Origin of the sequence: Xanthobacter autotrophicus ATCC 700552, from assembly GCF_043194565.1 — a bacterium.
GTDB classification, from domain to species: Bacteria; Pseudomonadota; Alphaproteobacteria; order Rhizobiales; family Xanthobacteraceae; genus Xanthobacter; species Xanthobacter autotrophicus_F.
On the sequence record NZ_JBAFVS010000023.1, the window covers coordinates 1 to 57,671 of the forward strand.

The 57,671-nt window shown below is 67.7% G+C and carries 46 protein-coding genes and 1 riboswitch (1 of these 47 running past the window's edge); of the genes, 16 read left to right on the forward strand and 30 right to left on the reverse strand.

The window, feature by feature from the left end:
- Positions 1-29: 29 nt before the first annotated feature.
- The 10 genes from sucC to V5F48_RS19610 all read right to left on the reverse strand — a co-directional run bounded on the left by sucC (position 30) and on the right by V5F48_RS19610 (position 12,785).
- On the reverse strand, positions 30-1,232 hold the full coding sequence (sucC, locus tag V5F48_RS19565; protein ID WP_394260060.1) for an ADP-forming succinate--CoA ligase subunit beta: 1,203 nt from the start codon (positions 1,230-1,232) through the stop codon (positions 30-32).
- A 482-nt stretch (positions 1,233-1,714) separates the two neighbouring features.
- A complete protein-coding gene (gene frc / locus V5F48_RS19570; protein ID WP_394109699.1) occupies positions 1,715-2,968 on the reverse strand; it encodes a formyl-CoA transferase in 1,254 nt (417 codons plus the stop codon).
- A 227-nt stretch (positions 2,969-3,195) separates the two neighbouring features.
- Positions 3,196-3,657 (reverse strand): PAS domain-containing protein, encoded by a 462-nt coding sequence (locus V5F48_RS19575; protein ID WP_394260061.1) that lies wholly within the window; start codon positions 3,655-3,657, stop codon positions 3,196-3,198.
- 92 nt (positions 3,658-3,749) lie between these two features.
- Positions 3,750-5,027: a formyl-CoA transferase gene (gene frc / locus V5F48_RS19580; protein ID WP_394109697.1), complete on the reverse strand. Its 1,278-nt coding sequence runs from the start codon at positions 5,025-5,027 to the stop codon at positions 3,750-3,752.
- A gap of 136 nt (positions 5,028-5,163) precedes the next feature.
- Entirely contained in the window at positions 5,164-6,918 is a 1,755-nt protein-coding gene (oxc, locus tag V5F48_RS19585; protein ID WP_394260062.1) for an oxalyl-CoA decarboxylase, read from the reverse strand.
- Positions 6,919-7,045: 127 nt separating this feature from the next.
- Complete coding sequence (locus V5F48_RS19590) at positions 7,046-7,693, reverse strand: GntR family transcriptional regulator (RefSeq protein ID WP_394260114.1); 648 nt, start codon at positions 7,691-7,693, stop codon at positions 7,046-7,048.
- A 339-nt stretch (positions 7,694-8,032) separates the two neighbouring features.
- A complete protein-coding gene (locus tag V5F48_RS19595; RefSeq protein ID WP_394109738.1) occupies positions 8,033-9,499 on the reverse strand; it encodes a tripartite tricarboxylate transporter permease in 1,467 nt (488 codons plus the stop codon).
- 464 nt (positions 9,500-9,963) lie between these two features.
- Positions 9,964-10,479: a tripartite tricarboxylate transporter TctB family protein gene (locus V5F48_RS19600; protein WP_394260063.1), complete on the reverse strand. Its 516-nt coding sequence runs from the start codon at positions 10,477-10,479 to the stop codon at positions 9,964-9,966.
- Between the two features lie 78 nt (positions 10,480-10,557).
- Positions 10,558-11,571, reverse strand: coding sequence for a Bug family tripartite tricarboxylate transporter substrate binding protein (locus tag V5F48_RS19605; protein ID WP_394260064.1), 1,014 nt, complete (start codon positions 11,569-11,571; stop codon positions 10,558-10,560).
- Positions 11,572-11,930: 359 nt separating this feature from the next.
- A complete protein-coding gene (locus V5F48_RS19610) occupies positions 11,931-12,785 on the reverse strand; it encodes an IclR family transcriptional regulator (protein ID WP_394109693.1) in 855 nt (284 codons plus the stop codon).
- Positions 12,786-12,990: 205 nt separating this feature from the next.
- Between V5F48_RS19610 and V5F48_RS19615 the strand changes: the two genes are divergently transcribed.
- Complete coding sequence (locus tag V5F48_RS19615; RefSeq protein WP_394109692.1) at positions 12,991-14,031, forward strand: 2-dehydropantoate 2-reductase; 1,041 nt, start codon at positions 12,991-12,993, stop codon at positions 14,029-14,031.
- Between the two features lie 346 nt (positions 14,032-14,377).
- Here the strand turns inward: V5F48_RS19615 and V5F48_RS19620 are convergent, their stop codons facing one another.
- The gene (locus tag V5F48_RS19620) at positions 14,378-14,503 is read right to left on the reverse strand and encodes a hypothetical protein (protein WP_269149852.1); all 126 of its coding nucleotides are present in this window, start codon (positions 14,501-14,503) and stop codon (positions 14,378-14,380) included.
- A gap of 457 nt (positions 14,504-14,960) precedes the next feature.
- Between V5F48_RS19620 and V5F48_RS19625 the strand changes: the two genes are divergently transcribed.
- Positions 14,961-15,542: a YqaA family protein gene (locus V5F48_RS19625; protein WP_394109691.1), complete on the forward strand. Its 582-nt coding sequence runs from the start codon at positions 14,961-14,963 to the stop codon at positions 15,540-15,542.
- A 66-nt stretch (positions 15,543-15,608) separates the two neighbouring features.
- Here V5F48_RS19625 and V5F48_RS19630 read toward each other — a convergent pair whose 3' ends face one another.
- A complete protein-coding gene (locus V5F48_RS19630; RefSeq protein ID WP_394260065.1) occupies positions 15,609-16,397 on the reverse strand; it encodes a hypothetical protein in 789 nt (262 codons plus the stop codon).
- Positions 16,398-17,076: 679 nt separating this feature from the next.
- Here V5F48_RS19630 and gltB point away from each other — a divergent pair.
- Together gltB and V5F48_RS19640 are read left to right on the forward strand one after the other, a co-directional pair.
- A complete protein-coding gene (gene gltB, locus V5F48_RS19635) occupies positions 17,077-21,780 on the forward strand; it encodes a glutamate synthase large subunit (RefSeq protein ID WP_394260066.1) in 4,704 nt (1,567 codons plus the stop codon).
- A 306-nt stretch (positions 21,781-22,086) separates the two neighbouring features.
- Positions 22,087-23,508 carry a glutamate synthase subunit beta gene (locus V5F48_RS19640; protein ID WP_394260067.1) on the forward strand — a complete coding sequence of 474 codons (1,422 nt, stop codon included), beginning with the start codon at positions 22,087-22,089 and terminating at the stop codon, positions 23,506-23,508.
- Positions 23,509-23,911: 403 nt separating this feature from the next.
- Here V5F48_RS19640 and zapE read toward each other — a convergent pair whose 3' ends face one another.
- Positions 23,912-25,099 (reverse strand): cell division protein ZapE, encoded by a 1,188-nt coding sequence (gene zapE, locus V5F48_RS19645; RefSeq protein ID WP_394109687.1) that lies wholly within the window; start codon positions 25,097-25,099, stop codon positions 23,912-23,914.
- Between the two features lie 189 nt (positions 25,100-25,288).
- Between zapE and V5F48_RS19650 the strand changes: the two genes are divergently transcribed.
- Positions 25,289-27,562 (forward strand): FUSC family protein, encoded by a 2,274-nt coding sequence (locus V5F48_RS19650; protein WP_394260068.1) that lies wholly within the window; start codon positions 25,289-25,291, stop codon positions 27,560-27,562.
- Between the two features lie 215 nt (positions 27,563-27,777).
- On the opposite strand, the gene V5F48_RS19655 is transcribed toward V5F48_RS19650, so the two are convergent.
- Positions 27,778-28,905 (reverse strand): 2'-deoxycytidine 5'-triphosphate deaminase, encoded by a 1,128-nt coding sequence (locus V5F48_RS19655; protein WP_394260069.1) that lies wholly within the window; start codon positions 28,903-28,905, stop codon positions 27,778-27,780.
- 75 nt (positions 28,906-28,980) lie between these two features.
- A riboswitch (SAM riboswitch) is annotated at positions 28,981-29,061 on the forward strand.
- Between the two features lie 80 nt (positions 29,062-29,141).
- Here V5F48_RS19655 and V5F48_RS19660 point away from each other — a divergent pair.
- The 3 genes from V5F48_RS19660 to V5F48_RS19670 all read left to right on the forward strand — a co-directional run bounded on the left by V5F48_RS19660 (position 29,142) and on the right by V5F48_RS19670 (position 32,500).
- Positions 29,142-30,362 carry an O-succinylhomoserine sulfhydrylase gene (locus V5F48_RS19660; RefSeq protein WP_394260070.1) on the forward strand — a complete coding sequence of 407 codons (1,221 nt, stop codon included), beginning with the start codon at positions 29,142-29,144 and terminating at the stop codon, positions 30,360-30,362.
- A 112-nt stretch (positions 30,363-30,474) separates the two neighbouring features.
- A complete protein-coding gene (gene apaG / locus V5F48_RS19665) occupies positions 30,475-30,867 on the forward strand; it encodes a Co2+/Mg2+ efflux protein ApaG (protein WP_394109683.1) in 393 nt (130 codons plus the stop codon).
- 136 nt (positions 30,868-31,003) lie between these two features.
- A complete protein-coding gene (locus V5F48_RS19670; protein WP_394260071.1) occupies positions 31,004-32,500 on the forward strand; it encodes a TrkH family potassium uptake protein in 1,497 nt (498 codons plus the stop codon).
- 118 nt (positions 32,501-32,618) lie between these two features.
- On the opposite strand, the gene V5F48_RS19675 is transcribed toward V5F48_RS19670, so the two are convergent.
- The 14 genes from V5F48_RS19675 to V5F48_RS19740 form a co-directional block, all read right to left on the reverse strand.
- Entirely contained in the window at positions 32,619-33,398 is a 780-nt protein-coding gene (locus V5F48_RS19675; protein WP_394260072.1) for an SDR family oxidoreductase, read from the reverse strand.
- A 41-nt stretch (positions 33,399-33,439) separates the two neighbouring features.
- Positions 33,440-34,564, reverse strand: a complete 1,125-nt coding sequence (locus tag V5F48_RS19680) for a hypothetical protein (protein WP_394260073.1) — start codon at positions 34,562-34,564, stop codon at positions 33,440-33,442.
- Positions 34,561-34,773: a cbb3-type cytochrome oxidase assembly protein CcoS gene (gene ccoS, locus V5F48_RS19685; protein ID WP_394260074.1), complete on the reverse strand. Its 213-nt coding sequence runs from the start codon at positions 34,771-34,773 to the stop codon at positions 34,561-34,563. Before ccoS ends, V5F48_RS19680 begins: the two co-directional genes overlap by 4 nt.
- Positions 34,770-37,001 carry a heavy metal translocating P-type ATPase gene (locus V5F48_RS19690; RefSeq protein ID WP_394260075.1) on the reverse strand — a complete coding sequence of 744 codons (2,232 nt, stop codon included), beginning with the start codon at positions 36,999-37,001 and terminating at the stop codon, positions 34,770-34,772. Before V5F48_RS19690 ends, ccoS begins: the two co-directional genes overlap by 4 nt.
- Before the next feature lie 212 nt (positions 37,002-37,213).
- Positions 37,214-37,717 carry a FixH family protein gene (locus V5F48_RS19695; protein ID WP_394109677.1) on the reverse strand — a complete coding sequence of 168 codons (504 nt, stop codon included), beginning with the start codon at positions 37,715-37,717 and terminating at the stop codon, positions 37,214-37,216.
- A gap of 32 nt (positions 37,718-37,749) precedes the next feature.
- On the reverse strand, positions 37,750-39,216 hold the full coding sequence (gene ccoG, locus V5F48_RS19700) for a cytochrome c oxidase accessory protein CcoG (RefSeq protein ID WP_394260076.1): 1,467 nt from the start codon (positions 39,214-39,216) through the stop codon (positions 37,750-37,752).
- 425 nt (positions 39,217-39,641) lie between these two features.
- Complete coding sequence (gene ccoP / locus V5F48_RS19705; RefSeq protein ID WP_394260077.1) at positions 39,642-40,526, reverse strand: cytochrome-c oxidase, cbb3-type subunit III; 885 nt, start codon at positions 40,524-40,526, stop codon at positions 39,642-39,644.
- Positions 40,527-40,530: 4 nt separating this feature from the next.
- Positions 40,531-40,692 (reverse strand): cbb3-type cytochrome c oxidase subunit 3, encoded by a 162-nt coding sequence (locus tag V5F48_RS19710; RefSeq protein ID WP_149575222.1) that lies wholly within the window; start codon positions 40,690-40,692, stop codon positions 40,531-40,533.
- A gap of 4 nt (positions 40,693-40,696) precedes the next feature.
- Positions 40,697-41,443: a cytochrome-c oxidase, cbb3-type subunit II gene (gene ccoO, locus V5F48_RS19715; protein ID WP_394260078.1), complete on the reverse strand. Its 747-nt coding sequence runs from the start codon at positions 41,441-41,443 to the stop codon at positions 40,697-40,699.
- Positions 41,444-41,453: 10 nt separating this feature from the next.
- Positions 41,454-43,121 (reverse strand): cytochrome-c oxidase, cbb3-type subunit I, encoded by a 1,668-nt coding sequence (ccoN, locus tag V5F48_RS19720; protein ID WP_394260079.1) that lies wholly within the window; start codon positions 43,119-43,121, stop codon positions 41,454-41,456.
- Positions 43,122-43,424: 303 nt separating this feature from the next.
- Positions 43,425-44,561: an ABC transporter permease gene (locus tag V5F48_RS19725; RefSeq protein ID WP_394260080.1), complete on the reverse strand. Its 1,137-nt coding sequence runs from the start codon at positions 44,559-44,561 to the stop codon at positions 43,425-43,427.
- Positions 44,558-45,523: an ABC transporter ATP-binding protein gene (locus tag V5F48_RS19730; RefSeq protein ID WP_394260115.1), complete on the reverse strand. Its 966-nt coding sequence runs from the start codon at positions 45,521-45,523 to the stop codon at positions 44,558-44,560. The genes V5F48_RS19725 and V5F48_RS19730 overlap by 4 nt, the downstream gene beginning before the upstream one ends.
- 26 nt (positions 45,524-45,549) lie before the next feature.
- Positions 45,550-46,518, reverse strand: a complete 969-nt coding sequence (locus V5F48_RS19735) for an HlyD family secretion protein (protein ID WP_394260081.1) — start codon at positions 46,516-46,518, stop codon at positions 45,550-45,552.
- The gene (locus V5F48_RS19740) at positions 46,515-47,114 is read right to left on the reverse strand and encodes a TetR/AcrR family transcriptional regulator (protein WP_394109670.1); all 600 of its coding nucleotides are present in this window, start codon (positions 47,112-47,114) and stop codon (positions 46,515-46,517) included. The genes V5F48_RS19735 and V5F48_RS19740 overlap by 4 nt, the downstream gene beginning before the upstream one ends.
- A gap of 458 nt (positions 47,115-47,572) precedes the next feature.
- Here V5F48_RS19740 and V5F48_RS19745 point away from each other — a divergent pair, with 458 nt between their 5' ends.
- Complete coding sequence (locus tag V5F48_RS19745; RefSeq protein WP_394260082.1) at positions 47,573-48,241, forward strand: transglutaminase-like cysteine peptidase; 669 nt, start codon at positions 47,573-47,575, stop codon at positions 48,239-48,241.
- A 142-nt stretch (positions 48,242-48,383) separates the two neighbouring features.
- On the opposite strand, the gene V5F48_RS19750 is transcribed toward V5F48_RS19745, so the two are convergent.
- The gene (locus V5F48_RS19750; RefSeq protein WP_394260083.1) at positions 48,384-48,914 is read right to left on the reverse strand and encodes a gamma carbonic anhydrase family protein; all 531 of its coding nucleotides are present in this window, start codon (positions 48,912-48,914) and stop codon (positions 48,384-48,386) included.
- 167 nt (positions 48,915-49,081) lie between these two features.
- On the opposite strand from V5F48_RS19750, the gene V5F48_RS19755 reads away from it, so the two are divergent.
- A complete protein-coding gene (locus tag V5F48_RS19755) occupies positions 49,082-50,791 on the forward strand; it encodes an O-linked N-acetylglucosamine transferase, SPINDLY family protein (RefSeq protein WP_394260084.1) in 1,710 nt (569 codons plus the stop codon).
- A gap of 227 nt (positions 50,792-51,018) precedes the next feature.
- Positions 51,019-52,731 carry an O-linked N-acetylglucosamine transferase, SPINDLY family protein gene (locus V5F48_RS19760; protein ID WP_394260085.1) on the forward strand — a complete coding sequence of 571 codons (1,713 nt, stop codon included), beginning with the start codon at positions 51,019-51,021 and terminating at the stop codon, positions 52,729-52,731.
- Between the two features lie 13 nt (positions 52,732-52,744).
- On the opposite strand, the gene V5F48_RS19765 is transcribed toward V5F48_RS19760, so the two are convergent.
- Positions 52,745-53,233 carry a low affinity iron permease family protein gene (locus V5F48_RS19765; protein WP_394260086.1) on the reverse strand — a complete coding sequence of 163 codons (489 nt, stop codon included), beginning with the start codon at positions 53,231-53,233 and terminating at the stop codon, positions 52,745-52,747.
- Positions 53,234-53,330: 97 nt separating this feature from the next.
- On the opposite strand from V5F48_RS19765, the gene V5F48_RS19770 reads away from it, so the two are divergent.
- From V5F48_RS19770 to guaA, 5 genes are all read left to right on the forward strand, one after another.
- Positions 53,331-53,687, forward strand: a complete 357-nt coding sequence (locus tag V5F48_RS19770; RefSeq protein WP_282638926.1) for a hypothetical protein — start codon at positions 53,331-53,333, stop codon at positions 53,685-53,687.
- Positions 53,688-53,768: 81 nt separating this feature from the next.
- Positions 53,769-54,431 (forward strand): 5'-methylthioadenosine/S-adenosylhomocysteine nucleosidase, encoded by a 663-nt coding sequence (locus V5F48_RS19775; protein ID WP_394260087.1) that lies wholly within the window; start codon positions 53,769-53,771, stop codon positions 54,429-54,431.
- Between the two features lie 10 nt (positions 54,432-54,441).
- Positions 54,442-55,743, forward strand: coding sequence for an RsmB/NOP family class I SAM-dependent RNA methyltransferase (locus V5F48_RS19780; RefSeq protein ID WP_394260088.1), 1,302 nt, complete (start codon positions 54,442-54,444; stop codon positions 55,741-55,743).
- A 602-nt stretch (positions 55,744-56,345) separates the two neighbouring features.
- Positions 56,346-56,570, forward strand: a complete 225-nt coding sequence (locus tag V5F48_RS19785) for a hypothetical protein (protein WP_394260089.1) — start codon at positions 56,346-56,348, stop codon at positions 56,568-56,570.
- A 113-nt stretch (positions 56,571-56,683) separates the two neighbouring features.
- On the forward strand, positions 56,684-57,671 hold the 5' portion of the coding sequence (gene guaA / locus V5F48_RS19790; RefSeq protein WP_394260090.1) for a glutamine-hydrolyzing GMP synthase. 602 nt of this gene lie beyond the right edge of the window; the window shows 988 of its 1,590 coding nt (coding positions 1-988); it begins with the start codon at positions 56,684-56,686; its stop codon lies beyond the right edge, outside the window.

Consider the following 57,671-nt stretch of genomic DNA (forward strand, 5'->3'; position numbering starts at 1 on the left):
CTTGGTATTGGCGTCGATAAGCACGGACATCACGCAGCTTCCTTCTTCACGGCCGCGACGATCTTCTGCGCCGCGTCATCGAGATCGTCCGCCGGGATCACATTCAGACCCGACTCGCGGATGATCTTTTTCCCCTCCTCCACGTTGGTGCCGGCAAGCCGGACCACGAGGGGCACATTCAGCCCCATCTGGCGCACGGCGGCGATGACACCTTCCGCGATCACGTCGCAGCGCATGATGCCGCCGAAGATGTTCACCAATATTCCCTCGACATTGGGATCCGCGGTGATGATCTTGAACGCCGCCGTCACCTTTTCCTTGGTGGCACCGCCGCCCACGTCGAGGAAGTTGGCCGGCTCGCGGCCGTAGAGCTTGATGATGTCCATGGTTGCCATGGCGAGGCCCGCGCCGTTCACCATGCAGCCGATGGTGCCATCGAGCGCGATGTAGGACAGGTCATAGCGGGAGGCCTCGATCTCCTTGAAATCCTCCTCGCTCTCGTCGCGCAGTTGCACCACGTCCGGATGCCGGAACAAGGCGTTCGGATCAAACCCCACCTTGGCGTCGAGGCAGACGAGGCGATCGTCCCGCGTCAGCACCAGGGGGTTGATCTCCAACAGGCTCATGTCCTTGCCGATGAAGGCGCGATAGAGATTTTCCGTCAGCGCCACCGCCTGCTTGGCGAGGTCGCCGGTGAGCCCCAGCGCCTGCGCCACCTTGCGGCCGTGCAGGGGCTGCACACCGGTGGCCGGGTCCACGGAAAAGGTGACGATGCGCTCGGGGGTGGAATGGGCCACCTCCTCAATGTCCATGCCGCCCTCGGTGGAGACCACGAAGGCGACGCGGCCGGTGGTGCGGTCCACCAGCATGGACAGATAGAGTTCCTTGTCGATGGAGGCGCCTTCCTCCACGTACAGGCGATTCACCTGCTTGCCATCCGGCCCCGTCTGCACGGTGACGAGGGTATTGCCGAGCATCTCGACGGCGCTCGCCTTCACGTCGGCGGGGGTCCTCACCACGCGCACGCCGCCCTTGGCATCCTCCGCCAGTTCCTTGAACTTGCCCTTGCCGCGTCCACCCGCATGGATCTGGGCCTTCACCACGAATGCGATGCCGCCCAGCTTCGCGGCGGCGGCTTCCGCTTCTTCGGCCGTAAAGGCGGCGATGCCGCGCGACACCGGCACGCCGAATTCCTTGAGAAGGGCTTTCGCCTGGTACTCGTGAATGTTCATGGGTTTCCTCCCTCGTCGAGGGCCGCGCATGCGGCGACCTCGGGCGCGGCTCTTCCGGCTGCGTCCTGCGACCAAAGTCGGAGTGTGCACGCATTCCGGGCCGCGCACCAATGCGACACGACGCCTGTTCACGACGCCAATCGGGGCCGCAGGCGTGACGCGCTCGGCGGGGCTTTTTGAGTGCAATCGCCGGCCCCTCAGGGGCGGCGCGGGACCGGCAGGCGCTCAGCGCCGCAAGGGTCCGGACGGATGACGCAAACGATCTTCAGATGTCATGCCGGCTCGCCCAGCCATGGCGCGGCGGGCACGGACGGCGCCGATACTGGTGGCGGTGGCGGAACGTTTCGCTCCGCCACCCGCTCCGGAAGCCTCCGCGATCATACCGATCGCGAGGGCTTCCAGCCGTTTTCCCCAACGCGATTTCTTCACGCGAGCGACTATTCCCGTCGCTCAAGACCGCGTCGGAAGCACAGGCAATCCGATCAGACCACGCGGCCCTCGTGCATGGACTTGATCTGGTCCGCCGAATAGCCGAGCTCGGACAGGACCTCGTCGGTGTGCTCGCCGAGCAGCGGGGAGCCGGTGACTTCCACGCTCATGTCGGAGAACTTGATGGGGCTGCCGACGGTGAGATACTTGCCGCGCTCCTTGTGATCCACCTCGACGATGGTGCCGCTCTTACGCAGCGACTCGTCCTCGGCGATCTCCTTCATGGTGAGCACCGGCGCGCAGGGGATGTCGAACTTGCGCAGGACGTCCACCGCCTCGAACTTGGTCTTGTCGGCGAGCCACGTCTCGATGGTGGCGAAGATGTCGAAGATCTTGTCCTGGCGGGCGCGGGCGGTGGAATAGGCCGGGTCGTTGATCCATTCCGGCTTGCCGATGGCTTCCGCCACCTTGCCCCAGGCCTGCTCCTGCACGGTGAAGTAGATATAGGCGTTGGGATCGGTCTCCCAGCCCTTGCACTTCAGCACCCAGCCCGGCTGGCCGCCGCCGCCCGCATTGCCGCCGCGCGGCACCACGTCGGAGAAAGTGCCGTTGGGATACTGCGGGTATTCCTCGAGATAACCCACGCGGTCGAGGCGCTGCTGGTCGCGCAGCTTCACCCGGCACAGGTTGATCACGGCGTCCTGCATGGACACGGCGACCTTCTGGCCCTTGCCGGTCTTGTTGCGGGCGTGCAGCGCGGTGAGGATGCCGATGGCAAGGTGCATGCCGGTGTTCGAATCGCCGAGGGCGGCGGCCGACACGGTGGGCGGGCCATCCCAGAAGCCGGTGGTGGAGGCGGCGCCGCCGGCGCACTGGGCGACGTTCTCGTACACCTTCAGGTCTTCATAGTGGTGGCCGTCGGAGAAGCCCTTCACCGAGGCAACGATCAGGCCCGGGTTCAGCTCGTTGATGTGCTCCCAGGTGAAGCCCATGCGGTCGAGGGCGCCGGGGCCGAAATTCTCCACCAGCACGTCGCTCTCCTTGATGAGCTTCGTGAGCACTTCCTTGCCCGCGGGGGTCTTGGTGTCGAGGGTCAGGGAGCGCTTGTTGGAATTCAGCATGGTGAAGTAGAGCGCGTCGGCATTGGAGATGTCGCGCAGCTGGTTGCGCGTCACGTCGCCGGAGCCGGGGCGCTCCACCTTGATCACGTCCGCGCCGAACCAGGCGAGGAGCTGCGTGCAGGCGGGGCCGGCCTGAACGTGCGTGAAGTCAATGATCTTGATGCCTTCCAATGGCTTGGTCGTCATGGTCGCGTTCCCTTATCAAGCGTTGCCTTAAGACCGGGAGAAGAGCGGCAGTGGCGCCCCCTCGTCCCGAGAACCATGCGGCCGCGGCGGCCGGGGGCCGCCATCGAACCGATCCGTGCCGGTTGACCCGGCTATTGTGCGAGAGCGCGCGGCGATCAGCTTGTCCTGCAAGCTGATCGGTGAGCGCGTTCTCTTCTATGAGTTCAGAGACGGATTCGCCGATCAGGTCATGACCTGATCGGATCCGGCTCTCGTTCCGTTGCCTTCAGCTTCGCCTCGAGTTCGGCGACGCGCTTCTGAAGGCTGCGTTCTTCCTTCCACCGCTCGGTCTCGTCGCGGATGATCGAGGCGACGTGGGTCGGCTTGCCGTCGCCGGAAAAGACGAGGGCAACGGTGAAGGCGATGGAGAGGGCGTGGCCGTCCTTGTGGGCGGCCGGGACGCGCAGCAGGCTGGTGCCGTAGCGGGTGAGGCCGGTGCGCATGGTCTCGAAGTAGCCGTCCCAGTGCCGCTTGCGCTGGCGATCGGGGATGATGATGTCGAGCGACTGCCCGAGCGCTTCGGCGGGCGCAAAGCCGAACATGCGCTCGGCAGCCGGATTCCAGAGCACGATGGCGCCGGCCTCATCGCAGACGACCAGGGCGTCCGCAACGGCATCTAGCAGCTGAGCAAGATCTAGGGCCGCAGTCATGAAATCCTTATCCTCTTCCTGCCTTTTGCTCCCCGCCGGCGCGTGCCGGCGGCAAGGGGCGGCCCCTCAGGGTGCCGCCCGGAGGCGATGCCCTATTCCGCAGCCATCCGCCGCGGCGCGCCGAGCGCACCCGACTGGCGCAGGTCGTCGATGCGGTCGGGCGTGAGGCCCAGCACCTGGGCGAGAACCTCGTCCGTGTGCTCGCCGAGCAGCGGCGAGCGCTCCACATCCACCTGGTTGTCCGAGAGCTTGATGGGGTTGCCCACCGTCAGGTAGGTGCCGCGCACCGGGTGCTCCACCTCCACCAGCGTGCCGGTGGCGTAGAGCGAGCGGTCCTCGGCGATCTCCTTCATGGACAGGATCGGCCCGCAGGGAATGTCGTACCGGTTGAGGATCTCCATGGCCTCGAACTTGGTGTGGGCCATGGTCCACGCCTCGATGCGGGTGAAGATCTCATTCAGGTGCGGCAGGCGGGCCGCCGGGCTCGCATAGTCCGGCTTGGTCTTCCACTCCGGCTCACCGATGACGTCGCAGATCTTCGTCCACACCGGGCCCTGGGTGATGAAGTAGATGTAGGCGTTGGGATCCTGCTCCCACCCCTTGCAGCGCAGGATGCGCCCGGGCTGGCCGCCGCCGGAATCGTTGCCGGCGCGCGGCACGGTCTCGCCGAAGGGCACGCCCTCGCCATACTGGCTGTATTCCTTGAGCGGGCCATGGCCGAGGCGCTGCTGGTCGCGCAGCTTCACCCGGCACAGGTTCAAGACCGCATCCTGCATGGCGCACAGCACCTTCTGGCCGCGGCCAGTGTGCTCGCGCTGGAACAGGGCGGTGACGATACCCAGCGCCAGGTGCAGGCCGGTGCCCGAATCGCCGATCTGGGCTGCGCTGACCACCGGAGGGCCGTCGCGGAAGCCGGTGGTGGAGGCCGCGCCGCCGGCGCACTGGGCCACGTTCTCATAGACCTTGCAGTCCTCGAACGGGCCCGGGCCGAAGCCCTTCACCGAGGCGAGGATGAGGCGCGGATTGATGGAGGACAGGCGCTCCCAGGTCAGCCCCATGCGATCGAGGGCGCCGGGGGCGAAATTCTCCACCAGCACGTCGCACCGCTTCACCAGATCTTCGAGCACGGCCTTGCCGTCCGCGGTCTTGGTATCGAGCGTGATGGACCGCTTGTTGGAATTGAGCATGGTGAAATAGAGACTGTCCGCGTCGCCGACATCGCGCAGCTGGCCGCGCGTCACGTCGCCTTCGCCCGGCCGCTCCACCTTGATCACGTCGGCGCCGAACCACGCGAGCAGCTGCGTGCAGCTCGGTCCGGATTGAACGTGGGTGAAGTCCAGGATACGGACCCCCTCGAGTGCCTTGCCCATCTTGTCCTCGCTCCGGCTGGTCTTGCGACGCTGCGCCGTTTTTGTTTCTCGTTCCCGGTTCACTGTTGTTGTTTTTGGTCTTCGGGTTTGGCAGGCGGGACTTATCCCGCCTGCCAGTTTTATCGGGTCGAAAAGCTCACTTCTTCTTTTTGACCACGCTCTGCGGGTTGAGCGAGCCGATGTTGCCGCTCTCGGAGCCGGCCGCCGGATCGATCACCGCGTTGATCAGGGTGGGCTTGCCGCTGTCCATGGCGGCGCTCACCGCGCGATAGAGTTCGTCGGGGGAGGTGACATGCACGCCCACGCCGCCGAAGGCGTCCATCATCTTGTCGTAGCGGGCGCCGGGCACGAACACCGTGGTGCCGGGATCACGCCCGGTGGGGTCGGTGTCGGTGCCGCGATAGATGCCGTTGTTGTTGAAGATGACGATGGTGACCGGCAGGTCGTAGCGGCAGATGGTCTCCACCTCCATGCCGGAGAAGCCGAAGGCGCTGTCGCCTTCCACCGCCAGCACCGGCTTGCCGGTTTCCACGGCCGCGCCCACCGCGAAGCCCATGCCGATGCCCATCACGCCCCAGGTGCCCACATCCAGGCGCTTGCGCGGCTGGTACATGTCGATGATGCCGCGGGCGAGATCCAGGGTGTTGGCGCCCTCGTTGACGAGGATCGCGTCGGGCCGCTCCTTGATCACGGTCTTCAACGCGCCGAGCGCCGAATGGAAGTCCATGGGCACCGAATTCTTGAGCAGCTTCGGCGCCATCTTGGCGATATTGGCTTCCTTCTTGGAGCGGATGGCCTCCACCCACTCGGCGGGCGGGGCCTGCCAGCTGCCGTCGATGCGGGCGTTCAGCGCCGCGATGACGGAGCCGATATCACCCACCAGCGGCGCCTTGATCTCCACGTTCGAGTCCATCTCCTTGGGCTCGATGTCCACTTGGATGAACTGCTTGGGCTTGTCGCCCCAGGTCTTGCCCTTGCCGTGGGACAACAGCCAGTTGAGCCGGGCGCCGACGAGCAGCACCACGTCGGCATCCTTCAGCGCGGTGGAGCGCGCGGCGCCGGCGGACTGGGGATGGGTGTCGGGCAGAAGGCCCTTGGCCATGCTCATGGGTAGGAAGGGGATGCCGCTGTTCTCGACGAACGCGCGGATCTCCTCATCCGCCTGGGCATAGGCCGCGCCCTTGCCGAGGATGATGAGGGGCTTCTTGGCGCCCTTCAGCAGGTCGATGGCACGATCCACGGCGGCGGGCGAGGGAAGCTGCGCCGGCGCCGCGTCGATCACCTTCACCAGCGATTTCGCGCCGGCTTCGGCATCCATCGCCTGCGAGAACAGCTTGGCCGGCAGGTCGAGATAGACGCCGCCGGGACGGCCCGACACCGCCGCACGGATGGCACGCGCCACGCCGATGCCGATATCCGCCGCGTGCAGCACGCGGAAGGCCGCCTTGCACAGGGGCTTGGCGATGGCGAGCTGGTCCATCTCCTCGTAGTCGCCCTGCTGGAGGTCGACGATCTCGCGCTCGGACGAGCCGGAGATGAGGATCATCGGGAAGCAGTTGGTGGTGGCGTTGGCCAGCGCAGTGAGGCCATTGAGGAAGCCCGGCGCGGAGACGGTAAGGCACACGCCCGGCTTCTTGGTGAGGAAGCCGGCGATGGCCGCCGCGTTGCCGGCATTCTGCTCATGACGGAATGAGATGACGCGGATCCCCTCCTCCTGGGCCATGCGGCCGAGGTCGGTGATCGGGATGCCGGGAACGCCGTAGATGGTCTCGATGCCGTTGAGCTTCAGGGCATCGATGACGAGGTGGAAGCCGTCGGTGAGCTCCTGCTCGGCCGCCGGATCGAGATGCACCACGTTGTCTTCAATCTTGGTCTTTTCCGCCGTAGCCATGAGGCGTCTCCTTCAGCGCGTCGTCCCGGTTTGGCCCGAGCCCGCGCCGGGCAGCCTGCGAAGCAAGCCGACCGGGGCACGCGGGCCTCCTTGTTCAGGTCGAGAGCCGTATCCGGCTCTCGACGGCCTATTCGGGAAAGACACCGTGCCGCTCCACATGGGCCGCAAGGCCCATGGTGTGTTCCCGCACCAGGCGCTCGGCGAGATCTGGGTCCCGTTGCTCGAGCGCGTCGATGATCGCCATGTGTTCCCGCATGGAGATTTCGAACCGGTTCTCCTGCCGTACCGACACCGCGCGGATGGCGCGCATGTGCAGGAACAGGTTCCCGGTCATGTCCACGATCAGGCGGCAGCCTCCCATGCGGATGACCGCCTGGTGGAAGGCGATGTTCGCCTGTGAATATTCATGCATGGGGCCCGCGATGGGGCCCGCCGGCGGCGTGGCCTCGAATTCGTTGAACAGCCGGCGCAGGCTGGCAATCTCGTCGTCGGAGGCGTTCGTCGCGGCAAGCCGCGCCGCCATGCCCTCCAGCGCCGCCCAGACCACGATGAGGTCCAGGATCTCGCGCTTGGTCTTGCGCACCACGAAAATGCCCCGGCGGGGAACGGAGCGCACGAAGCCCTCCTGCTCCAGAACCGTCATGGCCTCGCGGATCGGTGTCCGGGACACCCCGAGCGTCTCGGACAGCTGGCGCTCGTCGAGACGGAACTCGGTGGCGCTGCCGTAGATATCCATCTGGGTAATGGCGCGCTTGAGCGCGTCGTAGGCCAGCATGCGCAGGCTCGAGGCAGCCTCCAGCGGCTCGACATTGAGCTTCGGAGCGTCCGCGCCCGGCGCGGTGGTCTGATGCACAGGCAATTGATGCACGACCTTGGCTTCCTCTCCCTGGATCGGTCGCCTTCTGACGAGGCGGTCCAATTCCGTGAAATACTGTATACGGTCTTCATAACGCCAACGCAATCCCGCAACCCGGATATTCGATTGCGCATCGCAGCATGGCTGAGATTGCGCGGGGTCGCGATCAAGCCTCGCCGGCGTCGGCGGAGGCTTCAAACATGCAGGAGGCGGGGCGGCGATCCGGTGCCGCCCCGCCCTGTTTCGCTCAGGTCCGTGTCACTCGGCGGCGGCGGGCTTCGAGCCGTGCGGCTTGAAGCGGGCGAGGATCATGGCGATCAGCGGCCAGATCAGCATGACCAAGGCCAGCGTCACGATGGAGCCCACCAGCGGGTTGGACCAGAAGATGGAAAGATGGCCCTGGGAGACCAGCATGGCCTGCCGGAACGAACTTTCCGCCATGTCGCCCAGCACCAGGGCCAGCACCAGGGGCGCCAGCGGATACTGCAGCTTCTTGAACAGGTAGCCGATGACGCCGAACACCAGCATCACGGCGATGTCCAGCCCCGCATTGTGCACCGTGTAGGCACCCACCGCGCAGATCACCAGGATGATGGGCGCGATGACGCTGAACGGAATGCGCAGGATGGCCGCGAAGATCGGGACGGTGGTGAGCACCACGATCAGCCCGGCGATGTTGCCGAGATAGATGGAGGCGATGAGGCCCCACACAAAGTCCTTCTGCTCCACGAACAGCAGCGGCCCGGGCTGGAGGCCCCAGATCAGCAGGCCGCCCAGCAGCACCGCCGCGGTGGGCGAGCCGGGGATGCCCAGCGTCAGCATGGGCAGCAGCGCCGAAGTGCCGGCCGCATGGGCCGCCACTTCCGGCATCACCACGCCTTCCAGTTCGCCCTTGCCGAAGTTGCGCCCGTTCTTGGAGAACTTCTTGGCGAGGCCGTAGCTCATGAAGGAGGCCGGCGTGGCGCCGCCGGGGGTGACGCCCATCCAGCAGCCGACGATGGCCGAGCGCAGGCAGCCCACCCAGTATTGCGGCAGCTTCTTCCAGGTATCCAACACCACCCGCGCGTTGATGGCGGCGCTCTTGCCCTTGAAGGCGAGGCCTTCTTCCATGGTGAGCAGGATTTCACCCACGCCGAACAGGCCGATGACCGCCACCAGGAAGTCGAAGCCGCGCAGCAGCTCCACCGACCCGAAGGTCATGCGCAACTGGCCCGTCACCGTGTCGATGCCCACCGCGGCGAGGGCAAAGCCCAGCATCATGGCCGCGATGACCTTGGCTGCCGGTTCTCGTCCCATGCCCACGAAGGCGCAGAAGGTGAGGAGATAGACCGCGAAGAATTCCGCCGGCCCGAACTGCAGCGCGAACTTGGCGATGACCGGCGCAAGGAAGGTGATGAGCAGCACCGCGAAGAACGCGCCGATGAAGGAGCCGGTGAAGGCTCCGGTCAGGGCTTCGCCCGCTTTTCCCTTCTGGGCCATGGGGTGCCCGTCGAAGGTGGTGGCGACGCTCCACGGCTCGCCGGGGATGTTGAACAGGATGGAGGTGATGGCGCCGCCGAACAGGGCCCCCCAATAGATGGAGGACAGCATGATGATGGCGGAAACCGGCGTCATGGAGAAGGTCAGCGGCAGCAGGATGGCGACGCCGTTCGCGCCCCCCAGCCCCGGCAGCACCCCGATGAGCACGCCGAGCATGATGCCGACAAACATGTAGACGATGTTCATGGGGTCGGCGAGGACACCGAACCCTCCGATGAGTGAGGTGAGCGCTTCCACGGGGTCCTCCGTTGCGCCGCCTCGGCCGCATCTGACGGCGGCGTGGAGGGGCGGGCGCGTTGTCTTGTCAGGGTTTGGCCGTGTTCAGGCATCGCGGCTGAGCCGGCGTGCCGGGCTTATCTTTCGCGGGGCGCCCTAAGCCCCTGTCCACCGGACGAGGCAATGCGGGCGCAGCGCACGGTGCGCGGGCCTTGCCCTGTCGCACCTCGATCGTTTCCGTGTTGTCCTAAACAGTAAAAACGATCGAATATCCCGATTCAGCCCGCGTCTTCGCGCGGACTGGTAGCCGTTTTACTTCAGGCCGCTCGACTGGTCGCAATCTGCCGGTCGTCGACCGGCGCCGAAGGGCTTCGCTCAAGCCCGGCTCGGGCGTGTGACACGGGCCGGGGCGTTAAACTCGTCAGCCGTCAGCGTCAGTAGCCGAGCGCGGTTTCCAGTGGGCCCTTGGGCAGGGGCACGAGGAACCAGACCTCGAACATTACGAAGAGCGCAAGCGGCACCCCCACCGCGACGGGGATGATCTTCGCCGGCGAATACTTGCCCAGCCACCACATGAAGAAGGCGATGAAGATGGTGGAGGCGAGATAGATCCCGAGAAGGAAGATCAGTCCCACATAGGCCGTCGTCGGTATCAGCACCTGCATCACTGAGACGAGTTGCGTGCGATCGACGAAATTGGTGAGGTCGGGATGGCGTGTGACCATGTTCTGCACCAGCGTGACGGCGCTGGCGATGAACATGATGAGGCCCACGTAGAACGGGAAGTAACCCGCCTGCGGCCCGTCCGCCGCCCAATCAGCGCCGACGCGCCAGCTGTCGCTCATCACCAGCGCCGAGACGCCCATGAAGACGAGGGCCACCACCATGTCCATGGTGCGGTTGGTGACGGTTTTCTCGTTGCGGCCAGTTTGGCCGGTTTCGCTGCTCATGACCCATTCTCCCCTTGACGAAGACATGACTGCCGCGTCGGGAAGGGCTCCGCCGCAGGCCGGGCGGAGCCCCGCCCGCTACTTCGCGACGAAGCCGGCCTTCTCCATCAGGTCCTTGTGGGTCGCCTCGGCCTTGGTGAGCCAGGCGGCATAATCAGTGCCGGTCAGGGCGGTGGTGTTGAACGCGCCCTTCTGCATGAAGTCCTGCCACTCGGGGGTGGCGCGCACCCGCTTGAACAGATCGACGAAATACTCGACCTGCTCCTTCGAGGCGCCCGGCGGCATGAAGATGCCGCGCAGCATCAGGTATTCGATGTCGAGCCCGGCTTCCTTGCAGGTGGGAATATCTGCCCACGACTTGCCGTTGGCGATGGGCTCCTTGTAGGGCAGCCGCTTGTCGTCGAACACGCACAGCGGCTTCAGCTCGCCCGCGCGCCACTGCGACACCGCCTCGATGGGATTGTTCACCGAAGAGGTGACGTGGCCGCCGACGAGTTGCGCCGCCACGTCGCCACCGCCCTTGTAGGGCACGTAGATGAACTTCGCGCCGGTCTTCTGCTCGATGGCGGCGGTGATGATCTGGTCTTCCTGCTTGGAGCCGGTGCCGCCCATCTTGAACATCTGGTCGCCCGACGCCGCCTTCAGCGTATCGAGATAGCCCTTGACGTCGCTATAGGGCGCTTTCGCGTTCACCCACAGGACGAATTCGTCGAGGGCCAGCATGGACACCGGCGTCATGTCCTTCCAGGAGAAGGGCACGCCGGTGGCGATGGGCGTGGTGAAGAGGTTGGACAGGGAAATGATGATCTTGTGCGGGTTCCGGTTGGAGCCCTTCACGTCGAGAAAGCCTTCGGCGCCCGCGCCGCCGGACTTGTTGATGACGACGAGGGACTGGGTCATCAGGTTGTTCTTCTGAACAATGCCCTGAATCATGCGCGCCATCTGGTCGGCGCCCCCGCCCGTGCCCGCCGGCACGATGAATTCCACGGTCTTGGTCGGTTCCCAGGCGAGTGCCGCCAAGGGGGAAAAGGCAGCTGCCACGACGAGCGCGGCTGCACCTCGCCGGATGGTTCTGGCGATAGCCGAATGCATGATGGTTTTCCTCCCGGATCGTCCGCTTTTTTATCGTGCGGATCGAGACTTGTGCCGATCGAGTGCCGATCGAGATATGGTTCTGCAATCACATGGGCTGGCGGCCCGAGTGCAGGATCCGTCCCTCGATCAAGGAGAGAGAACGCTCGACCGGCCGGATGACGATGGCATCGGGCCGAAGCGGGCTCTCGCGTCTTGCTTTCTCTGGCGTTCTATTCTGGCGTTTGCGCCGCTTACGCTAGGGCGGCTTCCGAAGAGTATAATGCACTTGACCTGTGTCAATTGGAATTTTCAATTCCGCATTCGGTACTCCGTATTCCAGTACTTGGAATATTGTATGCCACATCGGTCAGCAGACTTTACCGATACGCGGCGTAGTCCTGCGAAGGGCTTTCATCGGCGCCGGAATAAAGGCGCGTCATCTGCTCGGCGGCGGAAGCTACGCGGCGACCGAGGCGCTGGATGCGGTCCTCGCTCATGCGCACCGCCGGCGCGGAGACCGAGACCGCGCCGATGGGATCACGCCATTCGTTGAGGATGGCGGCGGCCACCGCCCGCATGCCGGGCGCATGCTCTTCCCGGTCCACCGCGAATCCGCGCTCCAGAATCTCGCTCACGTCGTCCATCAGCGCCCGCTCCTCCCGGTGGGTGGCGGTGGTGAAGGGCTCGTAGCGGATCTGGCCGAGGCAGGCGCCGCGGAACGCCGGCGTGGCGGCGGCCAGCACCGCCTTGCCGGCCGCCGTGGCATGCAGCGGCAGCCGTGCCCCGAGCCGGAAGAAGGCGCGCACCGGCGCATGGGCCTCGGCCTGGGCCACCACCACCAGTTCCATGGCGTCGAACATGGCGAGGTTCACGGTCTCGTCGGTCTCGTGCAGCAGCCGGCGGATCACCGGACGGCCGATATCGGGCAGCTTGCGGATGCGCAGGTAGGCCGAGCCGATGCGGAACAGGCCGAGCCCCACGGTCCACAGCCCGGTGGACAGATCGTGATTCACCAGCTGGCGCTTTTCGAGGGTCGTCAGCAGGCGATGCACCGTGGACACCGGCAGTTCCGCCCGGCGGGCAATCTCGGCCAGCGCCATGCCGTCCTGGTCTGCCACCACCCGAAGCAGGGCGATGGCGCGATCCAGCGACTGAACCTCGGCCCCACCCTCGGCGGCGGTCCCCGATGCGGGGCGACCCCGGCGGCGCGGGGCGACCTCGGTCTCCGGCATCCCTATACTCCTTGCTGCGTGGTTACGGCTCTGCGGGTCGGCCCCAAGTTAGCCAGACCGCGGCCCGCGTCCACCCTGTGACAAATTTTCCATCTTCCGGAATTAATTTCCACTGCTATCGTGGAGTCGATGGTTGCCAAGGGCGGAACACGCGCCCTAATCTGGCATACATAATACGAAACCAGCGTATCGGGAGGAATCTGCCATGAAGGTGTGCATCTACGGCGCCGGAGCCATCGGTGGATATCTGGGCGCCCAGCTCGCGGGAGCCGGAGCCGAAGTGAGCCTGGTGGCGCGCGGTGCCCATCTGGAAGCCATGCAGACCAACGGCCTGAAGCTGCTGATCAATGGCGAGGAGCGGGTGAACCGGGTCCGCGCCACCGACGACCCCCGCGAACTCGGCCCGCAGGACTATGTGATCATCGCCCTCAAGGGTCATTCGGTGCCGGGCGTGGTGGACAGGATACGCCCCCTCATCGGCGACGACACCGCCATCGTCACTGCCGTGAACGGCGTGCCCTACTGGTATTTCTATAAGCATGGCGGCGCGCTGGAGAACCGCACGCTGGCCACCATCGATCCGGGCGGCCGCCAGTGGGAGGTGCTCAAGCCCGAGCGCGCGCTGGGCTGCATCGTCTATCCCGCCACCGAAGTGGTGGCGCCGGGCGTGATCCAGCACATCTATGGCGACAAGTTTCCCATCGGCGAGCCCTCGGGCGAGATCACGCCGCGCGTCACCGCGCTCAGCCAGATGATGGAGAAGGGCGGCCTGCGCGCGCCGGTGATGACCAACATCCGCGACGAGCTGTGGCTGAAGCTGTGGGGCAACCTCTGCTTCAACCCCATCAGCGCCCTGACCCACGCCACCCTCGACATCATCGCCGCCGATCCCGGCACCCGCGCCGTGTCCCGGTCCATGATGCTGGAGGCCCAGGCCGTCGCCGAGAAGCTGGGCATCACCTTCCGCGTGGATGTGGAACGCCGCATCAACGGCGCCGGCGCGGTGGGCGCGCATAAGACATCCATGCTGCAGGACCTTGAGCGCGACCGCCCCATGGAAATCGATCCGCTGGTGAGCGCCGTCCAGGAGATGGCGCAGATGCTCGAACTGCCCACCCCCACCCTCGACGTGGTGCTGGCCCTGGTGCGCCAGCGCGCGGCCATGGCGGGCCTCGGCGACATCCTCGCCGTGCCGCCGGTCACCGCCGCCGATCTGGTGCCGGCGCAGAAGGTTGCCGCGCACTGACACCAGAGCATTTCCCCGTTTCACTGAATCGGGGAAATGCTCTAGGTCATTGAGTTTACGCGTTTTCATTACGCGAACCGGTATCCACTTCGCTCGAAAACGCTCTAGCGGCCGGTTCCGCAACCGGATCAGGTCCTCGACCGGAGGGGTTTGCCCAGGTTCGGGGCGGCGGCAATGCCCCCTGCCCCCTGCCCCCGGCCCCAGGCTCAGGCGCGAGCACAAGAAAAGGCCGGGACATGCCCGGCCTTTTTCGTTTCAGGAACGCAATGTCCGGATCAGGTCCGGTCTCGCACGCCGCGCCGGCACGGGGCCGGCGGCGCGTCGGGGGCCGGCGCGTCGGACACGATCACTCGCTCTCCGTCATCGGCGCGGCGAGGGGCGTCCCCGGATTCGGCTGGCTGGCGTTCAGCGCCATTCCCGTCAGGACGTAGCCCAGCACAAGAGCGGCAAACACGGCGATTCGCTTGAACATCCTCATCCCTCAACTTGGTCGCGGCCAGACCGAGCCGAATTGTGCCTCGCCCCGACGTCGCACGCTTCTAATCGCCATGCGCCGCACAAGAGCTGAACGCTTAAGTCAGCAGCGGTTCATAAAGCCTGAACCGGCTGGTCCCGCGTGCGTTCCAGGATATCTCCCGGAGACATCTCCCGGACCACAGCACCATGCCGATCGGCACCGAAACCGGGGCTCGCCCCGCGCGACTCAGGTTTCAGCGCCTGTGGTCTTACACCGCACGGAACGCCCTGTCTGTGTCCGGCCGGTCACAGCCGGACTTTGCGTAGAGATCACGGTAAAGCAATGATTTACGTGTCACGAAGGGGCAACGGCACGGTGTCGCGGGGGGCCTTCACACGCTCCCGGCGCTTTACTCGACCGGTGGGACGCTCTAAGCCGAGAGACCTTTTATACTGCACTGCACAAGGCGCCCATGCTCCGCAAGCTCTACGACTGGGTCATCGCCTATTCCGCGAAGCCGTCGGCGCCCTGGGCGCTCGCTTTGGTTGCATTTTTGGAAAGCTCCGTCTTCCCGGTGCCACCGGACGTGCTGCAGGTGCCCATGACCCTGGCGCGCCCCGACCGCGCCTGGCGCTACGCGCTCATCGCCACGGTGGCGTCGGTGCTCGGGGGCCTGGTGGGCTATGCCATCGGCGCGCTGCTGTATGACAGCGTCGGCAAGTTCCTGATCGACCTGTATGGCTACGGCTCGAAGGTGGACCAGTTCCGCGCCGCCTACGCCCATTACGGCCACTGGGTGATCCTGCTGAAGGGGCTGACGCCGATCCCCTTCAAGCTGGTGACCATCACCTCGGGCTTCGCCGACTACAATCTGTTCTGGTTCGTGCTGCTCTCGATCATCACCCGCGGCGCGCGCTTCTTCATCCTCGCGGCAATCCTGCACCATTTCGGGGCGTCGGCGCGGGAGTTCATCGAGAAGCGGCTCGGCCTCGTCACCCTCGGCTTCCTTGCCGTTCTGGTGATCGGCCTCGTGGCGGCGGCCTATTTCGCCTGAGGCATGCTTCGGCTGGATCCGGCCGAAGAACAACGGCCGGTGAGCCTTGCTCACCGGCCGTTTTCGTTACTGCGCCTTCGGGCGCGACAGCACAGACGCAGAACCCGCGGTGGCCGTGTCGGTGGTTGCGGTACCCGCTCCCGCCTTGCGCCGCTGTGGTGCCGCCGGCGCCGATTGCGCCGCGGATCGGCCCGCCTCCGGATTCGCGGAGGTTGCGCCGGGATCGGCCGGCGCGGCTTGTGGCGCGGCTGGCGAAACCGCGGCTTGCGCCGGGGGTGAGTGCGGCGAAGCGGTATTGGCCGCATCCGGTGCCGGAGCGGCCTGGGGGCCGGTGGGCGCGGCCTGGGGCGCGGTGGGCGCCGCCTGGGGCGCGGTGGGCGCGGGCGTCACCGCGGCGACCGCCGGCTCGGGAGGACGCGAGGGCGGCAGGGGCCTGACCGGCGACGATGGCGCCGCAGCCACCGGCGGCGCGGTCGGAACTGGCGCACGCGGCGGCGGCGGGGTGCGACGGGGCGCAGGCCCGGGGGGCGTCGGCACGGCGATGGTCGGCCCGCCATAGACGCTGCGGGCGCTCACCACCCGACCGGTGAAGGCATCGAGCCGCAAGACTGCCGGGCCGTCCTCATCCACGCCGGTCACCACATAAGTCCGCCCGGCCAGACGCGGCCGCGACACCTGCCGGTAACCCATTCCGACGACGATGGCGCGCACCTCTCCCGGCGGCAGCATGCCATAGCCGCGCGGTGGCGGCGCAGGCGCCGGATAGCCGCGGGGCGGCGGCCCGTAGGGTCGCGCATATCCATAAGGACTCTCGTAGAGCAGCACCTGTGCCGCCGTGGGGGCAGCGGGCATCATCGCGGCGCCCAAAATTAAGGCACCAACCCCGAAGCGCAGGGAACCTTTGAGGGTTCGCGGCATGGCGCACCTCTCCATTCTTGATCCTCATGTATCCCCGACGCGCCAGCCGGCACGGGGAAGCCCGAAAGGCAGCCCCCTGGCCGAACCCGGTCCGGGGAACCAATCCCGCATACCTTAAGGCGCCCAATGCGGCAGGTGTTGGACGCATCTGGGGAGGCACGGCGACGGCCACAGACGGGCATTCTGAAACTCCGTTGCGTCGCGGCGCCACCCACCGTACCGTTCTTTCGTTCTGAGGCGACCGGGCGCAATTTTTCTCCGATCCGGCTGCTTTTGCGCCATTGAGGCGCTTGTGGGCGTGCCGCTTTTCTGGCATGTTCGACGAGATAGGGAAACCATGCTTCCCTATCTCCCGTGTTGATGGCTCATGACGTCTCAAGCTCGCGTTCGTCGGAACGTGGGCCCTTTTGTGCGACGCCGCAGTGGTGCAAAAGTTGCAGCGTAGCCGTGGACATCAGCGGGCAGGCCCCGCCCGATGGGGATTTCGCCGACCCGATCCGAAGGGCAACCCGGATCGGCGACGCAAGGGCAAGAGTTGGGACGAGAGTTGGGGCAAGAGTTGGGAAAGGACGGCGGGGCGCATCTGCCCGGCCGGCAGCAGAGAAGGAACGACAAGATGGCAGCGACGAATCGCACGGATGGCTTGAACGGAAGCGTGGCTCGGACGGCCGCCGCCGTGAAAGACACGTCGATCGTCGGCCGTCCGGAGCCCTTCGGCCTGTTCGACCCTGCCCATGAGAAGGATGCGTGCGGCGTCGGCTTCATCGCCGACATCAAGGGCCGCAAGTCCCACCGCATCGTCCAGGACGGCATCAACATCCTGCTCAACCTGGAGCATCGCGGCGCCGTGGGCGCCGACCCGCGGGCCGGCGACGGCGCGGGCATGCTGGTGCAGATCCCGCACAAGTTCTTCCTGAAGGAAGCAGCCCGGCTCGGCTTCACCCTGCCGGAGCCCGGCCTCTATGCGGTCGGCCACATCTTCCTACCCCGCGATCCCGAGGGCGAGCAGATCGTGCGCGCCACCTATGAGCGGGCGGTGGCCGAGGAAGGCCTGGTCATCCTCGGCTGGCGCGACGTGCCCACCGACAATTCCTCCCTCGGCTGGAGCGTGCTGCCCACGGAGCCCAAGCACGCCCAGGTCTTCATCGGCCGCGGCGAGTTCGCCGGCGACGAGGACGGCTTCGAACGCCGCCTGTTCGTGCTGCGCAAGGTGATCTCCAACACCGTCTACGGCGCCCGGGACCCGCGCACCGCCGGCTATTACCCGGTGTCGCTGTCCTGCCGCACCCTGGTCTACAAGGGCATGTTCCTGGCCGACCAGCTGGGCGCCTATTACGCCGACCTGCACGACCCGGACTTCGAGAGCGCGCTCGCCCTCGTGCACCAGCGCTTCTCCACCAACACCTTCCCGGCCTGGCCACTGGCCCACCCCTACCGGATGGTGGCCCACAACGGCGAGATCAACACCCTGCGCGGCAACGTCAACTGGATGGCGGCGCGGCAGGCCTCGGTGGACACCGAGCTGTTCGGCGCCGACATCTCCAAGCTGTGGCCCATTTCCTATGAAGGCCAGTCGGACACCGCCTGCTTCGACAACGCGCTCGAATTCCTGACCCAGGGCGGTTATTCGCTGCCCCACGCGGCCATGATGCTGGTGCCCGAGGCCTGGGCCGGCAATCCGCTTATGGACGAGGAGCGCCGCGCCTTCTACGAGTACCACGCCGCCCTCATGGAGCCGTGGGACGGCCCGGCCGCCATCGTCGCCACCGACGGCCGCCAGATCGTCGCAACCCTCGACCGCAACGGCCTGCGCCCCGCCCGCTACATGGTGACGAGCGACGACACCATCGTGCTCGCCTCCGAAATGGGCGTCTTGACCCTGCCCGAGGAAAAGATCGTCACCAAGTGGCGCCTCCAGCCCGGCAAGATGCTGCTGGTGGACCTCGTGGAAGGCCGCCTCGTTCCCGACGAGGAGATCAAGACCCAGCTCGCCCGCGCCAATCCCTACAAGGAGTGGCTGAAGCACACCCAGCTGGTGCTGGAGGACCTGCGGCCCGTGGAGGCGCGCGAGGTGCGCACCGACGTGGCCCTGCTCGATCGCCAGCAGGCGTTCGGCTACACCCAGGAAGACCTCAAGCTCCTCATGGCGCCCATGGCCATCACCGGCCAGGAGGCGGTGGGCTCCATGGGCACGGACACGCCCATCTCGGTGCTCTCCAACAAGTCGAAGCTGCTCTACACCTACTTCCAGCAGAACTTCGCCCAGGTGACCAACCCGCCCATCGACCCGATCCGCGAGGAGCTGGTGATGAGCCTTGTCTCCTTCATCGGGCCGCGGCCGAACATCTTCGACCTGGAAGGCACCGCCCGCCGCAAGCGGCTGGAAGTGCGCCAGCCCATCCTCACCAATGAGGACCTGGAGAAGATCCGCTCCATCGGCTTCATGGAAGAGCGGTTCGACACCCGCACCCTCGACATCACCTACGGCTCCGACAAGGGCGCCGCGGGCATGGCGGATGCGGTCGAGCGCCTGTGCGAGCGCGCCGAGGCTGCCGTGCACGGCGGCTACAACATCATCATCCTGTCCGACCGCATGACCGGGCCGGACCGCATCCCGATCCCGGCGCTGCTCGCCACCGCCGCCGTGCACCACCACCTGATCCGCCAGGGCCTGCGCACCTCCGTGGGCCTCGTGGTGGAGACGGGCGAGGCGCGCGAGGTGCACCATTTCGCCTGCCTCGCCGGCTACGGCGCCGAGGCCATCAACCCCTATCTCGCCTTCGAGACCCTGCTCTCCATGAAGGACGAGATTCCGGAAGAGGTGGACGACAAGGAGATCGTCAAGCGCTTCATCAAGTCGGTGGACAAGGGGCTGCTGAAGGTGATGTCCAAGATGGGCATCTCCACCTACCAGTCCTATTGCGGCGCGCAGATCTTCGACGCGGTGGGCCTCTCCTCCGAGCTGGTGAACCAGTATTTCTTCGGCACCGCCACCACCATCGAAGGCGTGGGCCTCGCCGAGATCGCCGAGGAGACCGAGCGCCGGCACACCCTCGCCTTCTCCGACGCCCCGGTGTTCCGCATGGCGCTCGACGTGGGCGGCGAATATGCCTACCGCATCCGCGGCGAGGACCATGCCTGGTCGCCGGAATCGGTGGCCGAGCTGCAGCATGCCGTGCGCGGCAATGCGCGGGACAAGTTCCGCGCCTTCTCCACCATGATCAACGACCACGACTCCCGCCTGCTCACGGTGCGCTCCCTGTTCCGCATCAAGGGTGCGGAAGAGCTGGGCCAGGCGCCCGTGGACCTGTCGGAGGTGGAGCCCGCCGCCGATATCGTGAAGCGCTTCGTCACCGGGGCCATGTCGTTCGGCTCCATCTCCCGCGAGGCGCACACCACGCTTGCCATCGCCATGAACCGGATCGGCGGCAAGTCGAACACCGGCGAGGGCGGCGAGGAGCCCGAGCGCTTCAAGCCCCTGCCCAACGGCGACAGCATGCGCTCCGCCATCAAGCAGGTGGCCTCCGGCCGCTTCGGCGTGACGGCGGAATATCTCGTCAATTCCGACGTGATGCAGATCAAGGTGGCCCAGGGCGCCAAGCCCGGCGAGGGCGGCCAGTTGCCCGGCCACAAGGTGGACGCGGTGATCGCCAAGGTGCGCCACTCCACCCCCGGCGTCGGCCTCATCTCGCCGCCGCCGCACCACGACATCTATTCCATCGAGGACCTCGCCCAGCTCATCTACGACCTCAAGAACGTGAATCCCGACGCGGACGTGTCGGTGAAGCTCGTGTCCGAGGTGGGCGTGGGCACGGTGGCGGCCGGCGTCGCCAAGGCGCGCGCCGACCACATCACCATCTCCGGCTTCGAGGGTGGCACCGGCGCCTCCCCGCTCACCTCCATCAAGCATGCCGGCTCGCCGTGGGAGATGGGCCTCGCCGAGACCCAGCAGACCCTGGTGGCCAACCGCCTGCGCTCGCGCGTCGCGCTGCAGGTGGACGGCGGCCTCAGGACCGGCCGCGACGTGATCATCGGCGCCCTGCTCGGCGCCGACGAATTCGCCTTCTCCACCGCCCCGCTCATCGCGGCGGGTTGCATCATGATGCGCAAGTGCCACCTGAACACCTGCCCGGTGGGCGTGGCCACCCAGGACCCGGTGCTGCGCAAGCGCTTCAAGGGCACGCCCGAGCACGTGATCAACTACTTCTTCTTCGTCGCCGAGGAAGTGCGGGAGATCATGGCCACCCTCGGCTTCCGCAAGATGGAAGAGATGGTCGGCCGCTCCGAGGTGCTCGACCAGAACGCGGCCATCAACCACTGGAAGGCGAAGGGCCTCGACTTCTCGCGCATCTTCGCCAAGCCCAACATGCCGCCCGAGGTGGGCATCCGCCACACCGAGCGCCAGCACCATCCCATCGAGAAGGTGCTGGACCGCACCCTCATCGCCAAGGCCGCTCCGGCGCTGGAAAAGGGCGAGCGCGTCGAGATCAAGACGCCGATCCGCTCGGTGGACCGTTCCGCCGGCGCCATGCTGTCCGGCGCCGTGGCCAAGCGCTACGGCGGCCAGGGCCTGCCGGACGATACCATCCACGTGGAGCTGACCGGCACCGCGGGCCAGGCGTTCGCGGCCTTCCTCGCCGCCGGCGTCACCTTCGACCTGATCGGCGAGGCCAACGACTATGTGGGCAAGGGCCTGTCGGGCGGGCGCATCATCGTCCGGCCGCCGGCCAATGCCGCCATCGTGCCGGAACACTCCATCATCGTCGGCAACACGGTGATGTACGGCGCCACCGAGGGCGAATGCTACTTCCGCGGCATCGCCGGCGAGCGCTTCGCGGTGCGCAATTCCGGTGCAATCGCCGTTGTTGAAGGCACCGGAGACCACGGCTGCGAATATATGACCGGCGGCATCGTGGTGGTGATCGGCCAGACCGGGCGCAACTTCGCGGCCGGCATGTCCGGCGGCGTCGCCTATGTGCTGGACGAGGACAAGAGCTTCGCCAAGCGCTGCAACCTCTCCATGGTGGACCTGGAGCCGGTGGAGGAGGAAGAGGACCTGCTCGAACGCCTCCACCACCACGGCGGCGACCTGGAGTTCAAGGGCCGCATCGACGTGCAGGGCGACATGTCCCGCCACGACGAGGAACGCCTGCACCAGCTCATCGCCAAGCACCTGCATTATACGGGCTCGGCGCGGGCGCAGGCGATCCTGGACAACTGGGCCGAGTACCGGTCCAAGTTCGTCAAGGTGATGCCGGTGGAGTACCGCCGCGCCCTGCGCGACATGGAGAAGCGGCGCGGCCTGGCGGCGGCGGAATAGCGCGCCGGAGCCGCCTTTTCTCGCCCGCTCGCGCTTGCGGGGGCGGGTCGGGAGCCGCCGCGGCGGCGGCTCCCATCGCCGGATGCCGGCGCTCAACGGAAAGGGTCAGCCCCCTCCCCACCCTCCCCCGCAAGCGGGCGAGGGCGTTCAGCCGGTACGCCGGACCTGGATGGGCGCGCGGATCGGGCGCGCGAATTCCGAGTCCTCAAGCTGGAACAATTCTTGTATTTGGACACGTGGTGCGGCACCCGGATCGATGCGGTGCGCGCGGCGGTTCCCTCAACGAGGTTCGCCTAAGGGGTTCTGATGGGCAAGGTCACGGGTTTTCTGGAGATCGACCGGCGGGAGCAGAAGTATCAGCCCGCCTCCGACCGCATCCGCCATTTCCGCGAGTTCACGCTGCCGTTGCCCGACGCCGAGGTGACGAACCAGGCGGCGCGCTGCATGGATTGCGGCATCCCCTTCTGCCACGGGCCGAACGGCTGCCCGGTGCACAACCAGATTCCGGACTGGAACGACCTCGTCTATCGCGACGAGTGGGAGGAAGCGGCGCGCAACCTCCATTCCACCAACAATTTCCCCGAGTTCACCGGCCGCGTTTGCCCCGCTCCGTGCGAGGAAGCCTGCACCCTGAATCTTGAGGACATGCCCGTCACCATCAAGACGGTGGAGCAGGCCATCGCCGACAAGGCGTGGAAGAAGGGCTGGATCAAGCCCGAGCCCGCCGCCGTGAAGACCGGCAAGAGCGTCGCCGTTGTCGGCTCCGGCCCGGCGGGCCTCGCCGCCGCCCAGCAGCTCGCCCGCGCCGGCCACGACGTGCATGTCTATGAGCGCGAGCCCAAGGCCGGCGGCCTGCTGCGCTACGGCATTCCCGACTTCAAGATGGAGAAGCACCACATCGACCGCCGCGTGAAGCAGATGGAAGCGGAAGGTGTGACCTTCCACTACAACGAGAACATCGGCATCGTGCGGCCGTTCCAGGAGCTGATCGACACCCACGACGCCGTGCTTCTGGCCGGCGGCTCGGAAGCCCCGCGCGATCCCAAGCTGCCGGGCCAGGAGATGGAGGGCGTGCACTTCGCCATGCCCTATCTGGTGCAGTCCAACCGCCGCGAGGGCGACGAGCCGGTCAACGAGATCCCGATCCTTGCCGGCGGCAAGCATGTGGTGGTGGTGGGCGGCGGCGACACCGCCTCCGACTGCGTGGGCACCGCTTTCCGCCAGGGCGCCCTGTCCGTCACCCAGCTCGACATCCGCGCCGTGCCTCCCATGAAGGAGGACAAGCTGGCGGTGTGGCCCTATTGGCCCACCAAGTTCCGCACCTCCTCCTCCCAGGCCGAGGGCGCCGAGCGCGAGTTCGCCTGCGCCACGCTGGGTATCGAGGGCCGCAACGGCCGCGTCACCGGCGTGAAGTGCGCCCGCGTGGACCAGAAGCGCGAGCCCATCCCCGGCACCGAATTCGTGCTGCGCGCGGACCTTGTGTTCCTCGCCATCGGCTTCGCCCATGCGGCCCATGCCGGCCTCATCGAGCAGTCCGGCGCGACCCTGGACAAGCGCGGCAACGTGGCGGCGGACGATCTCGCCTACGCCACCTCCGTGCCCAAGCTGTACGCGGCGGGCGACATGCGGCGCGGCCAATCGCTGGTGGTGTGGGCCATCCGCGAAGGCCGCCAGGCCGCCCACGCCATCGACAAGGACCTCATGGGCGCGACCACGCTGCCGCGCTAGAGCATTTTCGAGCGAAGTGGATACCGGTTCGCGTGAAGAAAATGCGTCAAAACAACAATCTAGAGCGATTGCCGTGAGCCAATGCGAACGGAAAACGCTCTAAGGCGGCCAGCCAGATAGCCCTCTCCCGCAAGCGAGGCCTCTGCGAAAACCCCCTCGGTCGGTTCAAAGAGCCGTTTCCCCCTCTCCCCTTGCGGGAGAGGGCCGGGGTGAGGGGTATGCTGCGATCCTGAACAGACAGGCGTTTTTCGGCGCCGACGACCCCTCACCCCCAACCCCTCTCCCGCAAGGGGAGAGGGGAGGACGACCGCTCAAGGACCTTTCGCAGAGCTCCCGCTTGCGGGGGAGGATTGGGAGGGGGCGCAGTGCCTGAGCCGGCCCCCTCTTCCCCGGGCCGGTGGCACTACGTCTCCACCAGGCCGGTCGTATCGCCGGACGCGGCCGAATCCGGCCGGCCGTGGGGCTTCGCCAGATATTCGCTCGAGCGCATCTCGTGGATGCGCGACACCGTGCGCGCGAACTCGAACGCCTCCGCCCCGTCGGTGCCGAGATAGAGCGCGTCCGGCTCCGCCGCCGCCGAGGCGATGAGCTTCACGTTGGAATCATAAAGCGTGTCGATCAGCGAGATGAAGCGCTTGGCCTCGTTGCGCTGGTCCGGCCCCAGGATGGGGATGTGTTCCAGCACGAGGGTGTGGAACATGCGCGCCAGCCGCAGGTAATCGGGGTTGGGGCCCAGCGCCGCCTCGCACAGGTCGGCGAAGGTGAAGCGCGCCGCGCCGTGGGCCATGGCCGGGATCGCGACACGCCGGCCCTTCAGCACGACCTCGCCGGGCACGCCGCCGCCGGGACCGGCCAGCCGGAGCCACGCCTTCGTCACCGCGGCATCCGCCTCCGGTCCGAGGGGGGTGTGCCAGGTGGACACCCCTTCCAGCTTTTCCATGCGGTAGTCGGTGCGCGAATCCAGCGTCATCACCTGCATGCGCTCCTCGATCATGCCGATGAACGGCAGGAAGAGCGCACGGTTGAGGCCGCCGGAATACAGGTCATTTGGCGCCACGTTGGAGGTGGCCACCACCACCACGCCATCGGCGAACAGCTTCTCGAACAGCCGGCCGAGGATCATGGCGTCGGCGATATCGGTGACGTGGAATTCGTCGAAGCACAGGATCTTCGCCTCGTCCGCCAGCCCCGCCGCCACCGCGATGATGGGGTCGGAGGCCTTGCGGTCGCCCTGCTTCTGGGCCTGGCGCTCGCGGAAGATGCGCTCGTGCACGTCGCCCATGAATTCGTGGAAGTGGGCCCGCCTTTTGGCCCGCGGCGGCAGGGCGTCGAAGAAGAGATCCATGAGCATGGTCTTGCCGCGGCCGACCTTGCCGTAGACGTACATGCCCTTGGGCGGCACCGGGGCGCGGCGCTGGAACAGCCAGCCCAGCGCCGAGGATTTCTGCGCCATGGCGCGCTCGCGCAGATCCAGCTCCAGGCGGGCGAATTCCTGCACCACGATGGCCTGTGCTGCATCGTCCGAAAGATCGCCAACGGCCAGCTTGGCCGCATACAGCTCCCGCACCCGCGCCTTCGTTTCCGCTGTCATTGAGCCCATTCCCGTTCGCCGCAAGGACGTCTCGGCGCCATGCTTCGCCGAAGGCAGGGCTGGCTATAGAGCAGATGCGGGAAAAGTTGAATGCATGCCGGCGCAGCTCTTGCCGCACTGGACAGGCCCGGCGAAGCATGAATTCCTCCACCGATGCCCGAGACGTCGCGCCGCCCCGGACCCGCCCCCATGTCGCCGCCCCAGTCCAAAGCCATGTCGCCCCCCGCCCCCCGGCCCTCGCCGCGCCCCCGCAAGCCGCTGCTCGACCGGCTGAAGGGGTGGCTCGCCGACCATGATCCTGGCGGGGTCGATCTCACCCGGGCGTTCCATCTGGGCGTTTCGTTCGTGATCGTCATCCTGGTGGGCTACGCGACCTCGAGCGCGTTCCGGCTGGGCATGGATGTCACCTTTCCCATGATGGCCGGCTGCGCGGCGCTGGTGATGATCAGCTTCAATCCGGCGGCGAGCGTCGGCGCCGAGGCGCGCACCATGGCGCGCCTGTTCGGCCTCGGCTTTGCCTTCCTGCTGGCGGTGACGCTGGTGGGTCCCGGCGAGGGGCCGGGCAACGACATCGTCCAGAAGCTGCTGCTCATCCCGCTCGCCTTCTTCGCGCTGGCGCTGCGGCGCTACGGCATGGAGGGGCAGAGGCTCGGCCTCGCGCTCATCGTGGTCGCCACGGTCGGCACCATCCTCATGCCAACGCGGATCGAGGGGGCGCTGCTGCTGGCCGCCTTCTGCCAGGGCGCCCTGGTGGCGGCGGCGGTGCGGCTTTCCCCATGGCGGCCCTCCGCCGTGAACGCCTTCGTCGAGACCACGCTGGATATGCAGCGCGAGGTGGCGACCTATCTGCGCGAGCTGTCGGAGGCGGTGCGCCATGGCCGGCATTTCCCGGAAGAGGCGAACGACGCGCTGGAGAATCTGCGTGGGCGCATCTGGAATGCCCTCGCCTCGGCCATCGCCGAGGACCCCGCCGCCCAGGCGGACTTCGAGCGCTTGCGGGTGCGCTTCTATCGGCTGCGGGTGGCGGTGGAACTGCTCGCCAGCTGCGTGCCCGAGAAGGCCCCGAACGCGCCGGACTGGCGCCACCCCTTCGCCGCCGCCGCCGATCACATCGCCCGGAGGCTGGAGGCGGTGAACGTCTCCGACGTGCATGCGGAGGAGCGCTACGAGCGCGCGGTGGCATCCCTGCGCCACATCGCCTTCGCGCCGGAGCTGCCGCCGGACGCCCGCTTCGCGCTGCTGCGGGCGCTGACCGCGTTCGACCGCCTCTCCCTCGTGGTCACCGGCATCGCCGCCGCCGAGACCGCGCCCTTCCCGCCGCCCCATGACGATCACACCGGAGCCAACCGACCCGCGCCACGCGTCATCCCCGCTCTGGTCAAGACGCCGGACGGCCGGCGCACCCTGTCCGCGCCCATGCGCGTCGCCTGCCAGGGCGCCATCGCCACCGCCGTCACCACCGCCCTCGACCTCGGGGTGCATCTCGACCACGCCTATTGGGCGACCATGACCGTCATGTTCGTCATCGGCAACAGCGTCGGCGAGACCTATATGCGGGTGCGCTACCGCACCGTCGGCACGCTCATCGGCGTGGTGCTGGGCATGGCCCTGTTCCTGGGCCTCGGCCCCAATATCTGGATCATGGCCGCCTTGTGCATGGTGGCCCAGATGATCGCCCTCGTCACCCAGAAGGACCGCTACGACGTGGCGTCCGCCGCCGTGGGCCTGTCCGTGGTGCTGGGGCTGCACATCATTTCCGGGCTCGGTACCGAGGGCATGCTGGCGCGCATCTACGAGACCGCCATCGGCGCCGCCATCGCCCTGGTGGTGTCCTACCTGGTGCTGCCGGTGTATCTGGCCGAGCAGCTGCGGCCGGAGGTGAAGGCGCTGGTGCGCCGGTCACGCGCCGCCTTCGCCTCCTGGTGGCCCCACAAGGGGGAGAAGGCGAGCGTCTCCGCCCTCGCCCAGGACGTGCGGGCCATGGGCACGCGCCTGCCCAATCTCGGCGCCGAGCAGGTGTTCGGCCATTCGGCGGGGGACGCGGCCAACATCGTCTCCACCCTCGACGTGCTCATCACCTATCTCGCCCTCATGGAAGACGTGGCCCTGCGCCTATCCGCCATGGGCGCCGATGCGCGGGAGGAGGTGGTGGCCGTGGTGGAGGCCGCGCGCTCGCGCATCCTCACCGGCTTCGAGGTGGTGCTGGGTGAGGCGGGCAGCGGCAGCGCCGATGCCGCAACCCCGGCGGTGGACGCCGCCGTCTCCACCGTGCTGGGCATGGCGGACGATCCCGCCGTGATGGAGCTGCTGCCCCTGGTGGCGGACTATCTGGCCTATTCCGACGCGGTGCTGCGCCCCCTGCGCGAACTCAACGCGGCGCTGAACGACGCCGTGCCCTGGCGCAAGGAGGAGATGATCGCCGCCGGCCGCGCGGCGGCCACCGCGACCATCGGCAAGCGGTGAGGGCGCGCGCCATGCGGCAATACGGCATGCGGAACGCAGGGTGCAGTCCCCTCATCGCAGTGTGGCCCCTCACCCCCGGCCCCTCTCCCGCAAGGGGAGAGGGGAGCGGCACCAGGAAACCGGCCCCCTTGAGCGGCATGACTCCCTCTCCCCTTGCGGGGACCTGCTCCCTCTCCCCTTGCGGGAGAGGGCCGGGTGAGGGGTCGCGCTGGCTCTCAACTCCCCACGGGCTTGAAATGCTTGGAAAGCTTCAGCCCCTGGCCCTGGTAGTGGGAGCGCATGTCGGCGCCGTAGAGGGTGCCGGGGCGACCCGCCATGCGCTCATAGACGAGACGGCCTACCGTCTGGCCGTGCTCCAAAATAAAGGGCACCTCCCGCGAGCGCACCTCCAGCACCGCCCGCGCGCCGCGCCCGCCGGCCGCCGGATTGCCGAAGCCGGGATCGAAGAAGCCGGCGTAATGCACCCGGAACTCGCCCACCAAGGGATCGAACGGCACCATCTCCGCCGCATAATCCGGCGGCACGTGCACCGCCTCCCGCGAGGCGAGGATGTAGAAGGCGTCGGGGTCCAGCACCAGGCCCGCCGTGCGGCCCGGACGGACCCGGATGGGCTCCCAGAAGTCCTCCACGTCGAGCACGCCGGCCTCGTCCACGTCGATGACGCCGGTATGCTTCTTGGCGCGGAAGCCCTGCAGGCCGGCGATCACCTCTCCGGCGAGATCGACCCCCAGCGCGATGCCCCCCGCCGCCACGTCCGGCTGGGCGGCGTCCACCAGGCATTCGGCCGACTGGAGGCTCAGGAGTTCGAGGTCCGACAGCCGCGAGACGCCGCGACGGAAGCGCACCTGCGACAGGCGCGAGCCGGTGCGCACCAGGATGGGGAAGGTGCGCGGGGAGATTTCCAGATAGAGCGGGCCGTTATAGCCCGCCGGAATGGTATCGAAGGCGCGCGCCCCGTCGGTGATGACGCGCACGAACACGTCGAGCCGGCCGGTGGAGCTTTTGGGGTTTGCCGCCGCCGCAAGGTCAAGGGGCAGCTTGAGGCGCTCGAACAATTCCACCAGATAGACGCAGCCGGTCTCCAGCACGGCGCCCTTGGCCAGGTCGAAATCGTGCAGGGCGAGGTCGGCGAGGCGCTCCTTCACCGAGACCCCCGCCCCCGGCAGGAAGCTCGCGCGCACCCGCCACGCCGTGCGGCCGAGCCGCAGGTCCAGGCTCGCCGGCTGGATCTGGTCCACGTCGAGCGGCCGGCGGCAGGAGATGCCACCCGTCGCCTTCAGCGCCGAAATGGCCTCGGCGGGCAGGATGCCGGGCTTCTGATGCTCCGTCGCTCGCACCGTCATATCCGCTTCCCCGTCCCATTTGTTCGCTTTACCGGACGAAGCCCTTGACGCCAAGGGGAGGCCGGGCGTTTACTGCTGCTCACTCGTGGTGAATTTGAGCCGGCCCGCTTGCAGCCACGTTAAACAACCTTGCTAAAAGGCCGGGGACGAACAGACGGGCAAGCCGCGCGCGCCGCACACCGGCCACCGCGGCGGCAAACCGCGCCTGATCCCCTCGGCCTCCCCCGGAGACCGTCATGTCCGTGGCGCAAAAGCCAGCCCCCAAATTCGTCCCGAAAGATCCCCTTACACTCCACCCGGAGACGCGCCTAGTCCATGGCGGCACCACGCGCTCGCCCTACGGCGAGACCTCCGAGGCGCTCTTCCTGACCCAGGGCTTCGTCTACGACAATGCGGAATCCTGCGAGGCCCGCTTCAAGGGTGAGGATCCGGGCTTCGTCTATTCGCGCTATTCCAACCCCACCACTGCCATGTTCGAGGAGCGCATGGCGCTGCTGGAAGGGGCGGAGGCGGCGCGGGCGACGGCCTCGGGCATGGCGGCGGTGAACGCGGCGCTGCTGTGCCAGCTCTCCGCCGGCGACCATGTGGTGGCGGCGCGCGCGCTGTTCGGCTCGTGTCGCTGGATCCTGGAGGACTTCCTGCCGCGCTTCGGCGTCGAGACCACGCTGGTGGATGGCAAGGACCTTGGCGCCTGGCAGGCGGCGGTCAAGCCCAGCACCAAGGTGTTCTTCCTGGAGAGCCCCACCAATCCCACACTGGAGCTGATCGACATCGCGGCGGTGGCGCAGATCGCCCACAAGGCCGGCGCTCGCCTCGTGGTGGACAATGTGTTCGCCACGCCCCTGCTGCAGCATCCGTTCGAGCTGGGCGCGGACATCGTGGTCTATTCCACCACCAAGCATGTGGACGGCCAGGGCCGCTGCCTCGGCGGCGTCATCCTCTCCTCCCAGCAGTTCGTGACCGATCACCTGCAGACCTTCCTGCGCCAGACCGGCCCCTCCATCTCCCCCTTCAACGCCTGGATCATGCTGAAGGGCCTGGAGACGCTGGCGCTCCGGATCGAGCGCATGCAAGCGAGCGCGGGCCGCATCGCCGATGCGCTGGCGGGCCTGCCCGGGATCGAGACGGTGATCTATCCCGGCCGCGCCGACCATCCGCAGGCGGAGCTGGCCCGCCGGCAGATGAAGGGCGGCGGCACCCTCGTCACCTTCGTGGTGGAGGGCGGCAAGGAGGGCGCCTTCCGCTTCGCCAACGCGCTCGGGCTGATCCGCATCTCCAACAACCTGGGGGATGCCAAAAGCCTCATCACTCATCCAGCCACCACCACCCACCAGCGATTCTCGCCGGAGGCCCGCGCCGAGATGGGGATTTCCGACGGCCTGCTTCGGCTTTCCGTGGGGCTTGAGCACCCGGACGACCTCGTCGCCGATCTCGCCGCCGCCGCTGGGGCCTTGTAAAAGCTCTATTCCCGGCACGCGACGGCGCGGACTGTTGCACCCGGACCGCAACGCGGGTTCACTGTGGGCCGCGGGAGCATTTTCTCCCGCGGTGAGGGGAGCTCGAGCGGGTATGTACCGCGCCATCACTCGAAATATTCAGGTGACCGCGACGCCGCGTTATGTGGCGGAGCGTTCAGAGGCCGACCAGGGCCGTCATTTTTGGGCTTATACCGTCGAAGTGGCCAATTTGGGCCAGGAGACCGTGCAACTGAAGGGTCGCCACTGGATCATCACTGACGCCAACGGGCACACCGAGGAGGTCCACGGCGCGGGCGTGGTGGGCGAGGAGCCCACACTGCCCCCCGGCAGCCGCTTCGAATACACCAGCGGCGTCGCGCTCAATACCTCCACCGGGATCATGAACGGGCACTATGAGATGCTCGCCGGCAACGGCGACACCTTCTCCATCGAGATCCCGGCCTTCTCGCTCGATGTGCCGGACGTGCGCCGGGTTCTCAACTGAAAAACGCCGCGGGCGAGAGCATTTTCCGTGTACTCCGGTTCGCGGGAAATGCTCTATCCCGTTTGCGCATCGCATTTTTTTAACGCCGGCCGGTATCCACTTCGCTCGAAAACATTTTTAGGGGAAGGGGGACGTCATGCACGCCGCGCGCATACCAACGGTGGAGGCCGAGGCCGTTTCGGTGCTCAGCCTGCGCCCGGTGGCGGCGACGCTCGGCGTCCTCCTGTCCATCCTCGGCGTCGCCATGCTGCTGCCGGCGGCGGTGGATTTCGCCGCACGGTCCGGCGGACAGAGCGCCTTCGTCGGCGCCTCGGCCATCACCATCTTCGTCGGCGTGCTGCTGTGGATGAGCGGGCGCAGCCAGAAGGTGAGCAAGCTTGACCTCCGGCAGGCCTTCCTCCTGACCACCTCGGTCTGGGTGGTGCTGTCGCTGTTCGCCGCCCTGCCGCTCATGTGGGGCCACGCGCGGCTGTCCTTCACCAGCGCCATATTCGAGAGCATGTCCGGGCTCACCACCACGGGGGCGAGCGTGATGTCGGGGCTCGACGCCATGTCGCCCGGCATCCTTTTGTGGCGGGCGCTGCTGCACTGGTTCGGTGGCATCGGCATCGTCGCCATCGCCATCGCCGTATTGCCCGTGCTCTCCATCGGCGGCATGCAGCTGTTCCGCACCGAATCGTCCGACAAGTCGGAAAAGTTCCTGCCGCGCGCCGGCGCCATCGCCAAGCGCCTGCTCATTGCCTATGTGCTGCTCACCGCCATCTGTGCCGGCTTCTTCCTGGTGGCCGGGCTGAAGCCCTTCGATGCCGTCACCATCGCCATGTCCACCCTGTCGAGCGGCGGCTTCGCCAATTCGGACTCCTCGCTCTCGGTGTTCGCCAAGCCGGCGGTGGACTATGTGGCCGTGGTCTTCATGCTCATGGCCGCCCTGCCCTTCCCGCTCTATGTGCGCGCCCTGTCCGGCGACCCGTGGCGGATCTTCTCCAATCCGGAGGTGCGGCTGTTCTTCGCCATCGTGGCGGTGTTCACCACCCTCTCCTTCCTGCAGCTCACCTTCAGCGGCGTCGCCTCCGGCGAGACGGCGCTGCGCTGGGCGCTGTTCACCGTCGCCTCGCTCATTTCCACCACCGGCTTCATGGCGGCGGACTACACAAATTGGGGCGCGAGCTCGGACGCCATCTTCTTCGTGCTGATGTTCATGGGCGGCTGCACCGGCTCCACCTCCGGCGGCCTGAAGGCGCTGCGCCTCGCCATCACCGCCAAGGCGATCCACCAGCACCTGAAGCGCATTTCCTTCCGCGCCGGCGTGTTTCCCCTGCGCTACGGCGGCGCGCCGGTGGCGGACGACGTGGTGGCCTCGGTGCTGTCCTTCGTCTTTCTCTATCTGCTCACCTTTTTCCTCTTCGGCGTCGCCCTCAACATGCTCGGCCTTGACGTGAGGACCGCTTTCTCCGCCACCATCGCCTGCCTTGCCAATGTGGGGCCGGGGCTGGGGCCGCTGGTGGGGCCGGCGTCCAACTACAGCGTCCTGCCCGACTCCGCCCTGTGGCTGCTCACGGCGGCCATGCTGCTGGGCCGGCTGGAAATCCTCACCGTGCTGGTGCTGTTCCTGCCACGCTTCTGGGTCCGCTGACCCGGCATTGCGCGCGGCGCCAAGCCCGCGCGGCGTTTGAGCGGAGGCACCCACAAAGCCCGCGCGGCGCCTGAGCGAAGGTCCCAAAGGAGTCCGCGCGGCGTTTGAGCGTGACCCCTCAGAAATGCGCCATGTAGCCGCCGTCCACCGCCAGCACATGGCCGGTGACGTAGGAGGCCGCGGGTGAGGCAAGGAACACCACCGCCCCCGCCACCTCGTCCGGCCGCCCCCAGCGGCCCAGCGAGGTGCGGCGCGACAGCCATTCCCCCACCGCCTGGTCACGCGCCAGCTCGGCATTGGGCTCGGTGAGGAAATAGCCGGGCGCGATGGCGTTCACCGTGATGGCGTGCGGACCGAGGTCGGCCGCGAGCGCCCGCGTCAATGCTTCCAGACCGCCCTTGGCGGTGGTGTAGGCGGCATCCCCCGCCCGCGACAGCGGCCCGGCGATGGATGTGATGTTGATGATGCGCCCGCCCTTGCCGCGCGCCACCATGCCTTTCGCCACCTCACGCGTGAGATGGGCGGGGGCGAAGAGGTCCAGTTCCACGAGCCGGCGGAACGCGGCGTCGTCCATGTCGAGGAAGCCGCGCCGGTCGCGGGCGCCGGCATTGTTGACCAGAATGTGGATGGGCGGCGCCGTGGCGATGGCCCGGGTGACCGCATCGGCATCGCACACGTCGAGCACGAACGGCTCGGCCTTGCCGCCCTTGCGGATGATGGCGGTCACCGCCGGGCCGAGGCGGGCCGCATCGCGGCCGTTCACCAGCACATGGGCCCCCGCCAGAGCGAGGGCGGTCGCGATCTCATAGCCGAGGCCGGCCACCGAGCCGGTGACGAGGGCGGTCCGGCCGTCCAGCGAGAAGGGATGGGTCAAGGCGGGCTCCCGGCCATTGGGCATGCCCCCTTTCCTACCGTCTGGCGCACGCATCGGCCAAGCAGTCAGGCCAGAAGAAAGCCCAGCAGCGCGCCGCAGATGGCGCCAAAGAACAGGCCGCCGTCATGCAGGGCAAGGGCGAGGCGGCTGGGCGGGCCGGCCCGATAGATCCAGGCGGTGGCGCCCACGGTGGCCACCGACCAGCCGGCCCCCACGCAGATGAGGGCGGCGGTGATGGTCTCCGGCGTCCCCAGGCTCTGCAGCGGGATGCCGATAGCCACCAGCAGCGCGCCGGCAACGGCAATCACCACCGGCGGCACGCGATCCCCCACGAAGGCGAGGGGCACGGCGGGCGCATACATGGCCGCCACATGCAGGGCGATGAAGCCGAACACCGCCGCCCCGCCGATGCCGCAGCCCACCAGCGCCAGCGGCGCGCCGGACATGACGGTGTTCATGCCGAACCAGGCGACGCCGCCCACCAGGGTCGGCCACAGGATGGCGGACAGGGGCGCCCTTGCCCTGGGACGGAACACGGTGGTGGGGTCCGCGGCGAGGGTGACCGCGACCCCGAGGGAACAGGTGTGCGCAAGGGCTGCCAGTGCAGCGGCGCCCACGAGGAAATAGGGCGCGGCGAGCTGCTCGGCGAAGCCCGCGAGCGTCGGCCCGGCGAAGGCGGCGGCAACACCGCCCGCAAGAACGCCGGCCGTGGCGGCGGCGGGCCGGCCGCTCGCGGCGGCGGCCTCGTGCCGGTAGAAGAAGGAGAAGCCCTGCGCCATGCCGAGCCACAGGGCGCCCAGGCAGGCCCAGGCGAACTGCCGCTGCATCAGCCCCGCCACCAGCAGCGCCCCGCCGGCGATGCCCAGCGACGCGCCGAGCGCAAACCCGGTGCGCCGGCCGAACGCGTCGCGCAGGAAGGATGCCGGGAAGGAGGCAAGCGCGGCGCCCAGCAGCATGGCCGCGAACGGCCAGGTGACCAGCTCCGGACGCGGCGCCAGCTGGGCGCCGGCGAGCGGCAGGGCGGCGGAGGCCACCGTCTGCGCCAGCACGGCAAACGCGAACCCCAAGGCCAGGCCAAAGGTGGAGACCGGGCGCGGCCCGTTGTCGTTGGCGGGGGCGTCCAGCTGCGGATCGCAGACGCAGACCAGCATGCCTGCGCGGGGTTCGGGGGCGGACGCGATGCGCCTCATGGCTTGGAGGCACCGTTTCGGCGCAGGCCCGCCGGAGTCGTGTTCGCCGGGGCCGCGCCTGAACTGGGCAGGTCGTCGTCCGACAGGACGCGCACGGCAGCCCCGTCGAGGTCGTCATACTGGCCGCTCTTGAGGCTCCACAGGAAGGCGAAGAGGCCAGTGAGGCCGAGCAGCAGGGCGAGCGGCAGGAGATAGACGAGGACGTTCACGCGGCCGCCTCCTCCAGTGTGCGGGCATCGCCGCCGGCAGGGGCCGCGGCGTCGGTTGCTTCATCCTTGCGCCCCGGCCGCGCCGCGCGCAAGGCGTTCACGGTCACGAGTATGGAAGAGCCGGACATGGCAAGCGCCGCCACCAGCGGCGTGACAAGGCCGGCAATGGCGAGGGGCACCGCGATCACATTGTAGAGCACGGCCATGGCGAGGTTCTGCCGCATCAGCCGTGCCGCGACCCGCGCCCCGTCCACCGCCGCCAGCACCGGCGCGAGGCGCCGGCCGAGGAACACCGCGTCCGCATGGGCCTGCGTCACCGCGGCGCCCGTGGCGGGGGAAAGGGAAACGGCGGCGGCCGCAAGGGCCGGGGCGTCGTTGAGACCATCACCCACCATCAGCACCCGCCGGCCGTCCACCTTGAGGCGATCGAGCGCGGCAATCTTGTCGGCGGGCTTCAGGCCCGCATCCCAATAAGCGATGCCCAGCGCCTGCGCCACGGGAACCACCGCGGCCTCCCGGTCGCCGGAGAGGATGCGCACCTCAAGGCCGCGGGCCTTCAGCGCGTCCACCACCTCCAGCGCATCGGGCCGCAGGGCCTGTTGCACCCCCATGACCAGGGTTTGCGCGCCACGGCGCAGCGCAATCAGCGAGGCGCCGTCCGGCAGGCCGGCGGGCATGCTGGCGCCGCAGAAGGCAAGGCTGCCGAGGCGCACGGCCTCGCCGTCCACCATGGCTTCCACGCCCTGCCCGCTCACTTCGGTCACGCCCTCGATGGCCGGCCCGTCGGCGCGCGGGGCGAGCGCCCGGGCCAGCGGGTGGCGGCTCGACAGGGCCAGCCGGCCGGCAAGGCCCACCAGCGCCCGGTCCGCGTCGCGCGGCAGGGCAAGGGCCGGCTCCGGCAGGGTCAGGGTTCCGGTCTTGTCGAACACCACCGTGTCCACGGCGGCGAGGCGCTCCAGCATATCGCCGGCATTGATGAGAAGGCCGGCGCGGAACAGGCGGCCGGTGGCTGTCACCTGCACCGCCGGCACGGCAAGAGCCAGCGCGCAGGGGCAGGTGATGATGAGCACCGCCACCGCGATCATCACCGCATGGTGCAGGTCCGCGCCGGCGAGGAGCCAGCCGATGGCGGCGACCAGCGCCGTCAGGTGCACCATGGGGGCATAGAGGCGCGCTACCCGGTCGGCGAGGCGCACATAGGCGCCCTTCTCGGCGAGCGCACCATCCAGCAGGCGCTGCACGTCGTCCACCAGGGTATTCTCGCCGCCCGCAGTCACCGTGAGGTGCAGAGCGCCCTCGCCGTTGAGGCTGCCGGCATACACCGCATCGCCCGCCTTCAGGGCGCGCGGCAGGGTCTCGCCGGTGACGAGGCTTTCATCGATGCTGGATCGGCCGGAGGCGATGACGCCATCCGCCGCCACCCGCTCGCCGGGGGCGACGAGGATGGTGTCGCCCGGCTGCAGGGCCTGCACCGGCACCAGCACCGGCACCCCGTCGACACCGAGGCGATGGGCCATCTCACCCCGCAGCGCGGCGATGTTGCCGGCCGTGGCGCGGGTGCGCCGGCGCGCCTCATGGTCGAGATAGCGCCCGGCCAGCAGGAAAAACAGCAGCATGATGGCGCTGTCGAAATAGGCGTGGGGCTGGCTCAGCGCCGTCTCCAGCACGCTCATGCCCAGCGCCAGGGTGACGCCGATGGTGATGGGCACGTCCATGTTGAGCCGGCCCGAGCGCACCGCCCGGAACGCGCTCTGGAAGAAGGGCTGGCCCGCATAGGCCGCCGCCGGCAGCGCGATGAGGGCCGAGACCCAGTGGAAGAAATCCCGCGTTTCCGGGGTGATGTCGGTGACGTTGCCCGACCACACCGAGACCGACAGCAGCATGATGTTCATGGCCGCGAAGCCGGCGACGCCGAGGCAGCGCAGCAGCCAGCGGGCGTGGCGTTCCTCGCTCTCCTCGGCACGGCCGGCGAAGGGATGGGCGCGATAGCCCAGGGCTTCCAGCTGGCTCACCACCCGGTCCGGCGAGGTTTCCTCGCGCCAGGCGACGGTGAGGCGGTGGGTGGAATAATTGAGGCGCGCGCGCACCACGCCGGGCAGCGCCTTCACCCCGTCCTCGATCTCGGCGATGCAGGCGGCGCAGTCGATGCCGTCCACCGCAAGGCTCATCTGGGCCAGGCCGTCCTCGGACCGCGCGACAAAGATGGAATAGTCGATCGCCTCAGCCATGGTTCCATCCCCGGGGACTGCGGGGCCCCGCTGCACCGTGCGGCGGAAAGGTGCGGACCCGAAAGAAAAGAAAAGTACGACAGGCCGGCCGGCGCGACGAACCAGCCGGCCTGATCGTATTCAAGGTGCAGGCGACCCTGGACGGCAGCCGCCCGGCAGTCTCGATGCCGCCTCGGGAGGCCGGAGGAAGCCGGTTGCCCGTTCACAGCGGCTTACGGAAGCTGCACGCGATTTTTGGACCGGAACTGACGCTCTCCGCCTTGCGCAAAATCAATCACCAGATCCCACTGGCCCGGACCCGCCGCCGCCGTGGCACGGTAGCGGCCGTCGCCGAGGGGCTCAAGGTCCAGGTCCACGTCGCGCCGGGCGTCGGTGGGGTGCGCGAAGCGCCCGTCCGGGGTCAGTTGCGACAGGGGCGCGCCGGAGGGGTCAAGCACGCGGATCATGACCACGCGGGCCTGGTCGCCCGGCGAAGCCAGTTCCACGGTCACGCTCCAGTGCCGGGCGACCTGGGCCTCCGCGGCGCGGTGCTCGGCCGAGAAGGCGAGGCCGGCCTTGTAGGAACTCTCGGTCTCCACCCCTGCAAAGGTGGAGACCGCAAGCCGCGCCATGAGGAAGTTGACGCCCATGACCACGCCGAAGAAGGCGAGGAGAATCAAGAGCACCGTCCGCCCGGTCAGCTCGCGCGGCCTGCGGGGGACATCCGCATGGGCCATGTCGTCCCTCCCCTGTTTATCCGGTCCGCTGCTCACGGGCCGATGAAGTGATCGTTGACCGCCGCCGTCAAGCCCGAAGCCTTGTCGCGGATGCGGAAGGTGATGGGCAGTGACGCCTGCGCGGCCAGCTTGTCCCGGGTGGTCACCAGCACGCGGATCTCCCGGGTCTGGTCGGGGCCGATGGTGAGGCCGTCGGCATTGTCGCCGATCACCTCCAGGCTGGCGCCGGGCACGCCGTCCGCCGTGAGGACGAAGGTGCGCTCCTCCAGCATCTTGTTGATCAGCCGCACCGTATAGGCGTTGCGGACCGAACCGTCCGACAGCCGCACAAACAGCGGGTTGCGGTCGTGGATGGCGGCGACGCCCTCCGTCGCGCGGCCGAGCAGCGAGGTCAGCATCAGCCCGGCCACCAGGCAGATCAGCACCGCGTAAAGGATGGTGCGGGGCCGGATGATGCGCTGGGTGAACGGCGTGTGGGCCAGCCGCGCCTCAAGATTCGCTTCGCTGTCGTAGGCGATCAGGTCGCGCGGGCGGCCAACCTTCTCCATCACCGTGTTGCAGGCATCAATGCACAGCCCGCACTGGATGCAGGGCAGTTGCATGCCCAGTCGGATGTCCACGCCGGTGGGACAGACCGCGACGCACTGGCCGCAATCGACGCAATCGCCCGCCGGCTGGCCCTTCTCGCGGGCGGCCTCGGCCTTCTTCAGCGAGCCGCGCGGCTCGCCGCGGTCGTAGGCGTAGGTGACGTTGAGCGCATATTCGTCGGTGAGCGCGGCCTGGATGCGCGGCCACGGGCACATATAGGTGCACACCTGCTCGCGCATGTGGCCGGCAAGCGCATAGGTGGTGAAGGTCAAAACGCCGATGGACATGTAGGCCACGGCCGGCGCCTGGAAGGTGGCAAGCTGCACCACCAGGGTAGGCGCATCGGCGAAGTAGAGCACCCAGGCGCCGCCGGTCCACCAGGCGATGAGCAGCCAGACGGAGTGCTTCAGCGTCTTGTGGGCAAACTTGTCGATGGTCCAGGGCGCAGCGTCCGCGCGCATGCGCTCGCGCCGGTCACCCTCGATGAGGCGCTCCACCGCCATGAACAGGTCGGTCCAGACCGTCTGCGGGCACAGGTAGCCGCACCACACGCGCCCGGCCACCGCATTCATCAAAAACAGGATGAGCGCCGCGAGGATGAGCAGGCCGGCAACGTAGTAGAATTCCTGCGGCCAGATTTCCAGAAAGAAGAAATAGAAGCGGCTCGATGGAAAATCGATCAGAACCGCCTGACTCGGCGCATCGGGACCCCGATCCCAGCGCACGAAAGGCAGGAAATAGTAAATGCCGAGCGTAACCGCGAGCACGATCCACTTGATGGTGCGAAACCGGCCGTGGACGGTCTGCGGATAGATCTGGCGACGGGCCTCATAGAGCGGAATATCGTCGGGGTCGGCCACGGTGGCGGCGGCGGCGGCCTTCTGCTCGGATTTCGTGGTCAGGGCAGTCATGGGTTGCTTGCCGAAGGTTGGCCAGCCACCTTGGGCCGGCGATGCGGGTTGAGGGCGGGCCCTCGGTGGGCCGGCTCTGGTCTCGGGACATCCGCCCGGCGCCGACACAACAACATTCATAGCTTAGAATGTTTGGCCGGGCCTTCGGGCGAAAGGTCGCGCCGTCGATTGGTCGCGCGACTTTTTGGCTCCCCCTGCGCCCCGCGTCGGCTCCCCTCGATGCCGGCGCGTGCTCCCGTTTTGCTCCTGCCGGATGGACGACGGTCGCCCGAACTGCTCGGACTGCGTCACCCCATTGGCCGATCCGCCCCCGCTCGGAAAGAGCACGCGCCGGACCGGGCAATAGCCCAGATCCGGCGCGGTTCACGTTTCAGTCTGCGCGCCCGGCCGGCGCGGAGCAAGCCGGGCCGGCCCTGCAGCTTGCGTCAGCGTCCGCCGCCGAGCGAATGCACGTAGACGGTGAGAGCCTTGATGGTGGTCGGATCAATGCGCGCGTGCCACGCCGGCATCACGTTGCCGCGGCCGTTGACGACGCCGTACTCGATGCTGGCCTTGTCCGAGCCATAGAGCCAGATGCCGTCGGTGAGGTTGGGGGCGCCCAGTTCCTGGTTGCCCTTGCCGTCGTCGCCATGGCAGGCGGCACAATTGGCGGCATACACTTCCTGGCCCTTGGCGAAATCGGCGCCGGGCTGGGCAATGCCGGACAGGGTCCGCACATAGTCCGCCACCGCCGAGATTTCCGGCTTCTGGAGGATGCCGTCGCGGCCGAAGGCGGGCATGGAGCCGGTGCGGGCCTCGGCATCGCCGGAGCGGATACCGTACTGGATGGTCTGCTGGATCTGCTCCAGCGAACCGCCCCACAGCCAGTCGTCGTCATTGAGGTTGGGGTAGCCCGTGGCCCCGCCGCCACCGGCGCCGTGGCACGGCGCGCAATTGTCGGCGAAGGCGACGCGCCCCTGGGCCCGGGCGAGGGTGAGCAGCGCCGGCGTCTGCTCGATCTGCTCGAGCGAGGCGTTGGCGAGCTTGGCCCCGCTCTCGGCGCGCAGCGCCTGGAGATCAGCGATCTGAACCTGGATGGCCGAGCGCGAATTCCAGCCGAGCAGGCCCGGCGTCGCCGAGTTGATCAGCGGCCATGCGGGGAACAGGATCCAGTAGCCGATGGCCCAGACGATGCAGGCGTACCACACCCACAGCCACCACCGCGGAAGCGGGTTGTTCAGCTCCGAGATGCCATCCCATTCGTGACCAGTGGTCGAGACGCCGGTTGCGGCATCCACCCTGCCATGGTGGGTATCTTGAGTCGTGCTCACGGGATCAATCCTCTTTGAGCGGGATGTTGGCGGCGTCGTCGAATTCCTTCTTCCTCGTTTTCGAGGGCCAGAAGACGTAGGCGATCACCAGCAGGAAACCGAGAACGAAGAGCACGAGGCCCCAGGTCTGGGCGAAGGACGCGAGCCAGAGATAGGTCTCGTGCATCAGCTCACCTCACGTTGGCTTGGTTGTCGTAGAGCTTGAAGTCCACGAGCGTGCCCAGCATCTGGAGGTAGGCGATGAGCGCGTCGGCCTCGGTGAGCTCGCCGGGATTGCCGTCGAAGTCACGGGCCTGGGCCTTGGGATAGCGCTTGTCGAAACCGCTGGTGTCGCCATCGGTCGTGGACTGGGCCTTCAGGTCGTCCTGGACGCTTGCGATCATCTCGTCCGTGTAGGGGACGCCGAGCAGCTTGAGGTCCTTCAGGTCGGCCGCAAGGTGCTTGGTGTCGAGCCTGGTCTGGGTGAGCCAGGGATAGCTCGGCATGATGGAGGCCGGCACCACGGCGCGCGGGTTGTGGAGATGCTCGCGCTGCCACAGGTCCGAATACTTGCCGCCCACGCGGGCGAGGTCCGGGCCGGTGCGCTTGGAGCCCCACTGGAACGGGTGGTCGTACATGCTCTCGGCCGCCAGCGAATAGTGGCCGTAGCGCTCCACCTCGTCACGCAGCGGGCGGATCTGCTGCGAGTGGCAGTTGTAGCAGCCCTCGCGCACATAGATGTTGCGTCCCGCCAGTTCGAGCGGGGTGTAGGGGCGCATCCCCTCGACCTTCTCGATGGTGCTCTTCAGGTAGAAGAGCGGCGCGATTTCCACCAGGCCGCCGATCGAGATCACGATCAGGATGCCCAGCATCAGCCAGTAGGAGTGCTTTTCGAAGATCTGGTGCTTGGTCCAGATGGAGGTGCCTTGCGTTGCCATGAGTGCCTCCTCATTCCGCAGGCGCAAGGGCGAGCGACTGCTCGGCCGCCGCTTCGGGCATGGTGATGGTCTTCCAGATGTTCCAGGCCATGATCAGGGCACCCGACAGGAACAGGATGCCGCCGAGGGCGCGGATGACGTAGAGCGGGTGCATGGCCTCAACGCTCTCGATGAACGAGTATTCGAGGAAGCCGAGCTGGGTGTAGGCGCGCCACATCAGGCCCTGCAGGATGCCAGCCACCCACATGGAGGAGATGTAGAGCACGATGCCGAGGGTCGAGACCCAGAAGTGCCAGGACACAGCCTTGAGCGAGTACATTTCGCGCTTGTTCCACAGCCAGGGCACCAGGCAGTAAATGGCGCCGAAGGAGATGTAGGCGACCCAGCCGAGCGCACCGGAATGCACGTGGCCGATGGTCCATTCGGTGTAGTGGCTCAGCGAGTTGACCGCCTTCACCGACATCATCGGGCCTTCGAAGGTGGACATGCCGTAGAAGGCCACGGCCACCACCATCATGCGGATGATCGGGTCGGTGCGCAGCTTGTCCCAGGCCCCCGAGAGGGTCATCAGACCGTTGATCATGCCGCCCCAGGAGGGCATCCACAGGATGATCGAGAAGGTCATGCCCAGGGTCTGCGCCCAGTCCGGCAGCGACGTGTAGTGGAGGTGATGCGGGCCGGCCCAGATGTAGATGAAGATCAGCGCCCAGAAGTGGACGATGGACAGCCGGTAGGAATAGACCGGCCGCTCCGCGCGCTTCGGGATGAAATAATACATCAGGGCGAGGAAGCCGGCGGTGAGGAAGAAGCCCACCGCGTTATGGCCGTACCACCACTGGAACATGGCGTCCTGAACGCCCGACCAGAGAATGTAGGACTTGGGCGAGAACACCGAAACCGGCACCGAGGCGTTGTTGCCGAGATGCAGCACCGCGATGGTGATGATGAAGGCGAGATAGAACCAGTTCGCCACGTAGATGTGGGGTTCCTTGCGCTTCAGGAGGGTGCCCGCGAACACCAGCAGGTAGGTGACCCAGACCACCGTCAGGAACAGGTCCGCATACCATTCCGGCTCGGCGTATTCCTTGCCTTGGGTGATGCCCAGGAGATAGCCCGTGCCGGCGATGACGATGAAGAGATTGTAGCCCAGAACCACGAACCAGGGCGCCAGGTCGCCCAACAGGCGCGCATGGGAGGTTCGCTGGACCACGTAGAAGGAGGTGCCGATCAGCACGTTGCCGCCGAAGGCGAAGATCACCGCCGACGTGTGCAGCGGGCGCAGGCGGCCGAAGGAAATCCAGGGCAGGTCAAGGTTGACCACCGGAAAGGCCAGCTGGAGCGCGGCGATGACCCCCACCAGGAAGCCCGCGATGCCCCAGACGACCGCGGCGATGGTGCAGAACTTCACCACGTCGAAATTGTAGTTGGGCTTGCCGTCGGCATTGACCTGCGGCACGGGCCCGGCCGGCCGGGCCATGTAGCGGTTGCCGATGGCGAACACCGCCGCAATGCTCGCGGCGGCGAACAGATAGGCATGGAAGGCATAGGCCGGCGTGTAGGCCTTTGCGGCCACAATGATCGCGAAGAAGGCGAAGGCGGCGAAAACCACCAGCAGTCCGGCTTCGCCGAACCGCAGGGCCTTCGCCGGCGTCGGGATCGGATCTTGGATTGTTGACATCTGAAAACCCTTCGCGCCGAAGCGTAAAGATTGCACCGGGGACCTCGGCTGGCACCATCGCCCTAGGACCCATTTTCACCTTGACCCATATCAAAGAAGCTCTAGTCAGGCGCGCTGCGACGGGCCGTCGCAATTTTGCCCGCGCCGGCGATCAGCGCCGGCGCGGGCGCGTCATCTCGATCCCTCGCAAAGACCAGCGCAGCTTGGTTGAACGGCCTGCGGCCCGTGTCTCCAGATGCGAACATTTCCACAAAGAACGCCGCGTGAATTGCGGCGATTTAGCGTCGAGATGCCGCATGTCATTTAGTCCAAGGTCTGGCGGAATCTCGCAACGGCAATACCCATGGCCAGCAGCATGAGCGCCACCAGCGCAGCGGCATCCACCCTGAGGTCCGCAAACCCTGATCCCTTCAGCAGGATGCCCCGCACCATCCGCAGGTAGTGGGTGAGCGGCAGCGCCTCGCCGATCCATTGTGCCCACAAGGGCATGCCCGAGAACGGGAACATGAAGCCCGACAGGAGAATCGAGGGCAGGAAGAACATGAAGGACATCTGCACCGCCTGGAGCTGGTTCTGCGCCAGGGTGGAGAAAGTATAGCCGACTGACAGGTTCGCGGTGATGAAGAGCAGGGTGGCCGCCGCGAGGAAAATTGGGCTGCCTTCCAGCGGCACCCCGAACAGCACCATGCCGGAGCCGAGAATCAGGATGGCCTGCACGATGCCCACCAGCACATAGGGGATGATCTTGCCCAGCATGATCTCCACCGGGTGGATCGGCATGGACAGGAGGCTCTCCATGGTGCCGCGCTCGGTCTCGCGGGTCACCGACAGGGCGGTATAGATCAGCATGGTCATGGTGAGGATGGTGCCGAGCAGGCCGGGCACGATGTTGAGCTGGCTGGTGCCGGCCGGGTTGTAGCGCCGGTGCTGGACGATCTCGAACGGCATGGCGCCTGCGGCATCCACGAACCGCTCGCGCACCAAAGCCGAGCTCACCACGCCCGCCAGCGCGGCCAGCGCATTGGCCGAGCCCACCGGGTCGGTGGCATCCGCCGCCACCAGCAGCTGCGGCTGGTCCCCCCGCCGCAGCGCCCGCTCGAAGCCGGCGGGGATCTCCACGAAGAACAGCACCTCGCCGGCGCGGAGCATGTGCTCCGCCTCCTCCGCGCTGCCGGCCTCCTTCACGAAGGCGAAGAAGGCGGTGTTGCGCAACCCGGCGAGGATGGCGCGGCTCGCGTCCGTGTTCTCGTGGGCGAAGACCGCCGTGGGCAGGTGGCGTGGCGTGGTGTTGATGGCGTAGCCGAACAGGATCAGCTGCAGCAGCGGGATCATGATCATGGTGGCGAAGGTCACCCGATCGCGCCGCAGCTGGATGAACTCCTTCACGATCATGGCGCCGACGCGCCGCAGGAAGCCGGCGGTGGCTTTGAGAGCCCTCATCGCAGTTCGTCCTTCGACCGGCTCATGAGATCGATGAACACGTCCTCCAGCGTCGGGGCATCGGCGCGGATGACGAGGCGCGCATCGCTGCGGTAGGGGGCAAGCGCCGCCTCCAGCGCCAACCGATCGCGCCCCGACACATGCAGCGCGGTGCCGAAGGGCGCCACCATCTCCACCCCCTCGAGGGCGGCCAGCTCGCGGGCGAGGTGGGTGACGAGAAGCCCGGCCTCGTGGCCCGCCGCCCCGGCGATCTCGATGGTGACCGTGGCGAGGCCCGCCGCGGCGATCACGCTCTGCACCGTGCCCTGGGCCAGCAACTGGCCGTAGGCGATGTAAGCGATCTCGTGGCAGCGCTCCGCCTCGTCCATGTAATGGGTGGAGACCAGCACGGTGAGCCCTTCCGCCGCGAGGTCGTGGATCTGCGCCCAGAATTCGCGCCGCGCCTTGGGATCGACGCCGGCGGTGGGCTCGTCCAGCAGCAGCAGGTCGGGGCCGGGCAGGATGCAGGCGCCAAGCGCCAGGCGCTGCTTCCAGCCGCCGGAGAGGGCGCCGGCCAATTGCTTGCCGCGCCCCTCCAGACCGAGCCGCTTCAGCGCGTCGGTTGCCGCCTGCTCCGGCTCGGGAACGCCGTAGACGCGGGCCACGAACTCCAGGTTCTCGCGGACCGAAAGGTCCTGGTAGAGCGAGAAGCGCTGCGTCATGTAGCCCACATGCTCGCGGATGCGCCGGGCCTGGGTGAGGATATCCATGCCGAGGCAGGTGCCGCGGCCGGAATCCGGCGTCAGCAGCCCGCACAGCATGCGGATGGTGGTGGTCTTGCCCGAACCGTTGGGACCGAGGAAGCCGTAGATCTGCCCGCGCATGACGCGCATGGAGAGATTGTCCACCACCCGGCGGCCGCCGAAGCTCTTGCAGAGGTTTTCCACCTCGATCGCCACTTCCGGTGCGACGCGGGCGGGCACGGGCGGTGCGGCCTCCCCTGTCGCGGTCACGGCGCAGCCCCCAGAGACACGTTCACCGGCTGGCCCGGCCGGGCTTTCGCGGGGTCGTCGGGCCGCGCCTCCACCAGATAGACCAGCTTGGAGCGCTCCTCCCGGCTGTAGATGACCGGCGGGGTGTATTCCGCCTGTGCCGAGATGAAGAAGACCTTCGCCGTGGTGGTCGGGCAGCCGTCGCAGGTGACGGTGACGCTGGCGCCGAGGGCGACTTTCGGCAGCACCTGTTCCGGCACGAAGAAGCGCACCTTCACCAGGCCCGGCGGCAGGATGGACACCACCGGCCGGCCCTCCGGCACCAGCTCGCCGACGCGGTAATAGACGGTCTGCACCGTGCCGTCGGTGGGCGCCTTCAGGGTGCGCCGGTCGAGCCGCACCTGCGCCGCGGCGAGGTTGGCGCGGGCGGCGGAAACCGCCTGCTCGGCCGCCTCGATGTCCTGGGTGCGGGCGGCGATGCCGGCGGCGGCGATGCGCTTGTGCGCCTCGTCGAGGGCCGCCCGGTTCTGGTCGTACTGGTGCTGGGCCGCATCGAGGTTGGCCTGGGAGGAAGCGCCCTTCGGCACCAGCGCCTTCTGGCGTTCCAGATCGAGGCGGGACTGGTCGAGGGCGGCGGTGGCGCGCTGCTCGGAGGCCTGGAGCACCGCGATTTCCTCGGGCCGCTGCAGCGGGGAGCGCGCATTGGCGAGCCGCGCCTCGGCCTCCTTCAACTGGGCGGCGGCCGCGTCACGATCAGCGACCTGCAGATCGTCCTCCACCCGGGCGACCACGTCGCCGGGCTTCACCACGCGGCCCTCATCCACCGCAAGCGCGCTCACGCGCCCGGGCTCGGTTGGCCCGATGAAGACGAGATCGCCTTCCACATAGCCGGAAAAGCTGTCGCCGGTTTGGGCGGCGCAGGCGGCGAGGCCGAGCGTCGCGACGACGGCGAGCAGCAGCAGGCGGGACAGTCGATGGGGGGTCACGTGTCTCTCCATCCGAGCCCGCGCAGCAGCAGGTCGCGGTGGGCCATGAGGAACGCCCTGACGTCGAGCGGGTCGAAGCTGCCGAACATGCCGTTCCAGACCACGGCCACGACGGCAGGCGAAATGACGAGTTGGGGAAAGCGCACCGCGAGGTCGGAGGTGATCTCGCCGCGATCAAGCCCGCGCTCGGCGATCGTGCGCACGATGGCAAGGCCCCGGGAGACCACCTCGCGGTGGTAATAGGCGGCAAGCTCGGGAAACCGCGGCCCCTCGGCAATCATGAGCCGGACCAGGCCCTCGGCCGGGGTGCCGATGACCCGCTCGATCAGGATCGCGACGAGCAGGTCGATGAGGTCGCGGGTCGTGCCGGGAAACCGGGCGATGGCCGCATCCGCGTCAGCCAGAATGGGGGCGATATTCTGCTCCACGAGGCCGCGGAACAGCGCCTCCTTGTCGGCGAAATGCAGATAGAGCGTGCCCTTGGCCACACCGGCCTGGCGGGCCACGTCATCGAGGCGGGTGCCGGCAAAGCCGTGGCGGGCGAAAACCGTAAGCGCGGCCGCCAGAATGGCGCGGCGGCGTTCGGCCTTGTCCATGGGCGCGGCCCGGCGCCGGCGCGCCTCGGGCGGCTGGCCCGACTGCGCCGCGGATTGCGGCTCCTGTTTCGGCGTTTGCGCCACACGCGTTAACTTTCACTGACTGACCCGTCAGTCATTAACATGAGCGAGCGCACGCTCCAACAGTCTCCACCGTGGACTTTTCGCAGGGAACCGGTTCGCCAGGACGAGGCCCGCACCGTCCGCCCGGATCGGAATCCTCGCGCTATTTGATTGAGAAAATGGGGCTTTCAGCGAGTCGCCGGGACCGCTGGGCCCAAAATCGAACGGCATCCGACCAGAGCCGGCGCGCCCGCCCGACCGAGCGGCCCGACAAAACGCCGCACCGTATATCGGTATCACATAACCATAGTCATTAAGGTTAATAGAAGGTTGACGGCGCAAATGCGGCGGGCTTCGGGCATTATCATTTCATTAACCGGGTCGGATTTCCCGCCATGTCGAAGCGCATCTCGTCTCCCCGCCTCCTGTCGGCCCTCGCCGTGGTGCTCCTGTGCGCCGGCGTGAGCGCCGCCGGTGCTCAAGAGCAGAGGGCACAGACCACACGCTTCGCCAATCTCAACTCATCCTTCGCCCCAAGGCATCTCGCGGACGGCCGCGTCACCACCGCGCCCACCGGCTATGTGCGTTTCTGCACCGAGCATGCCCACGATTGCGAGGCGGCGGGTTCCGGCGTCACCATGATGAAGCTCGACACCCAGCGCACCGCCGAGCTGGACCGCATCAACCGCAGCGTGAATGACGCGATCCAGCCCGAGACCGACCTTGATCATTTCGGCGAGACCGAGCGCTGGTCCTATCCCGACGACGGCCGCGGCGATTGCGAAGACTATGTGCTGGAAAAGCGTCGCCGCCTCGTCAATCTCGGCTGGCCCAGTTCCGTCCTGCTCGTCACCGTGGTCCGCGACCGCGAGGGCGACGGCCATGCCGTACTCACGGTGATGACCGACAAGGGCGACCTCATCCTCGACAATCAGGAAACCGATATCCGCGCCTGGAAGGATACCGGATACCGCTACGTGAAGCGCCAGTCCCAGGCCGATCCCGCCACCTGGGTGTCCCTGGGCGAGACCCGCGTGCCGCCGGTGGTCGGCACCGGGCGCTGATCCCGGAGCATCGCAGGGCGACGCCTGAATCTGTGACGCTTCAAGCTTCCGCCCACGCGGCTTCGGCCACGCCACGGCGGCAAGACGGGCCGGAACCGACGCCGCGGTTCCGGCCCGTTTCCCTTTCGGGCGCCGCGCCCGCTCAGTCGATGCGCTTGAGGCCCTTGGCGTAGCGCTGCCAATTGTGCTGGTAGTGCTCGGCGGTGCCGACAAGGCGGGCCGCCGTCGCCTCGTCGATCTGCCGCGCCACCTTGGCCGGCGCACCGACGATGAGGGAGAAGGGCTCGAACGCCTTGCCCTCGGTGACCAGCGCCTTCGAGCCGACCAGACAGCTTGCCGCGATGTTCGCCCCGTTCAGCACCGTGGCGCCCATGCCGATGAGGCTGCCGTCGCCGACGATGCAGCCGTGCAGGGTCGCCATATGGCCCACGGTCACGTTGGTGCCGAGGGTGAGCGGAAAGCCGGGGTCGGTGTGGAGGACGCAGTTTTCCTGGATGTTGGACCCCTCCCCCACCACGATGGGTTCGTTGTCGCCGCGCAGCACGCAGCCAAACCACACGCTCGCGCCTTCCTTGAGGGTCACGTTGCCGATGATCACGGCGTCGGGCGCGATCCAGTAATGTCCCGAGGCGGGCAGTGTGGGCGCGACACCGTCGAGGGCATAGATGGGCATGGCGATCTCCGGTCCGGTACAGGGTCCGGCTGCGTCACTATACCGGCCCCGGCCTGCGTGCTAGCGTCGAAACACATCACGCGGGCGCCATGCCGGCGCAGCCCCGTGTCCGGTCCCAACCTTCTCCGGTCCCAACCTTCTCCGGTCCCAACCTTCCGAAGCCCTGCGTGTCGATCCCCCCGCTTTCCCCCGACCAGACCCGCCTGCTGCAGGACGGCTATCAGGCCCAGGTGCGCGGCCTTCTGGACGATGCGGCCCGCCAGTATCGCAAGATCCTGAAGAAGGTGCCGGATCACCCCGACGTCATGCACCTTCTGGCCATGGTGAGGTCGCGCCAGCACCGCACCGACGAGGCCATCGCCCTCTATCGCGCCGCCGCCGTGCTCAAGCCGCAGGACGCCAAGCTCTGGTACAATCTCGGCCTCGCCTACACCTCCGTCGAGCGCAACGGCGAGGGCGCCGACGCCTTCGCCCGCGCCCTCGCGCTGGATCCGTCCCTCCCCGAGGGGGTGGGCATGCTGTTCTCGGCGCGCCGCTCGGTCTGCGACTGGCGGGACGACGCCCGACTTCTGGCGGCCATCGCCCGCGCCGCAGACCCCGCCCAGCCGGAGATCCCGCCCTTCTTCACCTTGTGGCAGGACGACCCCGCGCTCCAGCTCGCCGCCGCGCGCCGGACCGTCCGCCGCCGCTGCGCCGGCATCGTTCCGAAGCCCCTGCCCGCCCGCGACCGCGCGGATGGCCGGGTGCGCATCGGCTATCTGTCGGCCGATTTCCGCAACCACCCGACCACGCATCTTCTGGTCCGGCTGCTGGAGGTGCATGACCGTTCGAAGTTCGAGATCACCGCCTTCTCCATCGGACCGAATGACGCCTCCCCTGCCCGCAAGCGGGTCGAGGCGAGCGTCGACCGCTTCATCGACTGCGAGCGCGACCAACCGGCCGAAACTGCCGAACGCGCCCGCCGCCTCGGCATCGACATCCTGGTGGATGTGATGGGCCACACCAACGGCAACCGCATGGAGATCTTCGCCGGCCGCGCCGCGCCGGTGCAGGTGAGCTATCTCGGCTATCCCGGCACCAGCGGCGCCGATTTCATGGACTATGTGATCGCCGACCCCTTCGTCCTGCCGTTGGACGACGCCCGCTTCTTCAGCGAGAAGGTGGTCCACCTTCCCGATACCTACCAGCCCAACGACCCGACCCTCGCCATCGCCGCGCGCCCCAGCCGGGCCGAATGCGGCCTGCCGGACAGCGGCTTCGTGTTCTGCGCCTTCAACAATGCGCGCAAGCTCGATCCGGCGACCTTCGCCCTCTGGATGCGCCTCCTCGCCCAGGTTCCCGACAGCATGCTGTGGCTGCTCGCCGGCGAGGAAGCGCGTGCCAATCTGAGGCGCGAGGCCGAGGCCGCCGGCATAGTGCCCGACCGGCTGGTCTTCGCGCCCCATCGTCCGTTGCCGGAGCACCTCGCCCGCATGGCGTTGGCGGACCTGTTCCTCGACACCTTTCCCTATACCGCCCACACCACCGCCTCCGACGCGCTCCGGGTGGGGCTGCCGCTGGTGACGCGGACCGGCCGCTCGTTCGCCTCGAAGGTGGCGGGCCGCCTGATGCAATTGTCCGGTCTGGGCGATCTGGTCACCGACAGTGCGGAGGCCTACGAGACGCTGGCCCTGTCCCTCGCCCGGGACAAGGACCGGCTTGCCGCCATCCGCACGCGCCTTGAGGAGGGCACGGCGCGGACCCGCCTGTTCGACATCCAGCGCTACCGCGCGCAGATCGAAGCGGCCTATCTGGCCATGATGGAGCGCGCCATGGCCGGCGCCGCGCCGGACCATATGGCCGTGGCGCCATCCCCTGCCGAGGGGTCCGGCGCCTGAGCGCGGCGCTATCGCCTCGGCCATCCCCATGCTAGAGGCGGGCGCCAAGAGCACGCGTTATCCGATCCGATCCGATTGCATCGCAATTTGCTCGGATCGCGCTCTAGAGCGTTTTCGAGCGAAGTGGATACCGGTTCGCGTAAAGAAAACGCGTCAACTCAATAATCTAGAGCATTTCCCCGATTCAGTGAAACGGGGAAATGCTCTAGGTTCAACCGCACGCAGCCATGCCAACGACACCACCTCCCCTGTCGCCCGCGCTCCAGAAGCTGCTGTACGACGGCTACCAGCATCAGCTGCGCGGCCAGTACGATGACGCGGCCCGGCACTACCGCAAGATCCTGCGGGCGGCGCCGGACCAGATGGACGTGGTGCACCTTTTGGGCATCGTCCGCGCCCGCCAGAGCCGGGAAGCCGAGGCCATCGAGCTGTACAAGAAGGTGCTGGCGCGCCGGCCGGACGACGCCAAGGCCTGGCACAACCTCTCCCTCGCCTACGGGGCGCTGGAGCAGGCCGCGGACTCCCTCGCCGCCATGGACCGGGCGTTCGACCTCGACCCCAGCCTGCCGCTGGCCGCCAACCTGCTGCTGCCGGCCCGGCGCGCGATCTGGGACTGGCGCGGCCATGACCGCCTGTACGACAGCCTGAAGCGCGGCGCTGTGCTGCCGGACGTGCCGGCCCTGCCCTTCGCCACCCTCTATGCGGACGACCCCGCCCTGCACCTCGCCACCGCCCGGCGCAAGGTGGCGGAAGAGAAGATGCCGGCCCGCCCGCGCGTCTTCGACCATTCCGCCCGGCGCACCGCCTCGGGGCCGATCCGCATCGCCTATCTGTCGGCGGACTTCCGCACCCACGCCACCACTTTCCTCATCTCGAAGCTCCTGGCCCGGCATGATCGCAGCCGGTTCGAGGTGACCGCCATATCGGTGAGCTTCAATGACGGCTCCCCCCAGCGCCAGAGCATCATCGACGCGGTGGACCATTTCCTCGACCGGGAGAAGGCCTCTCCCTCGGCCATTGCCGAGGAAGTCGCCGCCCTCGGCATCGACGTATTCGTCGATCTCATGGGCCACACCAGCGGCGAATGCCTTGCCGCCTTCGCCGACCATCCGGCACCGGTGCAGGTGAACTTCCTCGGCTATCCGGGCACCAGCGGGGCGCCCTTCATGGACTATGTGATCGCGGACCCGGTGGTGGTGCCGTTCGCGGATGCCGCCTACTTCACCGAAAAGATCGTCCATCTGCCGGACTGCTACCAGCCCAACGACCCCGACCTGCCGGTGGGCGAGCGCCCGACCCGGGCCGATTGCGGCCTGCCGGACGACGCCTTCGTGTTCTGCGCCTTCAATTCCGCCTGGAAACTCGATCCGGAGGTCTTCTCCGCCTATACCCGCATCCTCAAGGCGGTGCCCGGCTCGGTCCTGTGGGTGCTGGAAAGCCGGGAGAACAGCGCCGACAACCTGCGCCGGGAGGCTGAGGCGCGGGGCCTCGATCCCGCCCGCCTCGTGTTCGCGCCCATGGTTCCGCTGAAAGACCATTTCGCGCGCCTGCCGCTGGCGGACCTCTTCCTCGATACCTTCCCCTATACCGCCCACACCACGGCCAGCGACATGCTGCGCATGGGCCTGCCCATGGTGACCCGCACCGGCCGCTCCTTCGCGTCGCGGGTCGCCGCCAGCATCATGACGCAGATGAATCTGGCGGACTTCGTCACCACCGACGTGGACGGCTTCGTGGCCAAGGCCGTGGCCCTCGCGCATGATCCCGCCGCCCTGGCGGAGGCCCGCGCGCGCCTTGCGGCCGCCCGCGCCACCTCGCCCCTGTTCGACATCGACCGCTATGCCCGCCACATGGAACGGGCCTTCGAGACCATGGTGGCCCGCTTCCGCGCCGGCCTGTCGCCCGAGGCCTTCGCCGTGGAGCCGCTGCCCCGCGGCTGATCGCGTGGTGTGCTCAGGCCTTCGCGCCAGCCGGATCGGCCGGCGAAGGGGCTGCCACCTCCGGCCCGGCGCCGGAATCCTGGCTCGCGCGCGCCTTGTCCGCCAGCAGGGCGTATTCGAGGCGCAGGCGCTCCAGCGTCTCCTCGTCCAGATCCTCCAGATCGAGCAGTATTTCGCGCGGCCCGTCGAGGCGCGCGATCAGTTCGTCGAGCTTGATCTGGAGCGCCGCCGTATCCCGGTTCTGGCTGTTCTGGATCAGGAACACCATGAGGAAGGTGACGATGGAGGTGGAGGTATTGATGACCAGCTGCCAGGTGTCGTTGAAGCCGAACAGCGGCCCCGTCATCCCCCACGCCACGATGATCGCCATGGCACCGATGAAGGTGGCGGGCTTGCCGGTATAGCGGGCCGCCATCTGGGAGAAACGGGTGAACAGGGGGCGCGGGGCGCGGCCTTCCTCCACCCGGCGCCGCAGCTCCTTCATCGATGCCTGTGCACCCATAACATCTCCTCCACACCTTGGAGGGAACGAAAGGCCACGGCAGCGGTTCCCGTTCTTGGTGACGCTTGAGCTTGCGCGTCCCGCGACGGAGACCCCCATGACGGTGCAGATGATCCTTCTTCCCCTTTTCGTGCATGTGGCACTGGTGCTCGCGGTGCTGCTGCGCGCGATCAAATCCACCGAGGTGACGGCCGACGGCCTGCGCGCCGGGCTTGCGGCGGTGCTGTTCTACACCCTGACCACGCTGGCCCTGTACACCCGCAAGGCGGACGTGGCGTTCGTGGTGCTGGCCTGGGTGTTCGTGCTGCTGCGCATCATCTCCGCCTTCCCGCACCTGCTGTCCGCCGCGGCGCGGGGGCGCATGAATTTCGGGGTCAGCTTCGACCTGGCGAGCCTTGCGGTGCTGGCGCTCATGTGGGGCCTGTTCGCCTTCGCCATCCTGCTGAGCATCTGATTGCACGGCGGTTGACAGGCGAAGCCGGCCGGTCGAGGAGTTGGACTTTATGCTCCAGCCTTGCGCCTCAGGTGACCTTTGATGACCGACCCCGCCCGCCACCTGTCTTCCATCGGCGGCCGTTCCATCCTGTTCGTGATGGCCACCAGCCAGGAATACGGCCCCCACCTGAAGTCCCGCATCACCCCCCTCATCACCGGAGTGGGGCCGGTGGAGGCGGCGGTGGAGACCGCGCGGGCGCTCGCCATCCTCGCCCATCGGGACCTTCTGCCGGACCTCGTCTTCACCCTGGGCTCGGCGGGCTCCCGCCGGCTCGACCATGCGGAGGTCTACCAGGTGGCACGGGTCGCCTATCGCGACATGGATGCCTCGGCGCTGGGCTTCGAGAAGGGGCGCACCCCTTTCCTCGACGAGCCGGCGGTGATCGAGCTTTCCCACCGCATCAAGGGCGTGCCGGAAGCCTCGCTGTCCACCGGCGGCGCCATCATCTCGGGCGCGGCCTATGATGCCATCGCCGAGGACATGGTGGACATGGAGAGCTTCGCCGTGCTGCGCGCCGCGCGGCGCCATGGCCTGCCCCTGATCGGCCTGCGCGGCATCAGCGACGGCAAGGCCGATCTGACCGGCTACGGCGACTGGACCGAATATCTCCATGTGATCGACGAGAAGCTGGGCTTGGCCCTCGACCTCTTCGCCCGGCAGCTGGAGGCGGAAGGCCTTCAGCCCGCCCCCGCGCGCCCCTGACGGATAGAAAATGACCCCCGCCGCCCGTATCTCCGCCGCCATCGAGGTCCTCGCCGACCTCATCACCCGCCGCCGGCCCGCCGCCGATGCCCTGAAGGACTGGGGCCTCTCCCACCGCTTCGCCGGCTCCGGCGACCGTGCCGCCATCGCCGGCATCGTCTACGACACCCTGCGCCGGCGCGCCTCCGCCGCCCATGTGATGGGATCGGAGGAGCCGCGGGCGCTGGTGCTGGGCATGCTCGTGCTCATGCGCGCGCTGGACGGCGAGGCCATCGCGGCGCTGGCGGACGGCTCCCGCTTCGCCCCGGCGCCCTTGAGCGAGGACGAGCGCGCCCGTCTCGCCGACCCGAGCATCAAGGGTGCACCGCCCTTCGTGCGCGGCGACTATCCCCAATGGCTCCACGCCTCCTTGCGCCACGTCTTCGGCGAGGACGTGGTGGCGGAAGGCGCGGCGCTCGCCACCCGCGCGCCGCTGGACCTGCGCGTCAACACCCTGAAGGGCGAGCCGGAGGCGGTGCGCGCCGAACTCTCCCATCTCAACCCGGCGCCGGGCCGCTTTTCGCCGCTCGCCCTGCGCATCCTGCTGGATTCCGAGGGCAAGGCCCCGCCCGTCTCCGCCGAGCCCGCCTTCCTGCGGGGCGAGGTGGAGGTGCAGGACGAGGGCTCGCAGCTCGCCGCCATCCTCGCCCGTCCGGTGCCCGGATCCCAGGTGCTGGACCTGTGTGCCGGCGCCGGCGGCAAGACCCTGGAATTTGCCGCCCTCATGGACAACAAGGGCCAGCTCTACGCCCACGACAGCGACATCCGCCGCCTAAAGCCCATGCATGAGCGCCTCGCCCGCGCCGGCGTGCGCAACGTGCAGGTGAGAAGCCCGCGCGGCGCCGAGGACGTGCTCCACGATCTGGAAGGCCACATGGACCTCGTGCTGGTGGACGCCCCCTGCACCGGCACCGGCACCTGGCGCCGTAATCCCGACGCCAAATGGCGGGTGCGCCCCGGCGCGCTGGCCCAGCGCACCGCCGAGCAGGCCAAGATCCTGGAAGAGGCCGCCCATTATGTGCGCCCCGGCGGGCGGCTCGCCTATGTCACCTGCTCCCTGCTGGACGAGGAGAACGGCGCGCAGGTGCGTGCCCTGCTCTCCAAGCGGGAGGATTTCCATGTGGTGCCGCCCAACGAGACGGTGCTGTCCCTCGGCGCACACGGGCAGGCCCTCGCGGACGCCGCCCTCACCAGCCGCGAGGGCATCCTGATGACCCCCCGCCGCACCGGCACGGACGGCTTCTTCGTGAGCGTGATGAAGCGCGCGGGGTGAGGCGGGTTCAGAGCCCCGCGGAGGCATGCCATGCCGAGCTACAGCGAAGACTGGAACCCGTTTCCCGGCCTGACGCCGAAATTCCAGCTGAAGGTAACGCGGCTGGCGGCGCTGGGATGCCTCCTGATCCTCGGCACCGAGATCGGCATACTGACTTGGGTCGACTCCTCGCGAACCTATTGTCCCGGCTGGGTCTTCGATCAAAAGACCGGCACAAGGATCTGGGGATTCGCGTTGATCTGGAGCCTTCCAGTAACAACCTTCTGGTGCTGGCGCGCGATATTCATGACGGAACGCAAGTTCCTGACAGAACAAAAAACCGAATATGAAAAGGGTCCGCCGTACAACCTCGGGGAGGATATCTCTTACGCGACGCCGGAAGAGTTCCGGAAATTGGATTTCGATACGGCCATTTGCGCGGGCGCAGTCTTTTGCGGCCTCATCACTGCCGTCCCGCTCTTCTTCATGCTCGCCCTGTGCACTCCCCTCTCCACCCTCTGGCCACCCGCCTCCCCGCACCGCCCAGGCGTGAACCTTCACCGCAGCTCCGGCGTTCCCGTCTTGCCCGTGACGCGCACGGGCCAAGGAGAAGGCGTCGCACCATGGGTCTCATCCGACTGCTGCTCCTCGTGGTCGTCCTCGTCGGCGGCTACTGGGCCTTCTACGTCTACGCCTCCGGCGAGCCCTATGACGAGATCGGCACCGCCATCAATTCCCGCCTTCCCGCCGATGCCCGCGCCTTCAGCTGCGCCGAACTGAAGCGCCGCCACGGCGCCACCGCCACCACGCCGCCGGCCGGCTGCGAGCCATACTGGACGGGGCTGTGAGCAGACCTCGCCCGGCGCAAGGCGGACCTGCGCCGGCCTTGACTTTTTAAATGGCCGCTTTGCCGCTAAAGGAGGGCGCAACATTTCCTCCTTCGCGCGCAAGGTGCCCCTTCATGTCCGCTCCCGCCCAGGATACTGCCGCCCAGGATACTGCAGCCCAGGACACCATTCTCATCATCGATTTCGGCAGCCAGGTGACCCAGCTCATCGCCCGGCGCGTGCGTGAGGAGGGCGTCTATTCCGAGGTGGTGCCGTTCCAGAAGGCCGCGGAGGCGTTCCGCAGGCTCAAGCCGAAGGCGGTCATCCTGTCCGGCGGCCCGGCTTCCGTCCCGGATGGCGACAGCCCCCGCGCGCCGCAGGAGGTGTTCGAGGCCGGCATCCCCGTGCTCGGCATCTGCTACGGCCAGATGACCATGGCCGAACAGCTGGGCGGGCAGGTGGAAAGCGGCCACCACCGCGAATTCGGTCGCGCCACCCTGCAGGTGGAGGCCACATCCGGCCTGTTCGATGGCCTGTGGCACCCCGGCGAGGGCCACACCGTGTGGATGAGCCACGGCGACCGCATCACCGCCCTGCCCCCCGGCTTCAAGGTGATGGGCACGTCGGCGAATGCCCCCTTCGCCGCCATCGAGGACGAGGAGAGGCGCTTCTACGGCCTCATGTTCCACCCGGAAGTGGTGCACACGCCCGACGGCGCGCGCCTGCTTTCCAATTTCGTGCGCAAGGTGGCCCGGCTGGAGGGCACCTGGACCATGGGCGCCTTCCGCGAGCGCGCCATCGCCCGCATCCGCGAGCAGGTGGGCACCGGCCGCGTCATCTGCGGCCTGTCCGGCGGCGTGGATTCCTCGGTTGCGGCGGTGCTCATCCACGAGGCCATCGGCGACCAGCTCACCTGCGTGTTCGTGGACCACGGCCTGATGCGCCAGGCGGAAGCCGACGAGGTCGTTTCGCTCTTCCGCGGCCACTACAATATCCCGCTCGTTCATGTGGATGCCGCCGACCTGTTCCTGAAGGAGCTGGAGGGCATCGAGGACCCGGAGGCGAAGCGCAAGACCATCGGCCGGCTCTTCATCGACGTGTTCGATGCCGAGGCCAAGACCG

Bases quoted from the DNA above. Each gene is read 5' to 3' on its own strand.
- V5F48_RS19765 (WP_394260086.1), bottom strand. From the start codon at position 53,233: ATGGGTGCACAGGCATCGATGAAGGAGCTGCGGCGCCGGGTGGAGGAA.
- V5F48_RS19725 (WP_394260080.1), bottom strand. From the start codon at position 44,561: ATGAGGGCTCTCAAAGCCACCGCCGGCTTCCTGCGGCGCGTCGGCGCC.
- V5F48_RS19630 (WP_394260065.1), bottom strand. From the start codon at position 16,397: ATGATGCCCGCTGCCCCCACGGCGGCACAGGTGCTGCTCTACGAGAGT.
- V5F48_RS19610 (WP_394109693.1), bottom strand. From the start codon at position 12,785: ATGCCGGAGACCGAGGTCGCCCCGCGCCGCCGGGGTCGCCCCGCATCG.
- V5F48_RS19745 (WP_394260082.1), top strand. From the start codon at position 47,573: ATGTCGAAGCGCATCTCGTCTCCCCGCCTCCTGTCGGCCCTCGCCGTG.
- V5F48_RS19660 (WP_394260070.1), top strand. From the start codon at position 29,142: ATGTCCGTGGCGCAAAAGCCAGCCCCCAAATTCGTCCCGAAAGATCCC.
- sucC (WP_394260060.1), bottom strand. From the start codon at position 1,232: ATGAACATTCACGAGTACCAGGCGAAAGCCCTTCTCAAGGAATTCGGC.
- V5F48_RS19775 (WP_394260087.1), top strand. From the start codon at position 53,769: ATGACCGACCCCGCCCGCCACCTGTCTTCCATCGGCGGCCGTTCCATC.
- V5F48_RS19680 (WP_394260073.1), bottom strand. From the start codon at position 34,564: ATGAGGCGCATCGCGTCCGCCCCCGAACCCCGCGCAGGCATGCTGGTC.
- V5F48_RS19625 (WP_394109691.1), top strand. From the start codon at position 14,961: ATGCTCCGCAAGCTCTACGACTGGGTCATCGCCTATTCCGCGAAGCCG.
- ccoN (WP_394260079.1), bottom strand. From the start codon at position 43,121: ATGTCAACAATCCAAGATCCGATCCCGACGCCGGCGAAGGCCCTGCGG.
- V5F48_RS19605 (WP_394260064.1), bottom strand. From the start codon at position 11,571: ATGCATTCGGCTATCGCCAGAACCATCCGGCGAGGTGCAGCCGCGCTC.
- apaG (WP_394109683.1), top strand. From the start codon at position 30,475: ATGTACCGCGCCATCACTCGAAATATTCAGGTGACCGCGACGCCGCGT.
- V5F48_RS19590 (WP_394260114.1), bottom strand. From the start codon at position 7,693: ATGCTGGCCTACGACGCGCTCAAGCGCGCCATTACCCAGATGGATATC.
- ccoO (WP_394260078.1), bottom strand. From the start codon at position 41,443: ATGGCAACGCAAGGCACCTCCATCTGGACCAAGCACCAGATCTTCGAA.
- frc (WP_394109699.1), bottom strand. From the start codon at position 2,968: ATGACGACCAAGCCATTGGAAGGCATCAAGATCATTGACTTCACGCAC.
- V5F48_RS19640 (WP_394260067.1), top strand. From the start codon at position 22,087: ATGGGCAAGGTCACGGGTTTTCTGGAGATCGACCGGCGGGAGCAGAAG.
- V5F48_RS19615 (WP_394109692.1), top strand. From the start codon at position 12,991: ATGAAGGTGTGCATCTACGGCGCCGGAGCCATCGGTGGATATCTGGGC.
- V5F48_RS19600 (WP_394260063.1), bottom strand. From the start codon at position 10,479: ATGAGCAGCGAAACCGGCCAAACTGGCCGCAACGAGAAAACCGTCACC.
- V5F48_RS19595 (WP_394109738.1), bottom strand. From the start codon at position 9,499: ATGAACATCGTCTACATGTTTGTCGGCATCATGCTCGGCGTGCTCATC.
- V5F48_RS19770 (WP_282638926.1), top strand. From the start codon at position 53,331: ATGACGGTGCAGATGATCCTTCTTCCCCTTTTCGTGCATGTGGCACTG.
- frc (WP_394109697.1), bottom strand. From the start codon at position 5,027: ATGGGCAAGGCACTCGAGGGGGTCCGTATCCTGGACTTCACCCACGTT.
- V5F48_RS19760 (WP_394260085.1), top strand. From the start codon at position 51,019: ATGCCAACGACACCACCTCCCCTGTCGCCCGCGCTCCAGAAGCTGCTG.
- V5F48_RS19710 (WP_149575222.1), bottom strand. From the start codon at position 40,692: ATGCACGAGACCTATCTCTGGCTCGCGTCCTTCGCCCAGACCTGGGGC.
- V5F48_RS19750 (WP_394260083.1), bottom strand. From the start codon at position 48,914: ATGCCCATCTATGCCCTCGACGGTGTCGCGCCCACACTGCCCGCCTCG.
- V5F48_RS19675 (WP_394260072.1), bottom strand. From the start codon at position 33,398: ATGCCCAATGGCCGGGAGCCCGCCTTGACCCATCCCTTCTCGCTGGAC.
- V5F48_RS19695 (WP_394109677.1), bottom strand. From the start codon at position 37,717: ATGGCCCATGCGGATGTCCCCCGCAGGCCGCGCGAGCTGACCGGGCGG.
- V5F48_RS19575 (WP_394260061.1), bottom strand. From the start codon at position 3,657: ATGACTGCGGCCCTAGATCTTGCTCAGCTGCTAGATGCCGTTGCGGAC.
- oxc (WP_394260062.1), bottom strand. From the start codon at position 6,918: ATGGCTACGGCGGAAAAGACCAAGATTGAAGACAACGTGGTGCATCTC.
- V5F48_RS19655 (WP_394260069.1), bottom strand. From the start codon at position 28,905: ATGACGGTGCGAGCGACGGAGCATCAGAAGCCCGGCATCCTGCCCGCC.
- V5F48_RS19690 (WP_394260075.1), bottom strand. From the start codon at position 37,001: ATGGCTGAGGCGATCGACTATTCCATCTTTGTCGCGCGGTCCGAGGAC.
- V5F48_RS19785 (WP_394260089.1), top strand. From the start codon at position 56,346: ATGGGTCTCATCCGACTGCTGCTCCTCGTGGTCGTCCTCGTCGGCGGC.
- V5F48_RS19740 (WP_394109670.1), bottom strand. From the start codon at position 47,114: ATGGACAAGGCCGAACGCCGCCGCGCCATTCTGGCGGCCGCGCTTACG.
- V5F48_RS19620 (WP_269149852.1), bottom strand. From the start codon at position 14,503: ATGTTCAAGCGAATCGCCGTGTTTGCCGCTCTTGTGCTGGGCTACGTC.
- gltB (WP_394260066.1), top strand. From the start codon at position 17,077: ATGGCAGCGACGAATCGCACGGATGGCTTGAACGGAAGCGTGGCTCGG.
- V5F48_RS19780 (WP_394260088.1), top strand. From the start codon at position 54,442: ATGACCCCCGCCGCCCGTATCTCCGCCGCCATCGAGGTCCTCGCCGAC.
- V5F48_RS19670 (WP_394260071.1), top strand. From the start codon at position 31,004: ATGCACGCCGCGCGCATACCAACGGTGGAGGCCGAGGCCGTTTCGGTG.
- zapE (WP_394109687.1), bottom strand. From the start codon at position 25,099: ATGACAGCGGAAACGAAGGCGCGGGTGCGGGAGCTGTATGCGGCCAAG.
- V5F48_RS19650 (WP_394260068.1), top strand. From the start codon at position 25,289: ATGTCGCCGCCCCAGTCCAAAGCCATGTCGCCCCCCGCCCCCCGGCCC.
- ccoG (WP_394260076.1), bottom strand. From the start codon at position 39,216: ATGACTGCCCTGACCACGAAATCCGAGCAGAAGGCCGCCGCCGCCGCC.